Annotated in this window: 46 protein-coding genes and 1 riboswitch; of the genes, 24 read left to right on the plus strand and 22 right to left on the minus strand. The window is 73.8% G+C overall.

Going from position 1 to position 54,525, the window contains the following annotated elements; all coding sequences use genetic code 11:
• Positions 1-436 precede the first annotated feature (436 nt).
• The gene (locus IR158_RS15225; RefSeq protein WP_291814271.1) at positions 437-1,660 is read right to left on the minus strand and encodes a hypothetical protein; all 1,224 of its coding nucleotides are present in this window, start codon (positions 1,658-1,660) and stop codon (positions 437-439) included.
• Positions 1,661-1,822: 162 nt separating this feature from the next.
• Here IR158_RS15225 and IR158_RS15230 point away from each other — a divergent pair, with 162 nt between their 5' ends.
• On the plus strand, positions 1,823-2,305 hold the full coding sequence (locus IR158_RS15230; RefSeq protein ID WP_291814273.1) for an Lrp/AsnC family transcriptional regulator: 483 nt from the start codon (positions 1,823-1,825) through the stop codon (positions 2,303-2,305).
• Between the two features lie 12 nt (positions 2,306-2,317).
• Here the strand turns inward: IR158_RS15230 and IR158_RS15235 are convergent, their stop codons facing one another.
• The 4 genes from IR158_RS15235 to IR158_RS15250 form a co-directional block, all read right to left on the minus strand.
• Positions 2,318-3,250 (minus strand): universal stress protein, encoded by a 933-nt coding sequence (locus IR158_RS15235; protein WP_291814275.1) that lies wholly within the window; start codon positions 3,248-3,250, stop codon positions 2,318-2,320.
• A 172-nt stretch (positions 3,251-3,422) separates the two neighbouring features.
• On the minus strand, positions 3,423-3,971 hold the full coding sequence (locus IR158_RS15240) for an HNH endonuclease (RefSeq protein WP_291814277.1): 549 nt from the start codon (positions 3,969-3,971) through the stop codon (positions 3,423-3,425).
• A gap of 264 nt (positions 3,972-4,235) precedes the next feature.
• A complete protein-coding gene (locus tag IR158_RS15245; protein ID WP_291814279.1) occupies positions 4,236-5,012 on the minus strand; it encodes a C40 family peptidase in 777 nt (258 codons plus the stop codon).
• A 3-nt stretch (positions 5,013-5,015) separates the two neighbouring features.
• Positions 5,016-5,243, minus strand: a riboswitch (cyclic di-AMP (ydaO/yuaA leader).
• Between the two features lie 225 nt (positions 5,244-5,468).
• Positions 5,469-6,158, minus strand: a complete 690-nt coding sequence (locus tag IR158_RS15250) for a metal-dependent transcriptional regulator (RefSeq protein ID WP_291814280.1) — start codon at positions 6,156-6,158, stop codon at positions 5,469-5,471.
• A 127-nt stretch (positions 6,159-6,285) separates the two neighbouring features.
• Between IR158_RS15250 and serC the strand changes: the two genes are divergently transcribed.
• Positions 6,286-7,428 carry a phosphoserine transaminase gene (serC, locus tag IR158_RS15255; protein WP_291814282.1) on the plus strand — a complete coding sequence of 381 codons (1,143 nt, stop codon included), beginning with the start codon at positions 6,286-6,288 and terminating at the stop codon, positions 7,426-7,428.
• An 89-nt stretch (positions 7,429-7,517) separates the two neighbouring features.
• Here the strand turns inward: serC and IR158_RS15260 are convergent, their stop codons facing one another.
• The 4 genes from IR158_RS15260 to IR158_RS15275 form a co-directional block, all read right to left on the minus strand.
• Positions 7,518-8,219: an LPXTG cell wall anchor domain-containing protein gene (locus tag IR158_RS15260; protein ID WP_291814283.1), complete on the minus strand. Its 702-nt coding sequence runs from the start codon at positions 8,217-8,219 to the stop codon at positions 7,518-7,520.
• Between the two features lie 121 nt (positions 8,220-8,340).
• Positions 8,341-10,149 carry a DUF4012 domain-containing protein gene (locus IR158_RS15265; RefSeq protein ID WP_291814285.1) on the minus strand — a complete coding sequence of 603 codons (1,809 nt, stop codon included), beginning with the start codon at positions 10,147-10,149 and terminating at the stop codon, positions 8,341-8,343.
• 113 nt (positions 10,150-10,262) lie between these two features.
• Positions 10,263-11,645 (minus strand): MFS transporter, encoded by a 1,383-nt coding sequence (locus IR158_RS15270; RefSeq protein WP_291814286.1) that lies wholly within the window; start codon positions 11,643-11,645, stop codon positions 10,263-10,265.
• Positions 11,642-12,112, minus strand: a complete 471-nt coding sequence (locus IR158_RS15275) for a MarR family transcriptional regulator (protein ID WP_291814288.1) — start codon at positions 12,110-12,112, stop codon at positions 11,642-11,644. Before IR158_RS15275 ends, IR158_RS15270 begins: the two co-directional genes overlap by 4 nt.
• 131 nt (positions 12,113-12,243) lie before the next feature.
• Here IR158_RS15275 and IR158_RS15280 point away from each other — a divergent pair, with 131 nt between their 5' ends.
• Entirely contained in the window at positions 12,244-13,542 is a 1,299-nt protein-coding gene (locus IR158_RS15280; RefSeq protein WP_291814290.1) for an EAL domain-containing protein, read from the plus strand.
• A gap of 40 nt (positions 13,543-13,582) precedes the next feature.
• Here the strand turns inward: IR158_RS15280 and IR158_RS15285 are convergent, their stop codons facing one another.
• Positions 13,583-14,908: a UDP-glucose/GDP-mannose dehydrogenase family protein gene (locus tag IR158_RS15285; RefSeq protein WP_291814292.1), complete on the minus strand. Its 1,326-nt coding sequence runs from the start codon at positions 14,906-14,908 to the stop codon at positions 13,583-13,585.
• Between the two features lie 101 nt (positions 14,909-15,009).
• Here IR158_RS15285 and IR158_RS15290 point away from each other — a divergent pair, with 101 nt between their 5' ends.
• On the plus strand, positions 15,010-15,492 hold the full coding sequence (locus IR158_RS15290; protein ID WP_291814293.1) for a VanZ family protein: 483 nt from the start codon (positions 15,010-15,012) through the stop codon (positions 15,490-15,492).
• Here IR158_RS15290 and IR158_RS15295 read toward each other — a convergent pair.
• Positions 15,419-16,903, minus strand: coding sequence for an NCS2 family permease (locus IR158_RS15295; RefSeq protein WP_291814295.1), 1,485 nt, complete (start codon positions 16,901-16,903; stop codon positions 15,419-15,421). The genes IR158_RS15290 and IR158_RS15295 overlap by 74 nt on opposite strands.
• A 121-nt stretch (positions 16,904-17,024) precedes the next feature.
• Positions 17,025-17,504: a CAP domain-containing protein gene (locus IR158_RS15300; protein ID WP_291814297.1), complete on the minus strand. Its 480-nt coding sequence runs from the start codon at positions 17,502-17,504 to the stop codon at positions 17,025-17,027.
• A 142-nt stretch (positions 17,505-17,646) separates the two neighbouring features.
• Between IR158_RS15300 and IR158_RS15305 the strand changes: the two genes are divergently transcribed.
• The 7 genes from IR158_RS15305 to IR158_RS15335 all read left to right on the plus strand — a co-directional run bounded on the left by IR158_RS15305 (position 17,647) and on the right by IR158_RS15335 (position 27,071).
• On the plus strand, positions 17,647-19,206 hold the full coding sequence (locus tag IR158_RS15305; protein WP_291814299.1) for a polysaccharide biosynthesis tyrosine autokinase: 1,560 nt from the start codon (positions 17,647-17,649) through the stop codon (positions 19,204-19,206).
• Between the two features lie 113 nt (positions 19,207-19,319).
• Positions 19,320-21,098, plus strand: coding sequence for a nucleoside-diphosphate sugar epimerase/dehydratase (locus tag IR158_RS15310; RefSeq protein ID WP_291814301.1), 1,779 nt, complete (start codon positions 19,320-19,322; stop codon positions 21,096-21,098).
• On the plus strand, positions 21,098-22,237 hold the full coding sequence (locus tag IR158_RS15315) for an aminotransferase class I/II-fold pyridoxal phosphate-dependent enzyme (protein WP_366928451.1): 1,140 nt from the start codon (positions 21,098-21,100) through the stop codon (positions 22,235-22,237). The genes IR158_RS15310 and IR158_RS15315 overlap by 1 nt, the downstream gene beginning before the upstream one ends.
• Positions 22,234-23,352, plus strand: coding sequence for a GNAT family N-acetyltransferase (locus tag IR158_RS15320; RefSeq protein ID WP_291814303.1), 1,119 nt, complete (start codon positions 22,234-22,236; stop codon positions 23,350-23,352). The genes IR158_RS15315 and IR158_RS15320 overlap by 4 nt, the downstream gene beginning before the upstream one ends.
• Positions 23,349-24,407, plus strand: a complete 1,059-nt coding sequence (locus tag IR158_RS15325) for an ATP-grasp domain-containing protein (RefSeq protein ID WP_291814304.1) — start codon at positions 23,349-23,351, stop codon at positions 24,405-24,407. Before IR158_RS15320 ends, IR158_RS15325 begins: the two co-directional genes overlap by 4 nt.
• Positions 24,408-24,567: 160 nt before the next feature.
• Positions 24,568-25,815: a polysaccharide biosynthesis C-terminal domain-containing protein gene (locus IR158_RS15330; RefSeq protein WP_291814306.1), complete on the plus strand. Its 1,248-nt coding sequence runs from the start codon at positions 24,568-24,570 to the stop codon at positions 25,813-25,815.
• Complete coding sequence (locus IR158_RS15335) at positions 25,812-27,071, plus strand: glycosyltransferase family 4 protein (RefSeq protein ID WP_291814308.1); 1,260 nt, start codon at positions 25,812-25,814, stop codon at positions 27,069-27,071. The genes IR158_RS15330 and IR158_RS15335 overlap by 4 nt, the downstream gene beginning before the upstream one ends.
• Positions 27,072-27,202: 131 nt before the next feature.
• On the opposite strand, the gene IR158_RS15340 is transcribed toward IR158_RS15335, so the two are convergent.
• The 3 genes from IR158_RS15340 to IR158_RS15350 form a co-directional block, all read right to left on the minus strand.
• Positions 27,203-28,471, minus strand: a complete 1,269-nt coding sequence (locus IR158_RS15340) for an O-antigen ligase (protein ID WP_291814310.1) — start codon at positions 28,469-28,471, stop codon at positions 27,203-27,205.
• Between the two features lie 295 nt (positions 28,472-28,766).
• Positions 28,767-29,291 carry a peptidase gene (locus tag IR158_RS15345; protein ID WP_291814311.1) on the minus strand — a complete coding sequence of 175 codons (525 nt, stop codon included), beginning with the start codon at positions 29,289-29,291 and terminating at the stop codon, positions 28,767-28,769.
• A gap of 79 nt (positions 29,292-29,370) precedes the next feature.
• Positions 29,371-31,122 carry a DUF4012 domain-containing protein gene (locus tag IR158_RS15350; RefSeq protein WP_291814313.1) on the minus strand — a complete coding sequence of 584 codons (1,752 nt, stop codon included), beginning with the start codon at positions 31,120-31,122 and terminating at the stop codon, positions 29,371-29,373.
• A gap of 467 nt (positions 31,123-31,589) precedes the next feature.
• On the opposite strand from IR158_RS15350, the gene IR158_RS15355 reads away from it, so the two are divergent.
• Together IR158_RS15355 and IR158_RS15360 are read left to right on the plus strand one after the other, a co-directional pair.
• A complete protein-coding gene (locus IR158_RS15355) occupies positions 31,590-32,159 on the plus strand; it encodes a low molecular weight phosphatase family protein (protein WP_291814314.1) in 570 nt (189 codons plus the stop codon).
• A gap of 24 nt (positions 32,160-32,183) precedes the next feature.
• Positions 32,184-32,474 (plus strand): DUF2530 domain-containing protein, encoded by a 291-nt coding sequence (locus IR158_RS15360; RefSeq protein WP_291814316.1) that lies wholly within the window; start codon positions 32,184-32,186, stop codon positions 32,472-32,474.
• A 6-nt stretch (positions 32,475-32,480) separates the two neighbouring features.
• Here the strand turns inward: IR158_RS15360 and IR158_RS15365 are convergent, their stop codons facing one another.
• Genes IR158_RS15365 through IR158_RS15380 form a run of 4 tightly spaced genes read right to left on the minus strand, consistent with a single transcriptional unit; the run spans position 32,481 to position 37,697 of the window.
• Positions 32,481-33,263, minus strand: a complete 783-nt coding sequence (locus IR158_RS15365) for a CAP domain-containing protein (protein ID WP_291814318.1) — start codon at positions 33,261-33,263, stop codon at positions 32,481-32,483.
• Positions 33,264-33,319: 56 nt separating this feature from the next.
• Entirely contained in the window at positions 33,320-36,361 is a 3,042-nt protein-coding gene (locus IR158_RS15370) for an ATP-binding protein (protein ID WP_291814320.1), read from the minus strand.
• Complete coding sequence (locus IR158_RS15375; protein ID WP_291814321.1) at positions 36,358-37,311, minus strand: DUF3027 domain-containing protein; 954 nt, start codon at positions 37,309-37,311, stop codon at positions 36,358-36,360. The genes IR158_RS15370 and IR158_RS15375 overlap by 4 nt, the downstream gene beginning before the upstream one ends.
• 2 nt (positions 37,312-37,313) lie before the next feature.
• The gene (locus tag IR158_RS15380) at positions 37,314-37,697 is read right to left on the minus strand and encodes a cold-shock protein (protein WP_291814323.1); all 384 of its coding nucleotides are present in this window, start codon (positions 37,695-37,697) and stop codon (positions 37,314-37,316) included.
• Positions 37,698-37,875: 178 nt separating this feature from the next.
• Between IR158_RS15380 and IR158_RS15385 the strand changes: the two genes are divergently transcribed.
• Positions 37,876-38,214, plus strand: a complete 339-nt coding sequence (locus tag IR158_RS15385; protein WP_291814325.1) for a TraR/DksA C4-type zinc finger protein — start codon at positions 37,876-37,878, stop codon at positions 38,212-38,214.
• A 25-nt stretch (positions 38,215-38,239) separates the two neighbouring features.
• On the opposite strand, the gene IR158_RS15390 is transcribed toward IR158_RS15385, so the two are convergent.
• Positions 38,240-39,496 (minus strand): M20 family metallopeptidase, encoded by a 1,257-nt coding sequence (locus tag IR158_RS15390; RefSeq protein ID WP_291814327.1) that lies wholly within the window; start codon positions 39,494-39,496, stop codon positions 38,240-38,242.
• Positions 39,497-39,627: 131 nt separating this feature from the next.
• Here IR158_RS15390 and IR158_RS15395 point away from each other — a divergent pair, with 131 nt between their 5' ends.
• The 7 genes from IR158_RS15395 (at position 39,628) to IR158_RS15425 (ending at position 49,765) form a co-directional block, all read left to right on the plus strand.
• The gene (locus IR158_RS15395) at positions 39,628-40,545 is read left to right on the plus strand and encodes a hypothetical protein (protein ID WP_291814328.1); all 918 of its coding nucleotides are present in this window, start codon (positions 39,628-39,630) and stop codon (positions 40,543-40,545) included.
• A gap of 85 nt (positions 40,546-40,630) precedes the next feature.
• Entirely contained in the window at positions 40,631-43,045 is a 2,415-nt protein-coding gene (locus IR158_RS15400; protein WP_291814329.1) for a helicase-associated domain-containing protein, read from the plus strand.
• A 73-nt stretch (positions 43,046-43,118) separates the two neighbouring features.
• Entirely contained in the window at positions 43,119-44,765 is a 1,647-nt protein-coding gene (locus tag IR158_RS15405; RefSeq protein ID WP_291814331.1) for a DNA repair helicase XPB, read from the plus strand.
• Between the two features lie 263 nt (positions 44,766-45,028).
• On the plus strand, positions 45,029-46,069 hold the full coding sequence (locus IR158_RS15410; RefSeq protein WP_291814333.1) for a GNAT family N-acetyltransferase: 1,041 nt from the start codon (positions 45,029-45,031) through the stop codon (positions 46,067-46,069).
• 102 nt (positions 46,070-46,171) lie between these two features.
• On the plus strand, positions 46,172-46,732 hold the full coding sequence (locus IR158_RS15415; protein WP_291814335.1) for a DinB family protein: 561 nt from the start codon (positions 46,172-46,174) through the stop codon (positions 46,730-46,732).
• Positions 46,733-46,823: 91 nt separating this feature from the next.
• The gene (locus tag IR158_RS15420) at positions 46,824-48,896 is read left to right on the plus strand and encodes a TPM domain-containing protein (RefSeq protein WP_291814336.1); all 2,073 of its coding nucleotides are present in this window, start codon (positions 46,824-46,826) and stop codon (positions 48,894-48,896) included.
• Positions 48,897-48,985: 89 nt separating this feature from the next.
• Complete coding sequence (locus IR158_RS15425) at positions 48,986-49,765, plus strand: PspA/IM30 family protein (protein WP_291814337.1); 780 nt, start codon at positions 48,986-48,988, stop codon at positions 49,763-49,765.
• Between the two features lie 88 nt (positions 49,766-49,853).
• Here the strand turns inward: IR158_RS15425 and IR158_RS15430 are convergent, their stop codons facing one another.
• On the minus strand, positions 49,854-50,633 hold the full coding sequence (locus IR158_RS15430; RefSeq protein ID WP_291814338.1) for a type 1 glutamine amidotransferase: 780 nt from the start codon (positions 50,631-50,633) through the stop codon (positions 49,854-49,856).
• A gap of 194 nt (positions 50,634-50,827) precedes the next feature.
• On the opposite strand from IR158_RS15430, the gene IR158_RS15435 reads away from it, so the two are divergent.
• From IR158_RS15435 to IR158_RS15445, 3 genes are read left to right on the plus strand one after another with little or no spacing between them, the layout of a single operon-like run.
• The gene (locus IR158_RS15435; protein ID WP_291814340.1) at positions 50,828-51,556 is read left to right on the plus strand and encodes a response regulator transcription factor; all 729 of its coding nucleotides are present in this window, start codon (positions 50,828-50,830) and stop codon (positions 51,554-51,556) included.
• Entirely contained in the window at positions 51,553-53,103 is a 1,551-nt protein-coding gene (locus tag IR158_RS15440; protein WP_291814341.1) for a HAMP domain-containing sensor histidine kinase, read from the plus strand. The genes IR158_RS15435 and IR158_RS15440 overlap by 4 nt, the downstream gene beginning before the upstream one ends.
• A gap of 9 nt (positions 53,104-53,112) precedes the next feature.
• A complete protein-coding gene (locus IR158_RS15445; RefSeq protein ID WP_291814342.1) occupies positions 53,113-53,901 on the plus strand; it encodes a hypothetical protein in 789 nt (262 codons plus the stop codon).
• Positions 53,902-54,008: 107 nt separating this feature from the next.
• Here the strand turns inward: IR158_RS15445 and IR158_RS15450 are convergent, their stop codons facing one another.
• Complete coding sequence (locus tag IR158_RS15450) at positions 54,009-54,299, minus strand: WXG100 family type VII secretion target (RefSeq protein ID WP_291814343.1); 291 nt, start codon at positions 54,297-54,299, stop codon at positions 54,009-54,011.
• Positions 54,300-54,525 lie beyond the last annotated feature (226 nt).

Below are 54,525 nucleotides of genomic sequence, written 5' to 3' on the forward strand. Positions count from 1 at the left end.
CACGGGCGCGAGAGTGCAATCCAGTCACCACCTCCGCACGCGAGAATGCAATCCAGTCACTTCCCCACCCTTCACGGGCGCGAGAGTGCAATCCAGTCACCACCGCACGACTGGATTGCACTCTCACCCCCACCTGGGGGGCAGGCGACTGGATTGCACTCTCACCCTCGGGGTGGAAGGTGACTGGATTGCACTCTCACCCTCGGGGTGGAAGGTGACTGGATTGCACTCTCACCCTCACCTCGGGGGTGGGAAGGTGACTCGATTGCACTCTCACCCCAACTGGGGGCAGGCGACCGGATCGCACTCTCACCCCCACCTCGGGGCAGGCGACTGGATTGCACTCTCACCCCCACCTGGGGGGCAGTCGACTGGATTGCACTCTCACCCCACCTGGGGGGAGGTGACTGGATTGCACTCTCACCCCACCTGGGGGTCATCCGAAGGTGATGGAGGTGTAGAGCCAGCCGTCGTAGGAGACGGCGCCGATGTAGGCCGTCGAGTAGCCGCCCAGCATCTGCTGGTTGTGACCGCTCGAGGCGGCATACGCCGCGATCATGCGCGTCGCGTTGCCGGGGCTCACGCGCCCGACGATCTCCGGGCGCGCCTTGGGTGAACCGGCGCGTGTCCCCGAGTGCCAGATGCTGTTCGACGCAGCCATCTGCATCGCGTGCTCGACCCGCGCTCCGGAGCGCACGATCGACAGACCGCCCAGCCCGTTGGCGGCGCGGTGGGCGTTGAGGGCCGCACCGACGTCACCGGACGAGGCCTCGGAGCCTGCCGCGGGAAGTCCGGCAGCGGCCGGTGCCCCGGCAGCGGGTGCGCCTGCCGACCCCCCGGTGCTCGTGCCGGCCCGGGTGCCGGAGCCCGCGCTCGTCGCACGGCGGGTGGTGCTGCTCTTGGACGACCCGCGCGCCGCGTCGCGGGCTGCTGCCGCCTGCGCGGCGGCCTGAGCAGCAGCGGCTTCGGCCGCGATGCGCGCGTCCTCGGCTGCCTGCCACGCCGCCTGCGCGTCCGCGACGGCCTTCTCGGGGCCGGCGAGGGCGGCGTTCGACGTCCGCAGCGACGTCAAGGAGACGGCAGGCGCATCGAGCGCGCGGGCCGCACCGTCGATTGCGGCCTGCAGCGCCCCCCGCGGGCCGTCCCCGGCCTGCGCCGACCCCGCGAGGGTCGCCGAGGCGCGCTCCACGGCGGCGCGGCCGGTGGTGCTCGCGTCGGTGCGCAGCGCGGTGACGACCGCGGTCCCGGCGACGAGACCGTCGACGCGACCGGCCGCCAGCTCGGGCGCCAGAGCCAGGTAGGCGCCGTCGACGCGGGCCTGCGCTGCGCGGCGTGCCTCGGCACGCTCGCCGCGCTCCTGCTGGACTGCCCACACGCCACCGGAGGTGATGAGCACGGCGGCCGCGGTGAGCAGCGCCACGACCTGCCGCGCGCGAGGGCGCTCCGTCGCGGGTGCGAGCACCACGCGGGCGGGTACGACGGGCACGGGTGCCGACACGAGGTGCCCTGCCTGCGTCGGGATGAGCGGCTTCACGGGCTGTGCCGCCGGTGGTGGCGAGCCCGCTGCGGGCGCCGCCCCGGCGGCAGGTGGTGCGCTGGTGGCTGCCCCGCTGGTCCGGTCGCCCGGCCGGCGCGCGCCGGTGTCCTGCCGTCCGCTCATCGGGTCCCCCCTGGGTGGTCGCCTCTTGCGACCTCATCGGCACTTGCAGCGTCCGACCTGAGCATGCGCGCCGCAATTGGGGGCACATATGGTCACTTGTCTTGCACATTGGTGCAGTTCCGGCGGACGGTACGGACCGGAGGTTCCGCCACGATGGGACACGTGGACCCCGACCAGCTCGACGCCATCGACCAGGCGATCCTGCGGGCCCTGGCCCGGGACGCCCGCACCACCTTCGCGAGGATCGGCTCGGAGGTCTCGTTGTCGGCGCCGGCCGTCAAACGGCGCGTCGACCGGCTGCGCGGGCGCGGCGTCATCCGCGGGTTCACCGTGCGCCTGGACCCCGCGGCGCTCGGCTGGCACACCGAGGCGTTCGTCGAGATCTTCTGCCAGGGCTCAACGAGCCCGGCGACCATGCGCACCGCTGTCGAGCGCTACGCCGAGGTCGTGTCGGCGAGCACCGTGACGGGCGACGTCGACCTGGTCGTCCAGGTGAGAGCCCGCGACATGCGCCACCTCGAGGAGGTCGTCGAGCGGCTCGCGGCCGAGCCGTTCGTGGCGCGCACCCGCTCGACCGTCGTCCTGTCGGCACTCGTGCGGCGCCCCGACGCGCTCCCCGTCACGGACGCGCCCGGACCGCCCTGAACGGGTGCGTCGTCAGCCCTCCGCCACGTCCTCGCAGCGCGTCGTCACGACCATCACGGGGCAGCGCGCGTGGTGCAGCACGGCCTGGCTCGTCGACCCGAGCAGCAGACCGGCGAAGCCGCCGCGCCCCCGTGACCCGACGACGACGAGGTCCGTGGCCGCGGAGAACTCCGTCAGCAGCTCGGCGCCCGTGCCGTCGAGCACCCGGCGCCGCACCTCCGTCCCCGGGTGGTCGGCGAGCGCGCGGTCGACGACGACGTCGAGCCCCTCGGCCATGTCCTTGAGGACCTGCTCGTAGTCGATCGCGGACGGCAGCCACGCGAGCGCCCCGGTCATCGAGGCGATCGGCACACCCGTCACGGCGAACAGCTCCGCGTCCCACGCCTGCGCCTCCCGGATCGCGGCGCGCAGCGCTCGCTCCGCGGGCGGCGACCCGTCGACGCCGACGACGATGCGGCGGACCGGCCGGACCTGCGGCGCCTCGCCGTCGCGCAGCGGCTCGCCGTCGGCACCCCGCAGCGGCACGACGACCGTCGGGCACCAGCCGTGCGCAGGGAGCGCCGACGAGACCGTCCCCAGCAGCCTGTCCGCGAACCCGCCGCGCCCCCGGGTCCCCACGACGGCGAGCTCGACGCTCCGCGACTCCTCCACGAGCACACCCGCTGCGTCGCCCGTGACGACCCGCCCGTGCACCGGCACCCCGGGGTCGCGCAGGTGGGCGAGCGCCTCGTCGAGCACCGCCTGGGCACCGCTGCGGATGGTCTCGTCGTCGAGCGCGGCATAGCCTCCGTCGAGGGACGCCGCCGTGAAGGACGGCAGCGAGTACGCCACGACCAGCCGCAGCCCCAGGCCGCGCCTGCGGGCCTCCGCGACCGCCCAGTCCAGGGCGTGCAGACCGGCGATCGACCCGTCGACCCCCACGAGGATCTCGTGCTCCCGCGTCATGTCGCCCTCCGTGTCGCGTCCGGCGCCACGTCGCGCCGGCCCGGTGTCCGGTTCCCGGCCATCGTGGCACAGCGCGACGCGTCGGCGGCGCAGGACCCGCGACGTGGTCGCCGCAGGACCGGCCCGCGGACACCCCGGGGCGCCGACCGAGGTGCGCGGGTCGAGGCGCGGGTCAGGCGACGAGGTACGGCGACCACGCCGGCTCGGCGCGGCCGGCCGCGCCACCCACGGTGACGGACCATCGGGGCGCCCGCGGCCGGAAGGGGAGCTCCCACCCCAGCTCGTGCAACGTGCGGTCGGCCTTGCGGTGGTTGCACCGCACGCAGGCGGCGACGACGTTGGTCCACTCGTGCCGTCCGCCGCGCGAGCGCGGCTGCACGTGGTCGACCGTGTCCGCGCCGCCTCCGCAGTACGCGCACCGGTGGTCGTCGCGCTGCAGCACCGTGCGTCGCGTCGGCGGCACGGGCCGGCGGTGCGGGACGTGCACGTACCGCGTGAGCACCAGCACGACCGGCAGGGGCATCTGCAGGTGCGCGGAGTGCAGCACACGACCGTCGGACTCCACGACGTTCGCCTTGCCGCTCATCACGAGCATGACCGCCCGGTGCAGCGTGACGATGCACAGCGGGTCACCGGTGGCGTTGAGCAGCAGCGCGCGGGACGGCACCGGGGCGCGCTCGACGTCGTGGTGGGTGGCCTGCTCGGCGGCGGTCGTCAGCACGGTGCACTCCTGACCTCGGGGGTCGGACCGGCTGGCTGCCGGTCCGCGAACGAGAAGGAACAGCGTGGATGCGGGACCAGGGTACGCGCACGCCCTTTGTCCGCCGAGGCGGGCGCCGAGACCGGTCCGGCACATGGTCCACAAGCGTGACGGAGGCGCGACCGCCGCGCCGAGCGGCGGGTGCCCGTGAAGGTGACGAGGCCCGTAGAGACGACGAGGCCCCGACGACGTGGACGTCGTCGGGGCCTCGCGGCACGGGTCGTGTCAGCCGATCCGGATGAAGGTCGGGTTGCTCTGCCAGATGGCCCGGAACTGGACCGTCTTGCCCGGGCGGGGTGCGTCGATCATCTGGTTGCCACCGGCGTAGATGCCGACGTGGCCAGGGCTCCAGATGAGGTCACCGGGCTGCGCGTCGGCGCGGGAGACGACCGTGCCGGCGTTGCGCTGCGCGGACGACGTGCGCGGCAGCGTGATGCCGAGCTGCGCGTAGACGTACGACGTGAAGCCGGAGCAGTCCATGCCCTCGGGGCTGGCGCCGCCGGAGACGTACGGGACGCCCACGTAGCGGGCCGCGACCTCGAGGACCGCGTTGCCGGCGACCGACTGCGGGACCGGGTTGCTCGTGGTCGCTGCCGCGGCGGTCGCGGCCGTCGCGGCACGCTCGGCCGTACGGGACGCGGCACGCGTGGTGCGCACGGGCGGCGGCGGCGGTGCGGGCTTCTCAGCCGTGATCACCGGCGCGTCGACGGTGAACGCGGCCTCGGCCGGGGACGCCACGACGGGTGAGGTGTTGAGGACGGCGCGAGCGGAGGCCGTCAGGGCGGACGTGTCGACGGCGGCGAGCGCTGGGGCGCTGTCACGGTCGGCCGCGTAGGACGGGACGGCGATCATCGAGACCATCAGCCCGGACGAGGCGGCCACGACAGCGGAGCGTCGACCGACGGTACCCATCTGCTCGGAGGCGGCGTTCGCAAGCTCGGTCAGCGGCGTCGAAGGACGTCGCGCGGCGCGGTGGCGCGCCCGGTTGGTGCTTTCGGACAACGAGTTGCCTCTCCTGTCGCCTACGAGGTGAGCTGTCGGGTTCGGGTGGGAGAACACCCGGCCGGTCATCCGTCACGACCTGCCGCACACCTGCGTGCACCGCTGTCGCGCCGTCGTCCCGGCTTCACCCCAAGGGCACCGAGGTTCCGATGCCCACAATGTGGTTCCCCCGCCCCTGCCGGCGAGTCGTACGGACCTGCGAGCGGCGGCAGGGTTCGGCGTTCCGCTCGAGGGCTTCCTGGAGGAGGGTTCCGAGAAGCAGGTCGAACGTACATGACGCCCTCGTGGATTGTCACGCTCCGGTCACGAAGATCTCGGACTTGTCATGGACGATCGTCCGACACGCCGGGCGACACGCCGACGGAACGCCGACCGAAGACGCACAGGCCGTTGCACGTCCGGGCGAAACGGACTCACCCGCGCCACGGCGGGGCTCACGCGGCACCAGGAGGCGGATCAGGCCCCGACGAAGACGTGCCGGGCGACGTCGGTCGGCAGGTCCAGGACCGTGCTCGCACCCTCGACGCCGACCGTGACGACGCCCGCGGACCGCTCGACCGTCACCCGCGCACCCGGCGTCACACCCGCGTCCGCGAGCCGCGTGAGCAGCTCGACGTCGACCTGCAGCGGTTCTGCGATGCGCGCGATCACGGCCGTGCCGTCGGCTGCCGCGCCGGGCGCGGTGAGCGGCACGACACCGTCGAGGAAGCGCACGGGCGTGCGCTCCTCGCCGATCTCGTCCAGGCCGGGGATCGGGTTGCCGTACGGGTCGAAGTGCGGGTGGTCGAGGAGCGAGGCCAGGCGCTTCTCGACGCGCTCGCTCATGACGTGCTCCCAGCGGCACGCCTCCTCGTGGACGTGCGGCCAGTCGAGGCCGATGACGTCCGTGAGGAGGCGCTCGGCGAGGCGGTGCTTGCGCATCACGCGCACGGCCTTCGCCTGCCCGTCACCCGTCAGCTCGAGGTGACGGTCGCCCGTGACCACGACCAGACCGTCCCGCTCCATGCGGGCGACCGTCTGGGAGACGGTCGGGCCGGAGTGCCCGAGGCGCTCGGCGATGCGCGCACGCAGGGGGGTGATGCCTTCCTCGGTGAGCTCGTAGATCGTCTTGAGATACATCTCGGTCGTGTCGATCAGGTCGCTCACCGCTCGGCCTCCCACGTCGCGTCGAACGGCCGGGGACACCCGCGCCGCATGCTGCGGCCCAGGGTAGTCGGCCCTACGCGGGCGGACGGGACCGCCGCCGCGCTGGCCGCGTCGATATCCTCGGTTCGTGCCCGACGCCGACGCCATCGCCCGCCTGACGATCCCTGCCGACCTGCTCCCGCGTGACGGGCGCTTCGGGTCCGGCCCGTCCAAGGTGCGCGCCGCGCAGCTCGACGCCCTGACCGCCGTGGGGCGCACGCTCCTGGGCACGTCCCACCGGCAGGCGCCCGTCCGTGCCCTCGTCGGACGCGTCAAGGCGGGCCTGGCCGCCCTGTTCGACGCACCCGACGGGTACGAGGTCGTCCTGGGCAACGGCGGGTCGACGCTCTTCTGGGACGTCGCGACGCTGTGCCTGGTGCAGGACCGCGCGGCGCACGCACGGTTCGGGGAGTTCGGGGCGAAGTTCGCCGCGGCGACGACGCGGGCGCCGTTCCTCGCGGTCCCCGAGGTCACGACGGCGCCGCCCGGGCAGGTGGCCGTGCCGCCGCCGACGGACGGGGTCGACGTGTACGCGTGGCCGCACAACGAGACGTCGACGGGCGTGATCGCCCCGGTCCGCCGGGTCCCGGGCTCGCGCGAGGCGGGCGCTCTCGTGCTCGTGGACGGCACGTCGGCCGCCGGCGGGACGACCGTCGACGTCGGCGAGACGGACGTCTACTACTTCGCCCCGCAGAAGTCGTTCGCGTCCGACGGCGGGCTGTGGCTCGCGCTGACGTCGCCGGCGGCCGTCGAGCGGGCGGCACGCATCGAGGGTGCGGGCCGGTGGGTGCCGGAGTCGCTGTCGTTCACGGCCGCCGTGACGAACTCGCGCGCCGACCAGACGCTCAACACCCCGGCGCTGGCCACGCTGGTGCTGCTGGCCGAGCAGCTCGACTGGATCCTCGAGCAGGGCGGGCTCGCGTGGGCGGCCCAGCGCACCGCCACGTCGTCGGGGCACCTGTACTCGTGGGCGGAGAGCCGGGACTGGGCCACGCCGTTCGTCGCGGACCCCGCGCTGCGCTCCCCCGTGGTCGGCACCATCGACCTCGCCCCGGAGATCGACGCACCCACGGTCACCGCGGTGCTGCGGCGTCACGGCGTCGTGGACATCGAGCCGTACCGCAAGCTGGGCCGCAACCAGGTCCGCGTCGGGATGTACCCGGCGGTCGACCCGGACGACGTGGTCGCGCTGACGGCGTGCATCGACCACGTCGTGCAGCGCCTCGGCTGAGCCGCTGCGCGCGACGCCCGCAGGGCCCGGCACCGCGAGGTGCCGGGCCCTGTGCGCGTCAGACCCGGGTCGGACCGCGTCGGACGACGTCAGGCGCGACGGCGCCGCGCGGCGAGCACCCCACCGACGCCGGCGAGGACGAGCCCGCTCGCGATGAGTGCGAGGGGTCCGGCGGTCGATCCCGTCGCCGAGAGCACCTCGGCCCGTTCGGCGGCCGGCGCGGCCGCGGCGGCGGGGGCGTCGGGGCCGGCCACCAGGACGTCGGACCGCTCGGGCCCGGTGAGGCACACGGGGCTCGACGGCGGGTACGCGACGACGGCCGACGCGCTGGGGTTCACCTCGAAGGTCACCTCGACGGACGGGCGCACCCAGTCGAACTCGTCGCCCTCGACCCAGGTCCCGCCCTCGAGGCGCCAGCCGGGCCAGTCGGCACCCTTGCCGTCGGCACCGACGACGGCGCCGGGCCACAGCACGGTCCCCGACAGCGGCTGGTCGGCGTACACGACGTCGTCGCCGCCGGGGTTGACGAACGCGATGGTGACGCTGGTCCGGTCGGTGCCCACCGGCGTGACGGCGTACCGCAGCTTCGGCACGTCGTTGTCGCAGACAGGTGTCAGGATGGTGACGTCGACCTCGCAGGGCAGCTCGGCCCCGTAGTCGTCGACGCCCCGCGTGCAGCCGTCCGCAGGCGGGGGCACCGGCTGCTGGGTCGCTGCGGTCGCGGCCGGGCCGAGGCCCGTGGCCGCCAGGACGAGGCCTGCGACGGCGCAGACCCTGATGAACGCGCGCATGCTGGCTCCCACGTGGAATCGGACATTTCGTGCTTCATCCTCTCCCCAGGGGCGCGCGTAATCTATCGCCATTCGGGTGAACCGGACAGATCGGACACTTTTCACCCGACCGTGCGTGCCCTCACTCGCAGCGGTAGGACACGGCTCCCGGCGACGTCAGCGTGGGTGTGGTCCACAGCTGGGCAGCACCGTCCTGCAGCGGCACGGTGACCACGAGGTCCTGCGTCTGGCCGGGGGTCAGCCGGGACGCGACCTCCTGCACCGTGCGTCCTGCGACCGTGGTGACCCTTCCGGTGGCCGGCGCGCCGTCGCGCGTGACGACCAGCGGCGCGCCGTCCCGGGCGGACCACACCGAGACGTTGGTGAGCAGCGTGCCGAGCGCCACCTCGGGTCCCGGCGTGCCCGCGACGTACGGGCCCCACGTCTCGACGCCGTCGGGCGGGCGGAAGTCCAGGTGCAGCACGACGTCGACGGTCGGCGAGGGCCCGGTGCACCGCGCGTCACGGAACGTGACGTCCGTCGAGAGGTAGGCCCCGAGCTTGCCCTGGGTGGCGTCCGCGAGGAACACCCCGGCCTGGTCGGCGAACAGCTCCGAGGACGTGAAGGCGCCGCCCCCGACGGTCGCGGCGAGGCGCTCCTGCTCGTCGGGGTGCGCGGACCAGACCCGCACCCGCCTCTCGTCGACCGCACGGCGGCTGGCGAGCAGCAGGGCCTGCGAGTCCCCCGTCCCGGCTCCGACGGACGCGACGAGGCTGGCCGCGACCGCGCCGAAGTAGTCGTCGGCCGCAGCGGGGTCCGGGTGGCGCACGTAGGAGTCGCGCAGCAGCGCGTCGACCAGGCCGTCCGCGTCGAGCGTGCCGCCGTCCGGGTCGGCCACGGATCCGGTGGCGGCGACGAGCCCGGCCACCGCCACGGGATCGGTCGCGACGACGCCGTCGACCGTCCCCCCGACGGAGTGCGCCCACCGCGCCGCGACCAGCTCCGCCGCACGGGGGAAGTCGGGCGTGAGCACCGCGTTCTGGATCCACCTGCCCAGGCGGGGGCCCCAGGTGTCGAGCTCCTCGGACGTCAGCGGCGCGACGGCGGCGGGCAGGCCGGGCAGGTCCCGGGTGGAGCGGCTGTCCACGAGTGAGACCGCGCCGTCGTCGACCCGCACGGCGACGACCGTGCCGACGATCCCGCCCGGAGGGCGCAGCTCGGCCGTGTTGAGCGCGAGCACGAGGTAGGTGCGCGGCCCGTCACCGCCCAGCATGCCCGGCAGGATGCCGGCCACGCTGCCGGCCGGCCCGAGACCGGCGTCGATGCGCGCGAGGGCGTCCTGCACCTGCCGCACCGGGTCGGCGAGCGGCTCCACGAGCGCGTCGGGGTCGAGCGCCGCGACGTCGGCGTGGGCGTCGGCCGCGGTGCCGGCGGCGGTCTCGACGCGGGCGGCGACCTCGCGCAGGGCCGCGACGTCGAACCGGCCGTCGGGCAGGCGCAGGCCACCGCCCGCGAGCGCGCGCAGGTCGGTGGCGGCGGGGAGCGAGTCGGCGACGACCGCGTCGAGCGACGTCGAGACGACGCGGACGGCCTCGAGCTGGTCACCCGCCCACGGGAGCCCCTCGGCGGCACGCCACACGGGGTCGGACGACGCGGCGGCAGCCCGCTGCGTGGACTCCCGCAGCGCGTCGAGGTCGTCGGTGACCGCGTCGACGGACGCCGCGTCGAGCTCGACGTCACCCAGCCACGCGCGCGCGTCCTGCAGCGCGGACGCCGCCTGCCAGGCACGCAGGGCGACCCACCCGACGGCGAGCAGCACCAGGACGACCAGGAGCACGAGCGTCCAGGCCAGCGCGCGCCGACGGCGCGGCCCGACCGGAGTCGGCTCGGCCCGCCGCGCGACCGCCAGCGCCGCACCGTCGTGCTCGGCCGGAGCCCCCGTCGTGTCCACGAGCCGATCGTGGCACATCGGACCTTTCGGACATCGCCTCCCGGGTGCCGTTTCACCCGTGAGTCCGCCCGCTCGGCCCAGCGCCGACGCAGTCGGGCCGGGCCGGGCGCCGATCAGGCGGCGTGCTGCGCGTCCGCGGCGTCCTGCGCGCGCACCCGCGCGGGCGCGTCCTGCGCGCGCCGCTCCCCTGCAGCGGTGGGCACCTCCTGGGCATCCCCGCTCGGCACCGGGGCGCGGTCCGCGAGGCGGACGACCTCGATGTGCGGGCGCGACGTCACGTGGTAGCGGACCCGCACGTCCCAGTGGTTGCGGGCCCACCAGGCGGCACCAACCGAGACGAGCAGCGCGGAGATCGAGCCGACGCCGATCGACCAGCGGGCGCCGAACGTCTCACCGATCCACCCGACGATGGGCGAGCCGACGGGCGTGGCCCCGAGGAAGACGATCATGTAGAGGGACATCACCCGCCCGCGCATCTTCGGGTCGGTGGACATCTGGATGCTCGTGTTGGCGGCCGTCATCATCGTGAGCGACGCGAAGCCGACGGGGATGCACGCGACGGCGAACGACACGTAGGTGGGCATGAGCGCCATGACGCCCGTCGTGATCCCGAACGCGAACGCGGACCCGATGACGAGCCGCACGCGGGGCCGCTCGCGGCGGGCCGCGAGCAGCGCGCCGGTCAGCGAGCCGATCGCCAGGACCGAGCCGAGGATGCCGTACTCCTGCGCACCGCGCCCGAACTCGGTGCGCGCCATGAGGGCGCTGGTGAGCTGGAAGTTGAGGCCGAACGTCGACACCACCCCGACGACGACCATGATGACGATGATGTCGGAGCGGTTGCGCACGTAGGCGATGCCCTCGCGGATCTGCCCCTTGGCCCGCGACGCGTGCGGCATCGGGTACAGCTCGCTGCGGCGCATGAGGACGAGCGAGATGATGGTCGCGGCGAACGTCACGGCGTTGATGACGAACACCCAGCCGCTGCCGACGGCGGCGATGAGCAGGCCCGCGAGACCAGGGCCCACGAGGCGCGCGGCGTTGAACGACGCGCTGTTCAGGCCCACGGCGTTGGACAGCCGGCCGGCGGGGACGAGCTCGGCGACGAACGTCTGACGGACGGGCCCGTCGATCGCGGTGACGACGCCGAGCATCCCGGCGAAGGCGTAGACCTGCCACAGCTGGGCGTTCCCCGACAGCACGAGCAGACCCAGGGCGGCCGCGAGGACGCCCTGCCCCACCTGCGTGGCGATGAGCAGCTTGCGCCGGTCGAAGCGGTCGGCCAGGAGCCCGGCCCACGCGGAGAGGAAGAGCGTGGGCGCGAACTGCAGGGCCGTGGTGATGCCGACGGCGATGCCGGACTCGTCGGTCAGCTCGGTCAGGACCAGCCAGTCCTGCGCGACGCGCTGCATCCACGTGCCGACGTTCGCGACGAGCGCGCCGGCGAACCACAGCCGGTAGTTGCGGAAGGAGAGGGAGGAGAAGGTGGCACTCACGACGCGGTGATCCTCCGGAGGATCTCGGCGGCCTGGGTGAGCACGGCGCGGTCCTCGGTGTCGAGACCCGCGAGACGTGCGGAGAGCCAGGCATCCCGGCGGCGGCGGGTCTCGGCGACCTCGGCCTCACCCTCGGCGGTGAGGCTGACGACGACCTGACGCCCGTCGGTGGGGTGCTCGTCCTTGCGGACGAGGCCACGGTCGGCGAGGCACCCGACCGTGCGGGTCATGGCGGGAGCGGCGATGCGCTCGTGCTCGGCGAGCCGCCCCGGGCTCGTCGGCCCTTCGCGCAGCAGGATGGCCAGGACGTTGAACTGGGGGTCCGAGAGCCCGGCCTCCCCGCGCTCGGCCTTGAGACGGCGGGTGGCCCGGCTCAGGGTCACCCGCAGGTCGGCAGCGAGGGCCAGGTCCGTGCCCGCCGACGCGGTGGCGGGTTCGGGTGGAGGGTTCGGGGAGACGGTCGACACGGGTACTTACCCTACATCATTACTGCGAGTCAGGACCCGTGATCCTTACCGGTGGTCACCATCTCACCCGTCGAACGACTTGCGCGCCCGTCGCGTCGTGCGCCAAGGTCGAGGCCCCGGGGGGAGGCTCGATGCAAGGATCGAACTGGGGCGTCTCGAACGACGCGCTCGTGGCCGAGGGCCTGATGGCCTCGACCACCGACCCCGTGACGAACCGTGCCACGGCCGTCTCCCTGCACGCCGAGTGCCCGCGCATGCGCGCCGAGGACGCCGTGCTCACGGTCGTCACGCTCGCGTACGACACGGCGACCACGAACGCGCTGCCCGGTCGCGCACGCGGGCTCGACGTCGCCGAGCGCGTCCTGTGCCGCGACCTGGAGCACTGGGCCGGGCAGAGCGGCACCGCGGTCGCGATCGGCGAGGCGGCGGTGGCCTACCTCGCCCTGGGGACACCCGAGGAGGCGCAGCAGCTCCGCAGCCGCCTGCCCGAGCTGACCACCCGCGTGTCCCGGGACGCCGGCGCCGTGCCGCGCATGTCCGCCGCGCAGGGACCCTCGCGCGAGTCGTCCGACGTGGTGGCCCGTGCCCTCGAGCGGCTGGTCCTCCCCCGCGGGGTGGTGCCCGACCAGGACCAGTGGGCCGCCGGGGCCGCGCGCACCCGCCCGCTGTGGGACGCGACGACCGGCCGACGGTTCGGCACGCAGGTGCGCCTGCAGGCCGCGCGCGTCGGCGCTGCCGCGGCGGACCGCGCGGAGGGCCTGCTGGCCCTCACGCGGTCACCGCGGTCGGTCGACGCCGCCGCCGCTGCGCACCAGGCCATGCCGCAGGTCGTCGCGGCGCAGACCGGCGACGAGCCCGTCATGTGGGACGTCTCCGCCGTGCTGTCGGGCACCGGGCCGGCACGTGCCACGCTCACGCAGGCGCTCACCGACCTGTGCCCTCCGGGGGTGTGGGTCGGGGTGTCCGCGTGGCTCGCCGTCCTCGACGAGGTGCAGCAGGCGCTGCGCACGCTGCGCGCCCGTGGTCACCGCATCGTGCTCACCCGCTACGGGTCGGGACGCGAGCCGCTCGCCGCGTTCGACGAGCTGCCGCTGGACGCGATCCTGCTCGACACGCACCTCGAGACCGGCGCGCGCACGACCTCCGAGGACAGCGCGGTGCTCCTGGCGATCTTCGAGCACGCCGCCCGCAACGGCGTGACCGTGCTCTCCACGTCCCACGGCGCCGTCGACCTGTACCGCCGTCCGGCACCCGTGCTGCGTCCGCGGACCGAGGACCCGGGTGACCAGATCCTCGAACGGGCACGCTTCGTGGGCCTGACGCTGCGGCAGACCGCGATCCTGGTGAACGCGAGCAAGGGCCAGGGGCCCATGGCCCCGCGCTGGGACCGGTACGACGTCGCGACGCACTGGGCCCGCGCGCGGGCGTGACGGCCCGACCGGTCGGCGACGACCGGACGGCGGACGGGCCTCAGGGCCGGCCGAGCGCCCGGTAGGTCCAGCCGGCGGCGCGCCACACCTTCGGGTCCAGCACGTTGCGGCCGTCGACGATGGCGCGGTGGGCCACGACCTCGCCCAGGTCCTCCGGGACCATGTCGCGGTACTCGTCCCACTCCGTGGCGAGCACGACGACGTCGGCGTCCTGCGCCGCCTCGAGCGCCGTGGCCGCGTACTTGAGGTCCGGCCACTTGGCGCGCGCGTTCTCGACCGCCTGCGGGTCGGTCACCGTCACGTGGGCACCCTGGAGCTGCATCTGCGCCGCCACGGACAGCGCCGGGGAGTCGCGGATGTCGTCGCTGTTCGGCTTGAACGCCGCGCCGAGGACGGCGACGCGCTTGCCGACGATGGACCCGGCGCTGACCTCGCGCGCGAGGTCGACCATGCGGACGCGGCGGCGCATGTTGATCGCGTCGACCTCCCGCAGGAACGACAGCGCCTGGTCGACGCCCAGCTCGCCCGCGCGGGCCATGAAGGCGCGGATGTCCTTCGGCAGGCAGCCGCCGCCGAAGCCGAGGCCGGCGTTGAGGAAGCGGCGACCGATGCGCGCGTCGTAGCCGATCGCGTCGGCGAGGCTCGTGACGTCCGCGCCCGTGGCCTCGCACAGCTCGGCCATCGCGTTGATGAACGAGATCTTGGTCGCGAGGAACGAGTTGGCGGCGACCTTGACGAGCTGGGAGGTGGCGTAGTCGGTGACGACGAGCGGCGTGCCCTCGGACAGCGGCGCCGCGTAGACCTCGTCGAGCAGGGCCCGTGCGGCGTCGCCCTCGGGCGTCGGCACGCCCTCGTCGTCCGTCGGCAGGCCGTAGACGAGGCGGTCCGGGTGCAGCGTGTCCTGGACGGCGAAGCCCTCGCGCAGGAACTCCGGGTTCCACACGAGCGACGCACCCGATCCGGCGAGGCGTGCGGCGAGGTCCTCGGCGGTGCCGACCGGCACGGTCGACTTGCCCGCGACCACGTCGCCCGGTGCGAGGTGGGGGCGCAGCGCCTCGAACGCCGACTCGACGTACGACAGGTCGGCACGGAACTCGCCGTGCTTCTGCGGGGTGCCCACGCACAGGAAGTGCACGGTGGCGCCGGCGGCGGCGGCCATGTCGGTGCTGAACGTCAGCCGCCCGGTGCGGCCGACCTCCGCGAGCAGCTCGGGCAGGCCGGGCTCGTAGAACGGTGCCGTCCCCGCGGCGAGGCGGGCGACCTTGCCCGGGTCGACGTCGATGCCGACGACGTCGTGGCCCAGGGACGCCATGCTTGCCGCATGCACCGCGCCGAGGTACCCACAACCGATGACCGAGATGCGCACGTGCTCTCCCCGCTTCAAGGACGATGTCCGGGCAGCGTACCGGGGCGCAGAGGGCGGATCGGGTGAGCGTGGTCACAGGGCGAGCACGGACGCGCTTGCGGGTGGCCTTCGTCGCGTACCTCGCGGTCGTCGCGGTGATCACGATGCGCCCTGCGCCGCCGGACGACGAGACGCTCGGGCTGGCGCGCAGGTTCGTCGACTGGCTCGCCGCGGCAGGGCTGCCGGTGACGCTCCCGGGCATGGAGGCGGTCGCGAACGTCGTGATGTTCGTGCCGTTCGGGGTGCTCGTCGGGCTGCTGCTGCGCCGGCCCTGGTGGGTCGTCGTGCTGCTCGGGGCGGGCACGTCGGCGCTGATCGAGACGGTGCAGCGGTGGCTGCCGACGCGTTACCCCACGCTGCAGGACGTCGTGATGAACACGCTGGGTGCGGCGGTCGGGGTGCTGGGGCTGCTGCTGGTGTCACGACGGGCCGGGACCGGCGTGCGGTCCCGGCCCGTCGGTGGTGCAGGTGTCAGACGCCGAGCAGGTCGCGGATCGGTCCGAGCGCGAAGTACACGACGAACGCGAGCGCGGCCACCCACATGAGCGGGTGGATCGCACGCACCTTGCCGAGCGCGAGCTTCACGACGACGAACGCGATGAAGCCCGCGCCGATGCCGACGCTGATCGAGTACGTGAACGGCATGAGCGCGAGCGTGAGGAACGCGGGGATCGCGATCTCGGGCGACTTCCAGTCGAGGTCGGCGACCTGGGTGACCATGAGGAACCCGACGACGACGAGCACGGGCGCGGCCGCCTCGGACGGGACCATCGCCACCAGGGGCGACAGGAACGTCGCGAGCAGGAACGCGACACCGGTGACGACGGACGCGAGGCCCGTGCGGGCGCCGTCCGCGACACCGGACGTGGACTCCACGTACGCGGTGTTGGACGACACCGAGCCCATGCCACCGGCGACCGCACCGAGCGAGTCGACGACGAGGATCTGCTGGCTGCGGGGCGGGTTGCCCTCCTCGTCCAGGAGCTTGGCCTCCTGGCCGACGGCGACCATCGTGCCCATGGTGTCGAAGAAGTCGGCGAGCAGGATCGAGAACACCAGGACCACGACGGCGAGGACGCCGATCTTGCCGACGGCACCCAGCAGCGAGAACTGACCGATGAGCGACAGGTCCGGCAGCTGCACCAGGGAGTCCGGGAGCGCCGGGACGTTCTGGTGCCAGCCGCCGGGGTTCTCCTCGCCCGCGCCGCCGATCTTCGCGACGGCCTCGACGATCAGCGCCAGCACGGTGGTGCCGATCACCGCGATCAGCAGACCGCCACGGACCTTGCGGACCATGAGGACGATCGCGGCGATGAGCCCGAGGACGAAGACGGCGACGGGCCAGCCGGCGAGCGACCCGCCGGAGCCGAGCTCCAGGGGCGTGCCCTGGCCCTGCCGGACGAACCCGGCGTTGACGAAGCCGATGAGCGCGATGAACAGGCCGATGCCGACACCGATCGCGATCTTCAGCTCCCGCGGGACCGCGCGGAACACCGCGCCACGGAAGCCGGTCAGCACCAGGACGAGGATGACCAGACCCTCGAGCACCACGATGCCCATCGCGTCGGCCCACGTCATGCCCGGCAGCTGCGCGACCGTGTAGGCGACGACCGCGTTGAGGCCCAGGCCCGCGGCCAGCGCCATCGGGAAGTTGGCGACGACGCCCATGAGGATCGACAGGACGCCCGCCACCAGGGCGGTCGCCGCCGCGATCATCGGCAGGTTCTGCGCGTCGCCACCGCCGAGGAACTGACCCGTGCTGTCCGGGATGGTGCCGAGGATCAGCGGGTTGAGCACGATGATGTAGCTCATCGTGAAGAAGGTGACGAGGCCACCGCGGACCTCGGCGCCGATGGTGGAGCCACGCTCCGTGATCTTGAAGAACCGGTCGACGGCGCTGCGGGGGGCCGCGGGTGCGTCGTCGCGCGTCTCCTGGGGGGGAGGAGTTGTCGACATGGCGGAAGTGTCTCAGAGCCGACGACCGTCGGTGACCGTTCCCGCGGGGCCCGTGACCGGGACGTGACGCACGTTACTGCGCACGGCCTACGCGCGGCACCGGATCGTGCGCCACGCACGGTCACGGGCCGAGGAACACCTGCGAGCACAGCAGCGCGGGGCCGTCCGGGACGCAGGCGACTCCGACGTGCCGCAGGTCGGGGTCGAGCAGGTTGTCGCGGTGCCCCGGGGACGCGAGCCATGCCTCGACCACGTCCGCGGGCGGAGCGCTCGCGCGGCTGAGGTTCTCGGCCGTCCGGGGCGCGTCGCAGCCCTGGATGACGTCGTCCAGCGGGGCGTGCGTGAGCTCGGCGACGCCGACCAGGTCCGCCGCGCGCCGCTCGGCCGCCTGCGCCGCGCACGCGGAGACCTCGAGCGCCGGCAGCCCGTCGGCGACGCGGGTGGCGTTGGTGTCCTCGACGAGGGCGGCGGCGTAGAGGTCCGGCTCGAGCGCGACCGACGACGCGGTCCCGCTCGTCGGTAGCCCGGCCGGGTCCGGCGAGGGTGGCGTGCTGCACGCGGGCACGGCCGCCAGCACGACGGCGACGACGAGGGCGCGCACGACCGGAAACGTTGCGCAGGGGCGACATCCGGTCCTGATCACCGCAAGATGGTCGCAGACCGGCGTCAGGGCACGTGCGTGAGACCATGCACGGGCAATTGCGCACATCTGGTCGATCTGCGACCCGGGGGGGTACAGAGCCGTGGAGTTCCAGGACTACCTGTCCATCGTCCGCAAACGGTGGCTGTCGATCGTGCTGATCGCGACCCTCGTCGTCGCGGGCGCGGTGGCCGCGACCCTGGCGGCGACGCCGATGTACCAGGCGCACGCCCAGGTGTACGTGTCGGTCCGCAGCTCCGGGACGACGTCCGACCTCCTGCAGGGCAGCAACTTCACGCAGCGGCAGGTCAGCTCGTACGCCGAGCTGGCGACGACGCCACGTGTGCTCGTGCCCGTCATCGAGCACCTGGACCTGCCGACGACGCCCGACGCCCTCGCGAGCTCGATCTCCGCGTCGTCGCCGGTGGACAGCTCGCTGATCAACATCCGCGTGACGAGCCCAGACCCGCGGACCGCGAGCGACGTGGCGAACTCCGCGGCCGAGAGCCTGTCGAGCGAGGTCGCCGACCTCGAGCGGCCCGAGGGCGGCGTCTCCCCCGTGCAGATCAGCACGGTGCGGGTGGCGTCGCCACCGGAGTCGCCGTCGTCGCCGAACCTCCCCCGCAACCTGGCCCTCGGCGTCGTCGTCGGCCTCGCGCTGGGACTCGGCGTCGCGGTCCTGCGCGAGCTGCTGGACACGCGCGTGCGCACCGAGGCCGACGTGCACGACGTGACCGACACGTCCGTCATCGCGACCGTCCCCCTCGACGACACCGCCGCGGTGCACCCGCTGATCCTGCAGTCGAGCCCGCACAGCCACCGCGCGGAGTCGCTGCGCCGGCTGCGGACCAACCTGCAGTTCCTGGACGTCTCCGGCGGACCGCAGATGTTCGTCGTGACGTCGGCCCTGCCGGGCGAGGGCAAGTCCACCACCACGATCAACCTCGCGATCGCGCTGGCCGACGCCGGCTCGCGCGTCGCCCTCGTGGACGCGGACCTGCGACGACCGTCCGTCGGCAGGTACATGGGCATCGAGGGCGCCGCCGGCCTGACGACTGTGCTCATCGGCCGCGCCGCCCTCGACGAGGTCATCCAGCCGTGGGGCAACGGCAGGCTGCACGTGCTGCCGTCGGGGCAGGTGCCGCCGAACCCCAGCGAGCTGCTGGGCTCACGCGCCATGGGCGAGCTGCTCACGCAGCTGGCCGACAAGTACGACGTCGTGCTCATCGACACGCCCCCGCTGCTGCCCGTGACGGACGCCGCGATCTTGGCGCGCCTGACGAGCGGCGCACTCCTGGTGGCCGGCGCCGACAAGCTGCACCGCCACCAGCTGCAGGAGTCGATCGGCGCGCTGGACGCGGTGGGCGCGCGCATCCTCGGCATCGTGCTCAACCGGCTCGAGCGCAGGAGCGGCGACACGTACGCCTATTACGACTACGCCCCGGAGACGACCGGGAGAACAAACACGGAAGAATCGGGACACACATCGGTCCCGACGACCACGGGACGAATCCCTGCGGCGCACGCGCGCCCGGGGCAGAAGCGTCCCGTCCGCCGGTCCAGCCGGCCGCCGGTGACAAATGTGGTCAATACGCTCGATGACACCATCACCAGCAGCAACTCCACGACCGCATCGCACTGGCCTGGAGGTCCGCGTGCCTGACGCCGCCAAATCGGTGGTTTCGGTTTTACCGGGCGATGCCCTAGGGTAAAACCAAGCATGCAGAACACGGGGGGCGTGGCATGGTATACAAGTCTGCTCGGCGACGGTACGAGATGAATCGGTGGTCATGGGCGACCATTGACGGGGCGGTGTGGTTCACCGCCATCTACCTTGCGACGTGGCTGAGATTCGACTTCACCATCGACGAGTTCGCCGGTCGTGCTGCAGTCTTCGCGGGGGCCGCCGTGGTGCTGCACCTGGTCGTCGGCGCCGCGATCGGTCCGTACGCCGTGGGCCACGTGCGCGGCTCCTTCGAGGAGTCCGTCGACATCGCACGCACGGTCGTGTCGGTGACCGTGGTGCTGCTCGTCTGGTCCCTGGTGACCGACCCGATCATGGTGCCGCGCAGCGTGCCCCTGATCGCCGGTGCGCTCGCACTGGCCGCCATGTTCGGCGTGCGGTTCGTCATCCGCAGCCTGCGCACGCGCCGACGCGCGCCGCATCGCGAGCAGCGCCGCGTGATCGTCTTCGGCGCCGGTGACGCGGGGCGTCGCCTGATCCGCCAGATGACCGAGGACCGGCGAAGCGGGTTCTTCCCCGTGGCGCTGCTCGACGACGACCGCCTCAAGCGCCGACTGCCGGTCGAGGGCGTGCGGGTGCGCGGCGACCGGACCCTGATCGCGTCGGTGGCACGCGAGACGGGCGCCACCGCACTCGTCATCGCGATCCCCCGGGCGGACGGCGCCCTCATCCGGGAGCTGTCGGAGCTGGCCGCGGAGGTGGACCTCGACGTGCTGACGCTGCCGCCGCTGTCGGACATCATCGACGGCCACGTCAGCACGAAGGACCTGCGCGACCTCGACCTGCACGACCTGCTGGGGCGGCGCGCCATCAGCATGGACACCACGGCGATCGCCGAGCAGATCTCCGGCCGCAACGTGCTGGTCACGGGCGCCGGCGGGTCGATCGGGTCGGAGCTGTGCCGCCAGATCGCGCGGTTCGGCCCCGGCAAGCTGTACCTGCTGGACCGGGACGAGTCCGCGCTGCAGGAGACCCAGGTCAGCCTGACAGGTCAAGGGCTGCTCGACGGCGACGAGGTGCTCCTCGCGGACATCCGTGACGCCGACGCCCTGCGCGACGCCTTCGCCGGAGCCCAGCCGGACATCGTGTTCCACGCCGCCGCACTCAAGCACCTGCCGCTGCTGGAGTCGTTCCCGCTCGAGGCGTGGAAGAGCAACGTGGTGGGCACGCTCAACGTGCTCGAGGCCGCGGCGCACGCCGGGGTGCAGACGTTCGTCAACATCTCGACCGACAAGGCGGCCGCGCCGACGTCCGTGCTCGGCTACAGCAAGCGCGTCACCGAACGCCTCACGGCCCACTTCGCGTCCACGGAGCCCGGGCGCTACGTCTCGGTGCGCTTCGGCAACGTCCTCGGCTCGCGCGGGTCGGTGCTGCACGTCTTCCGCTCGCAGATCGCCGCAGGCGGCCCGATCACCGTGACGCACCCGGACGTCGAGCGGTACTTCATGCTCATCCCCGAGGCGTGCCAGCTGGTGCTGGAGGCGGCCAGCATCGGCACCGACGGTGAGGTGATGGTGCTGGACATGGGCGAGCAGATCCGGATCGCCGACGTCGCGCGCACGCTCATCCGCATGTCGGGCCGCCGGGACATCGGCATCGAGTTCAGCGGCCTGCGGCCCGGCGAGAAGCTCGGCGAGGAGCTGTTCTCCCCGCACGAGCAGCGCCGTCCGACGCGCAACCCGCTCGTCAGCTCCGTCGACGTGCCGAGCCTGCCGCCCACGAAGGTCCGGTCCCAGCGCCACCCGGACGCCCTGTCGGCACGCAGCTGGATGCACGACCGGGCGCAGGTGCCGCTGCGGGTGACAGCCTGATGGCGCGCATCCACCTCTCGAAGGCCGACGTGACGGAGCTCGAGGAGAAGTACGTCCTCGAGGCCCTGCGCTCGGGCTGGGTCGCTCCCCTGGGCCCCGAGGTCGACGCGTTCGAGCGGGAGGTCGCCGAGCGCGTCGGTGTCGGCCACGCCCTGGCGCTGGCGTCCGGCACGGCGGCGCTCCACCTGGCGCTGCTCGAGCTGGGTGCGGGCCCCGGCACGGCTGTCGTCCTGCCCACCATGACGTTCGTCGCGTCGGCCAACGCGGTCGCCTACACCGGGGCCGAGCCGGTGTTCGTGGACGCAGGACCCGACGGCAACGTGGACCCGGCCCTGCTGCTCGACGCGGTGGACACCCTGCGCCGCGAGGGCACGACGGTCGCCGCCGCAATGACCGTCGACCTGTTCGGCCGCTGCGCGGAGTACGACGAGCTCGTCGACGCCGTGGCCGAGCGCGGCGTCCCGCTCGTCGAGGACGCCGCCGAGGCGCTGGGTGCGACCTACCGCGGCCGCGCCGCCGGGTCGTTCGGCAAGGCGGCCGCGCTGTCCTTCAACGGCAACAAGATCATGACGACGTCCGGCGGGGGCATGCTGCTCAGCGACGACGAGGACCTGATCGGGCGCGCGCGCTACCTGTCGACGCAGGCACGGCAGCCGGTGGCGTACTACGAGCACACCGAGATCGGCTACAACTACCGGCTCTCCAACATCCTGGCGGCGCTGGGGCGCGCCCAGCTCAGCCGGCTGGACGAGATGATCGAGCGGCGGCGGGCGATCCGGGAGACCTACGCGCAAGCCGTCAGGGACATCGACGACGTGCATGTCCTCGCGGCCGACGAGCGCCGTGGGGACGACGGGGACAACTGCTGGTTGACGTGCGTGACGCTCGACCACACGACCGGCACCGACGTCGCGGCCGTGCTGGCGCGGCTCGACGCCGCCGAGATCGAGGCACGTCACCTCTGGAAGCCGATGCACCTGCAGCCCGTGTTCGCCGACCGCCGCAGCTGGCTCACCGGCGTGTCCGAACGGCTCTTCCTGACGGGCATCACCCTGCCCAGCGGATCCGCCCTCCGCGACGACGAGGTGTCGCGCGTCGTCGAGACGCTGCAGGACGCTCTCCGTGCGGGTGCCCGTTGACGACACCCCCACGTCCGCCGGAGGCCTACGACCAGGTCAAGCGCGCGCTCGACGTCGTCACGGCGGGCGCACTGCTGATCACCACGTCGCCCATCCAAGCCGTCGTCGCCCTGACCGTACGGCGCCGTCTGGGGACGCCTGTGCTGTTCAGGCAGGAGCGGCCCGGGCTCCACGGGAAGCCGTTCACCCTCATCAAGATGCGGACGATGCTCGACGTAGACCCGGCCAAGGGTCTCGTGACGAACGAGCAGCGGATGACCGGCTTCGGCCAGCGGCTGCGCGCCACCAGCCTCGACGAGCTGCCCACCTTGTGGAACGTGCTCCGTGGCGACATGAGCATCGTCGGACCGCGTCCTCTGCGCATGACCTACCTGGAGCGCTACACCGCCCACCAGGCGCGACGGCACGAGGTGCGTCCGGGCGTGACCGGGCTCGCCCAGGTGTCGGGCCGGAACGCCATCGGCTGGGACGAGCGCCTTGATCTGGACGTCGAGTACGTCGACCGCCGGTCTCTGCGGCTCGATCTGTCGATCCTGCTCAGGACGATCGGAGCAGTGCTGCGTCGCGACGGGATCGCGCACGACGGTCACGCCACGATGGGCGCCTTCTACGGGCCGACGAACCGCCACGGCGTCGTGGAGCGGCGCCTGGAGCGCTCCGACCTCGAGACGCGGGTGGCCTGGCTCAACGACCCGACCGTGCGCGCGGGTGTCTCGATCACCTTCGACGCGAACCTCCCCGACACGGTCGCCTGGTTCGACAGGGTCCAGGACGACCCGTGCAGGTACGACTGGGTGCACCACGACCGTGCCGGGCTCGCTGTCGCGATGTGCGGGATGACCATGGACGGCAGCGGTCGGGCCTTCTACTACCTCTACGTCAACCCCGCGGCGCACGGGCGCGGGCACGGCCGTCGGAGTCTTGCGACGAGCGTCGACCGCGCTGAGCAGCTGGGGCTGGAGGCGCTGGACCTCGAGGTCAAGACGGACAACGCGCGCGCCATCCGCCTCTACCGGTCGCTCGGGTTCGTCGAGCGGGACGACGTCGACGCGCCAGCGGGAAAGCTCGCGATGACGCGGCCCTTGAGCCGCAGGGAAGGACGTGTCGCCCGATGACCGCTCGACGCCACCTACGGGTCGTCATCTGCTCCGGGGGGCGGCGGGTCTACATCGTCCGCTGGTTCCGTGAGGCGTTCGCCAAGCTGGACGTCACCGGCGAGGTAGTCGTGCTCGACGCCGACGCGGCCGCGCCGGCTGGTCAGGCGGCAGACGTCTTCCGCCAGGTGCCGCGTGTGACGGACCCGCTGTACCGAGCGGCGATCTGCGAGATCGTCACCGAGCTGCAGCCCGACCTCTTCCTGTCATTGCACGACTACGAGCTCGAGGTGCTGTCCGACGGTCTCGCCGCAGACCTGCGCAGCGACAGGACCGCGGTACTGTCGCTGACCAACGACGCCCAGCTCGTCGCCGGTGACAAGTGGCTGCTGGCCTCACGGCTCGATCCCGCCTACAGCACGCCCACACTGCGAGCGTCCGACCATGCAGCCGTCGCGGCGCTCGTCGCAGCGAACGACAGGGTTGTCGTCAAGCACCGTTACGGCAGCGCCTCGTCCGGGCTGTCGATCGTGTCCGGCGACGACGTCCATGCGGCGGTCGCACGTGCCACGGTGGACGCACCTCGGCCGATGTCCGCGTCGTCGACCGATACGCCCGAGGACTGGGTCGTCGTGCAGCCGTGCGTCCGCGGGACGGAGTACGGCATGGACGCCGTCTTCAGCGTCCACGGGTCGCACGGCGGAGTCCCGAGGGGCGTGTCTGCTCGTAGAAAGCTGCGCATGCGGGCCGGCGAGACCGATCAGGCCGTGACGGTCGATCCCGCGCCCTTCCAGGGCGTAGCCGGGGCGATCGGGGCTCTCCTCGAGCCGCGCGGTCTCGTCGACGTCGACGTGATCGTGGACGACGCAGGGCGGTCGCACGTCATCGACATCAACCCCCGCTTCGGCGGTGGGTACCCTTTCACGCACCTGTCGGGGGTGGATGTCCCGGCGTTCTACCTCGCAGAGGTCCTCGGCTTCCCCGAACCGGAGAAGCACCTTGCCGGCCTGCCTGGCGTCATGAGTGCGAAGTACGAGGAGATCACCGCAGTGCTCACGACGGACGGCCGACCGTGACATCAGACCGCCGGCCATCTGAGGGCAGCACGGCTGCCAGGCGAGCCAGCAGCCGACGTCCAGTGCCCAGTGCGCAAGACCGCACGGCGCTGCCGCACTTCGTGAGCGCCGTGAGGTGACGGACCACCCGCCGAAGGCGTCCGCGGGTCCCCAGCCCGCAGTGTCGACCCGGCTCCGCCACGCGGCAGCCAGCCGGACGAGTGTCCTGCTGCTCGGCCAGGTCGTCGCCGCGGGAGCTGCATTCGGCATCAACATCCTGGCTGCCAAGGTCATGGCCCCGGCGGACAGAGGCGTGCTCGCGCTTGCACTCCAGCTCTCGTACATGGCCACGACGGCGGCACTGCTGGGTGTCGAGTCGCCGTACGTGGCGCGACGCTCGGGCAGTTTCCCCCAGGTTGCGCGCGAACTCGTTTCCCTGATGCGCCTCAGCGTGCTGCTCCCGGCGGCGGGCCTCGTGACGGGAATGGCCCTCTACCTCACCGGGCACATCGAGGTCGCGGTGATCCTCGTTCTCGGATCACTGTATGCCTATGGCAACACGTACGTCAGGGCAGTGCGTGCCGCCTACATCGCGAGCAACGCAGCCAAGCCATTTCTGGTGACGGCCGTCGTGTCACAGATCGTGCTTCTCGCGCTCGCTGCCCTGCTCGTCCTGCTCGACATCGGTGATCCGAGCTTCTGGGTCGGGGCGTACATCATCGTCTCCCTGCCGGCCGTTGCCATCCTCCTCGCGCAGGCTCGCGGCGCCAGACCGATCGACCAGGACGCTCGGGCCGAGCTCGCGGTGGTCCGGCGGCAGGGGTTGCGCCTGCTCCCGGCCTCGTTCGGCAACACGGCGATGCTGCGGTCGGACCGCCTGCTGCTCCCTGCCCTCGCCTCGGTGTCGGAACTCGGGCTCTACATCGTGGTCGCGACCGCGATGGAGATCGCGGGCTGGCCCGTCAAGCAGTGGGTGGACTCGTCCCTGCGCCGCTGGCGGGAGCAAGGACGCGCACTCCGCGCCGGCCTGCTGGTCGCGAGAGCCACAGTCCTGGCGCTCGCCCTCTCTCTCGTGGGCGGAGGTGTCACGTACGTGGCCGTCGTCGTCTTCCTCCCCGAGCCGTACCGCGCATCGACGATGCTGATCCCGGTCCTGGGGTGCGCCACGACCATCTACGCCGCCACGCGCGTCCAGCAGGGTCTGCTCGTCGCGCGCGGACAGTCGACGCAGGTCTCGATCGTCGAGATCTCGGGCATGCTGGCAGCCGTCGCGATGTACGTGGCCCTGATCCCCACCTGGGGCGCGATGGGTGCCGCCATGGGATCGGTCATCGGGTATGCCGTGTGTCTGGCCGCGGGCGCCTGGGCGCTACATCGATCCCCTTCTGCGATGGACCGGAGCACCCATTCCGGAGAGGCGACGCTGTGAAGATCATCTACGTTCAGCAGTACTTCAACACGCCGGACATGGTCGGCGGGAACCGACCCTACGAGATGGCGACCCGGTTTACCGAGGCGGGCCACGACGTCCATGTCGTGACGACCCGTCGCGACCCGGACCCGGGTGATCGCACGGTCGAGGTGCGCCGGGTCAACGGCTTCACGGTTCACCTCATCCCCGCTGCGTACCGGCAGACCATGCCCAGTTGGCAGCGAATCAGAGCGTTCCTCACGTACGCGATGCGGGCGAGCGTGCTCGCTCGCCGACTGCGCGGCGACGTCGTGTTCGCCTCGAGCACTCCACTGACCACTGCGATCCCCGGTATGTACGCGACCGCGTTCCGGCGCTCGCCCCTCGTGTTCGAGGTGCGCGACCTGTGGCCCGCGATCCCGATCGCGCTGGGGTACCTCCACAATCCCCTCCTGCGTTCCGCCGCAGTTCTTCTCGAACGGCTCGCGTACCGTCGTGCCAAGACGATCGTCGCCCTCTCGCCCGACATGGCCTCGGAGATCATCGCCCAAGGCGTGCCACCTGAGAAGCTCGTAGTCGCGCCCAACGCAGCGGACGTCGGCCGTTTTGACGTCCCCGCCGAGGCAGGGCTCCGCTTCCGCGAGGAGCGCGACTGGCTCGCGGACCGACCCCTCCTCGTCTATTGCGGCACGCTGGGGAAGGTCAACGGACTGACCTACCTCGTCGAAATCGCATCGGAGCTCAGGGAACTTGGGTCCGACGCCGTCGTCGCTATCTACGGACAGGGTTCAGAACGTCCGGCGACCGAGGCACTCGCGGAGACGCTCGGCGTGCACGGCACGAGCGTACGATTCTTTGACCCGGTACCGAAGCAGGATCTTCCCGCCATCCTGAGCGCTGCCACTCTGTGCACCTCGTTCTGGATTCCGATCCCGGTCCTGGCCAGCAACAGCGCCAACAAGCTCTTCGACTCGATGGCAGCCGGCAGGCCGATCGCCATCAACCACGGCGGCTGGCAGGCGGAGATCATCGCCCGAGCTCGTACCGGCCTCGTTCTTCCTGAATCTGACGCCCCGGCAGCGGCTCGCGAAATTCACGCGTGGCTCTCGCTACCCGTTGCCGAGCGTCAGCAGTATGGCGAGCGCGCGAAGCGCATCGGAGTCGAGGAGTACAGCCGTGACATCTCAGCAGCTCGTGTTCTCGACACGCTCGAGGCCGCGGTCGGCCCGACGTTCACTCGACCCGAGATCGATGTAGCAGGTCGAGACACGTAGATCGGCACCGCCGGCCGACCGCCGCCAGTTAGTCGTTCTGCCGCACGCTGGCGACAGGCGCGAGCGTCTCTTGCCGGTGGTCAACTGACTCGTCGGATGCCGACAGATGACCGTGCCCAGCACGCGACTCCTCAGCCGCTGCCGCCGGATGGAGACGGGTGAGGCGACCTGACACAACAGCGAGCCGTGACGGCTGCCATCCCTAGCAGGAACCAAAGAAACCGGGTGTCGTAGTAGTCACCTGAGAACAGGCTGGCGATCAAGATCGCACAGGCGCCGGCAACGGCGAAGGCGACATCGCGGGAGACAGCTCGCGCGCGCCACGCAATCGTCAACGGGACAGCCAGTGCCACCACGAGAGCAAGCAGCCCGACGAGTCCGCCCTCGGCCCCCACTGCGAGCACGAGGTTGTGAGGGTAGACCAGCTGCGTCGCCGACGTGAATCCACCGATCCCCGTTCCGACGAGTTGATTCTGCTCAAAGAGATCAAAAGCCTTCTCATAGTAGACGGACCGGCCCGAGTCATAGCCTTGCTGAAGGGTCTGGACGAAGATCCGATGATATATCCCATCCACCAGATCGGAAGGCGCGAGACGATATGCCGCAACGCCCGCCGCCGCAAGTACGGCCGCTGCGGCGATCAACTTCCGCGCTCCAAGCCGACGCGCGAGCGGGATGGCACCGACGGCCAGCACCGCAGAGATGGCCACCATGCCACCGCGCGACCCTGACAGGACCACTCCGGTGAACATTCCAGGAAGAACCAGCAGTGGCCATCGCCTGTTCTTGAGACTGCTGATCGCCAAGCAGGCGATCGCACCAAGGAGCATGACTCGGACAAACACGTTGGGGCCGCCACCAAATGCCGAGTACCTACCCTGGTCGCCGGGGCCGCCCGCAAGGGCGGCGCCAAGATATATGACAGCCGTCAGAAGGAGCCACGTCCACACGCGCCTCAGCGCTCCGATCGTCATGCGGCTCATGACGAATACGCTCATGGAAATCATTACCGCCATCACCACGACGTCGAGGAGTGGCTGTGCCCAGCTATCACCTGGCGGGGACCACGTCGCGGACACCGCCAAGTACAGGAAGAAGCCGTTGAAGGCCAGTCCGACAGCAGACACACCGACCCCGCGAGACACGCCCGTAGCAGGGAGGAACATCACGAATAGAAACGTGGCGAGCGCGAGCCCAAGGAAACGCAGCTCAACGTCCGGCCCGCCTAGACGAATGAGGGAGAAATCCCCCGCAAGGAGTGCGATGTAGAGGACAAGAAGGACAGCAAGTCGTTGCTTGTCGAGGAGAGACAGCTTGTCTGTCGCCAGCGACGGTTCCGCCGTCTCACCATGGGCGCAAGCCACATCCCCCGTCGGCGCCAGTGCCGGTGAAGCGCTCACCTACGACCTCCGAGCTCTTGTGCCGTGGTCCCGTACCCGATTCCACGTTCGAGGATCCGCCGGCCGCCATCACGTGCGTCATCTTGTCCAGACGCGGCACGGGGAGTCCTTCACATCGGGGGATCGCGAAGACGGGCACCCCAGCACAGATCGCGGGCGGACGCCCGCTGTGCAGCATCCCCGAGCCGGCCTTCCCGAGCGAGGCCGCGACATCACGACCGGGCCTCGTGCCGCGGCCTGATGCACGAGAAGCCGAGGGCGCACGCGCCCCCAGCTTCTCGTGGTAGCGATCAGATCAGGGCTGTGCGTGCCGCTTGCGTCGAACCATCACCACAGTGCCCGCGCCCAGCGCGAGCAGCGCTGCAGCCCCGAGCCCGAGCACCAGCGGCTCCGAACCCGTGGTCGCGAGCGCCCCACCACCGGTCGACCCGGACGCGGACCCGCCGGGCGCGCCGACGACGACGGTCGAGTCGGCGACCAGCGCACCTGTCGAGTCGGTGATGGCGACCCGGTAGCTCGCGGCCGACCGCAGCGTCACCGTGAAGGCGACGGAGTCGCTCGTGGCGGTCTTGGTCGCCGAGGCGGTGCCGGCGATCTCGATGTCGCCGCTCGGCACCGATGCCGGGCTCGACGTGATGGTGAGGGTGTAGGCCTCACCTGTCGTGGCACCCTCGAACACGACCTGGAAGGACTCGCCGACTGCGGGCGTCGAGTCGCTCACCTCGAGGTCGACGCCGGGTGCGACGTACGCCTGGGCCGCAGCGGCGGGCATGACGATCATCGCCGCAGCGGCGGCGAAAGCAAGAAGACGACGGTTCACCAGGGACCCCCCCTTGGGCTTCGCGGCAGCGCCGTCCCACCCTAGAAAATACGATCAACCGACAGCATACGCAGGATCCTCAACAAAGCCACCCACCTTCCACATTCACCCGGTGGTCGACCAGCGGGGTCATGGAGATCTCCGGTGTCCCGCTTTGACCAGGTCCGGTACGGAATTCGTAGGTGACGACGACCGACTCGCCGGGGTCGAGCTCGATGGTTCTCGCGATGACGAAGAAGTCGTCGTGGAGGTGCGACGCACCGCCCTGCCGGCCGTCACTCGTCACGACCTTCTCGACGACGCCGTCGCGGGGCGCGTAGGCCAGGACGTTGAAGCGCATCCGACCGGGGTCCAGCACCCGCCCGCCGCTGATGTACGGGGGCATGTCGACGACCTCGGGCGGTGCGGTCGACGTGAAGGTCACCGCCGCGTCGACCAGCCGCGTGCCGTCCGCGGCGCACGCACCAGGGCTCACCTGCACGTCGGCCTGCAGGTAGTACCCGATCTTCGAGCCGGTGCCGTCGTTGACGTAGAGACCGAGGACGGGGGCCCCGTCGCGCACGCCCCGCAGCTCGCCGCTGAGCACCGTCCCGGCGAGGCGAGCCTGCTCCTGAGGGTGCGAGGACCACAGGTGCAGCTGGTCCTGGCTCGCGGCCCCTGCTAGCGCACTCACCGTCTGCGCGGGGTCGCCGACCCCCTGGAGCGCAGCGTCGAAGATCGCAGCGCCCACCGTGGCGTAGAAGGCGTCCTGCTCGGTCGAGTCCTCGACCAGGCGGTAGACGGTGTTGTTGAGGACCTCCACGGCGTTGTCGACCGTCAGGCTCCCGCCCGTCGCGTCCGCCACGGGCCCCGGCGGCATCGCCACCGGACCGGTCGCACCGAGCATCGCGGCCAGGCCGGCCGTGTCGATCGAGACGACGCTGTCGATGTCACCGCCGACCTGCTGCTCCCAGATCGCCTCCGCCATTGCCGCAGCCCGCGGGAAGTCCGGCGTGAACGTCACGTCCGCCATGTAGATGCCGAGCTGCTCACCGAACAATGACCGTTCGACGTCCGTCAGCGGCAGCGCCGGCTCCGGCAGGCCGGACAGGTCGCCGGACGCATTGCGCAGCTCGACGAGCTCGACCGCACCCGCGTCGGCGCGCAGCAGGATCACCGCTCCAGGAATACCGCCCAGTGCTCGCGGCTCGGCATTGTTCTGGACCAGCAGAAGGTGCTGCCGCGGCCCGTCGGCCCCGAGCATCGCGGGAATCAGGTCGGCAGCGCGCGCCGCCGTGGCGGTGTCCGCGCCGACGTCGGCGAGCTGGCCTCGCAGCAGCTCCACCGGCTCGGCGACCTGCGGGAGCAGGCGCCCGGTGTCGACGTCCGCGAGCCGTCCGAGGGACGACTGCACCGCGTCGTCCGCCACGGCGAGCCGGGGCGCCACCGCCACCAGCGGCTCGAGGTCGATCCGGCCGTCGACGGGCGCGAGCCTGGAGGGGTCCACCACCTCGAGGGCGTCGACGAGCGACGGCAGCGCGTCCTGCGCGAGCTCGTCGACGGCACCTGCGACGGCCTGCACGGCGCGCACGTCGGGGCCGACGCCCGGGAGGGCGGCGGTCACGGCCCACACGGGGCCGGACGTGCGCGAGCGTGCCGTGGCGGCGTGGTCCTGGACGGCGACGAGGGTGGCGCGCGCCGCGTCGACGTCCCCGGCGCGCGCCTGCTCCTGCAGCAGCCCCACCTCGGTCCTGGCGGCCAGCAGCGCGTCCCGCGCGTCCAGCGCCGACCACGCGAGCCACGCCACGGACGCGCCGAGCACGAACGACACCGCGAGCAGCCCGAGCCACACCCCACGTCGGCGGGGATGGGCGCCGCGCATCATGTCGGCGGTCGACAGCCCGCGCCCCGTCCCGCGTCGTCGCGGGTGCCGAGCGGGTCCACGCGACGAGCGACCGGGCCGCCTGGGCAGTCGCGGACCGCGGCGCCCCGGACCGCGACGTCCCGCGGACGCCTCGGGAACGACCGGGATCGCCTGCGTCGTCCACTCCGGGCCCCAACCGGGATGAGCCACGCGCCGCCTCCGCCCCCCACACCTCGGTACTCGGGGCACCCCCCTGGTGCGTCCGTGGGCGATCGTAGCCGCCGCGCACCACGACACCGGGGCCGGGGCGACGCACTCCACCCTACGAGCCGGACGCCCGCCGCACCTCGTACCCGGACGTATGCGGACGGACGGGACGACGCGACGCGTCGTGCCGGCAGATCGCCCGCTGCGGTGGCCCGGCCGACGTCCCACGTCAGGCATCATCGGACGCCATGACGTCCACCGAGCCCCCGGCCCGCGTCCTCGCGGTCTGTACGGGCAACATCTGCCGGTCCCCCGTCGTCGAGCGCGTGCTCGCGGCCCGGCTCGCGGGCACGGACGTGCAGGTCACGTCGGCCGGGACGCGCGCCGTGGTGGGGCACGCGGTCTCCGCTCCCATGGTCCCGCTGATCACCGCCGCAGGCGCCGAGGCTGCCGGGTTCGCCGCGCGACAGCTCACGGCCGACATGATCCGCGAGTCCGACCTCGTGATCACCCTGACGCGCGCGCACCGCTCGCAGGTCGTCGAGCTGGTCCCGAGCGCGGTGCGCCGCACCTTCACGCTGCTCGAGATCGCCCGGCTCGTCGCGCACGTCGACCCGCAGGCCCTGCACGGCGCGGGGCCGACGCCCGGCGCCCGGGTGCGTGCGCTGCCCGGCCTGGCCGCCGCGGTGCGGCACGTCGCCGGCTCCGGCACGGACGACGTCGCGGACCCGATCGGCGGCACCGAGGCCGTCTACCGGGCGTCGTACGACGCGATGGCGCCCGCACTCAGCACCCTGACGAGGGCGCTACGGGACTGAGGCGGCGCGGACTACCATCACCACGTGCCCTCCGTCCTGTCCACCCTGATGCACCCCCAGCGCACCCCGCCCCCGCCGATCGACGTCGACCTCGCGAAGGTCATGGGCGCCGGCACCGCGGTCTGGGGAGTCGCACTGCTGGTCACGGGCGTGCTGTGGCTGGTCGGCACGGTCCCCGGCACGTGGCCGTGCATGTGCGCGGCCGGCGTGGTGCTCGGGCTCGTCGGCGTGCTGTGGGCTCGCAAGAACGGGCGCCTGGCGGCGGACGGCTCGGGTGCGATGGTCCGCCCGGGCGACCAGGACCTGAAGGCCTGACGCGGCTCAGCCCAGGAACACCTGGACGCACAGCCACCCGCGAGCGCCCTGCGTGCACGCCACGCCGATCTGCGAGAACGACGCGCGCAGGATGTTCTCGCGGTGCCCCTGCGACCTCATCCACCCCGTGACGGCCGCCTGCGCGGAGGCGTAGCCGAGCGACAGGTTCTCCCCCACCGTCCCCGACGCGCACGCCTCGAGGATCGGCCCCAGCGGGTCGTGCTCGAAGCGCCCCTCGGCCACCAGGAGCGCCGACCGGTCCGCCGCCTGCTGCGTGGCGCACGACGACACCCCGAGGGCCGGCAACCCCGCAGCGGCACGCTCCGCGCTGGTCAGCGCGACGATCTCGGCGGACATCGCCCCGCCCTGGTCCGACGCGACCGTCGTACCCGACGCGTCGGCAGCGGCTCCCCCGGCGGTCGGGCGGGCGGCGTCGCGCGGCTCGGGTGCCGGCACGGCGGGGGCAGGGGGCTCGTCGGCCGGGGGTGGCTCCGGGTCGGCGGTCGGCGGGACGGCCGAGCTCGTCGCCGGCAGCGGTTCGGTCGGCTCGGGGGCGCCGCTGCGCTCGCCGCTGCGGGAGACCGGGTCCTGCAGGCGCCCGACCAGGTCCCCGGACGTCAGGGAGAGCGCGACGTGCTCCGTCGGTGCGTGCGCGCCGGGTGCGGCGACCAGGATCAGCGCCAGCGCGACGACGAGGATCCCCGCTGACCCGACCATCCGCACCCGGCGACGTCGATGACCCCGACGCTCGCGCCAGCGTCGGATCTCGCGGCGTTGAGCGACGGGCACGAGGGGACGTTACCCGACCGTGACCTATATCGGTAGTTCCTATGCTTCTGGGCGGTTCATCCCAGCACGAGCGACAGCGCCGCGTCACCGTCGTCCGGGTCCGCGAGCAGAGCCTCGACCTCCCCGCGCGCGCCCCACCGACCGGTCGCCCACGCCAGGCCCGAGGCCAGACCCGCGACGTGCACGGCGTGCACCTGTGCCTGCACTCCCGCGCCGACGACCCACCAGCCGACGGGCGCACCGCCCACCCGGAGCTCGTCGTGCCGCCACCACACCGGCGGGACGTCGGGCAGCAGCACGAGGAGCGCCTCGGGCACGTCCTCCGGCTCACCGTCGCCCGCGACGTCCCCGTCACCCTGCGACGACGCGAGCGGGAGGTCCAGCAGGTCCGCGACCCGAGCCGCGGCGTCGTCGTCCGCGCCCGGCACCGGGACGGGCACGACCGGCACGTCGTGCGCACCCGCGCGCTGCCACCACCGCGGGTCGTCCGCCACCACGGCGTCCTGGACGACGTGCGCGACACCCGGCGCCGTCAGCGCCACCACCACAGCGGGCGCCTCGTCAGGCCCGGCCCCCGCCGCCCACGCCCGCCACACGTGCCCCGCCACGTCGAGCGGCACGGACGCGCCGACCGGGCCCAGCCGCTCCAGCACCGCCGGCCACCGCGCCGCCGGGACCTCCGCGAGCGACCCGACCCCGCCGAGCGCGCGCAGCACGTCCGCGTCCAGGGCCGCGAGCACGTCGGGCACCGGAGGCACCAGCGCCGCAGGCAGCCCCGACGCGCCCGGCAGCGCGAACACCTCCGGCAGCGGCAGGTCGGCGCGCTCGCGCAACCACCACGCCGTGTACGACGGTCCCGTGGCCGTCGCGCCCTCGCCGCGCACGGGCGTCACGAGCGCCGCGCGCAGCGCCGGCGTGCCGGCCAGGTGCGCCAGCAGCTCCGGCCAGCGCTCGTCGTCCACGGCGTCCAGGTCCGCGACCGCGGGCACGTCACCGCAGTACGCCCCGACGTCCAGCACCTCGGCGAGGTCGTCGACGTACTCGGCCCAGCCGTCGAGCGAGGCGGCCGCCAGGGAGGCTCCGTCGTCACCCTCGTCGTCGGGGACCACCCCCGCGACGACGTCCGGCACGGTCGTCACCACCAGGTCGTCCCGCACGCCGACGGCGGCCAGCACCTCGCGACCCCAGCGTTCGACCGCGTCGGCCGCCACCGGCGCCAGGACCCGGTCGTCGAGCAGCCGCGCCGCCGGCCCGCCCGGCAGCACCAACCCGTGCGCCGGCGCCGGCTCCCCGTCGGCCGCGTCGAGCGTCAGCAGGCCCAGCCACCCGACCGCGGCCGCGGGCACGGTCCCCGCGGCGCGGACGACGTCCAGCACGGCGGCCGTCACCTCGTCCGCGTGCTCCAGGTCGTCGTCGTCCGCCTGCCCCAGCACGGCTGCCCGCAGTGCCGGGTGGGCCAGCAGCGCCGCGGCGTCCACGCGCTGCGCCCCCAGTCGTGCCAGCAACGGAGCGGCCGCCGCCGGGTCCACGACACGCAGGCCCCACTCGCGCAACGCCGCCAGCGTGGCCGGCGCCAGGCCTGTCACGTCGTCGTCCAGCAGCACCACGCCCCGCGGTCCGCGGACCACGCGGCCGTCGACCAGCGGCACGGGAAGGGCGGCCAGACCCTCGCGCGCCGTCGTGTCCTGCGCCGCACCGTCCAGCGCGTCGTACAGCGCCGGCCAGTCGACGTCCCCGCCCGTCGGCAGCTCGTCCACGACCTCCGCGAGCGTGCGCTCCTCGACGCCCAGCACCCGCACCGCCGCCGCACCCGACGCCGGGACGCGCACCAGACCGCCCACCACCGTGCCGAGCGCCGCGACCGCCGCGGGGTCCGTCAGGTCGCGCACCGTGGTCGCACGCAGGGGCGCGACCAGGCCGTCCTGCGGGGACGCGGGCACGAGCAGCGGCGTGCGGACCAGCGCCTCGAGCGCCCGCTCCCGCAGCACGGCGTCGACCGCACCGGCCGCCAGACCCGTCGGGACCAGCGCCGTCGCGTCCTGCCCGTCCGCTGCCACCCGGCCCACGAGCTCCGCGTACGCCTGTCCCGCACGGGCCAGCACCTCGTCCGTCAGCGGGCCCGGTGCCACGTGCCGGCGCGACGGGTCCAGCGGCAGCGTCGCCACGAGCAGCGCGGGCAGGGAGCAGGGCTCGTCCGTGGGCGTCGGCGCGTGCACCACGTGCGGCAGCTGCCCCGCGTCCCCCCGCGGCAGCGCCCACGTCACGCGCCAGGACCGCGCGCCACGCTGCTCCACCGGACGGTCCGCGACCAGCGCCAGCGGCACCTCGCCCTCCGCCGTCAGGACGTCCCAGCGGTCGTGGACGTCCGCCAGGCGGCGCGGCGGGTCACCCTCGACGTCGACGAGCACCTCGACGAGCCCCGGCAGCGCCAGCAGCAGCACGTCGTCGACGGCCTCGAGCAGCGAACGGACCTCGTCCCGGACCACCGCGTCACGCAGCTCCAGGACGACGGCCGTGTCGTACCCCGACGGCGGCCGGGCCTCCGCCTGCCACGGCAGCCGCAGCACCGGCAGGGAGCCGTCGCGGCGGCGCACCTCGTCCGCGAGGGTCGGACGTCCCTGCGCCGCCTCCTGGGCGGCGGTGTCCTCCAGGGCCTGGAGGGTGTCCGCCAGGGAGAACCGCACCGCGCCCGTCGTCGAGGCGACCGTGATCTCGTCGGACACCGCCCGCACCGCCGCGAACCCGACGCCGAACCGCCCGACCGTGCCGGTGCCGGCGTCCCGCTTGGACGACGCGCGCAGCGACGCGAGCGACGCGACGCCCGCCGCGTCCAGGGGTGCGCCCGTGTTCGCGGCGACGAGCACCGCGGTGCCCTCGTCCGTCGTCGCCAGGCGCAGGAGCAGGCGACCGCCGACGCCCGCGCGCGTCGCGGCGTCCGCGGCGTTCTGCGCGAGCTCGACCAGCACGCGGTCGCGGTAGTACCCGCGGGCGTGGTCCTCCTCGGTGTTCGCGTCCTCCCGCAACCGCGCCGGCGACGCCCGCCACGCCTCCAGCACCGCCCCGCGCAGCGCGGCCGTGCCGAAGACGTCCGTGGTCACGCCTCGTCGGCGGGACGCTCGTCGGCGTCCGTCTCCGTGGCCTCGGTGTCCGTCGGGTCGGTGTCGGTGGGTTCGGCGTTCTCGGTGTCCGCGACCTCGGTATCCGCGGCCTCGGTGTCCGCGACCTCGGTGTCCGCGGCCTCGGTGACGTCGACGACGGGCTCGGACCCGGCCGGGGAGGTGGCTCCGGACTTCGCGCCGTCCGTGCGCTCGACGACGTCGATCGCCAGCTCGTCGAAGAGCGGGTCGGGCGCCGGCCACTCGCTGGCGGCAGGCTCGGCGTCCGTCTCCGAGTGGGCGCCGCAACCGTGGTCGAGGCTGACGACCTTGCCGTCGTCGGGCGACCACTCGTTGGCGCACACGGCGAACAGCTGCCCGAGCGACCCCTGCAGCGGCACCATGAACCCGCACGACCAGCACGCGCCAGCGGACGCGACCGCGCCGGGCGTCGCGGGCCCGCGGGACCCGCGGTACCAGCGCTGCGCAGCCTCCGCGCGACCCTGCGGCGACAGCACCCGGACCCGCGCGAGCGCGAGCTCGTCGATCGCCACCTCGTCGATCTCGGGGTCGCCCGTCGGGGTGAAGCCGGGCTCGAGGCGCGGGTCGTCGGGACGGAACGGCAGGACGTCGCCGGGGCCGATGTCGCCGGGGCGCAGACGCTCCGACCACGGCACCCACGGCCGCGCGAGGACCGCGTCCTCGCCCGGCAGCAGCTCCGCCTCGCAGACGGTGGCGGTCCGCCCGCGCGGCACGCGCGCCACGGTGACGGTCCACGCCCAGCCGCGGTACCCGCGGGCGGTGCACGCGAACCGGTGGGACACGAGCCGCTCGGCCTCGCGCACGGCACCGAGGTACTCCCCGACGTACTCGGGCTCCTCGGCGATCTCGAGCGCGACCTCACGCGCGAGGTCGACGGCACGCTCCAGGACGGCGTCCTTGACGGCAGCCACGATCAGGCCTCGAGCTTGTCGGCGACGCCGCGCAGCAACGACGCGTACTGGGCGGAGCGCTGGCCCTCGGGGTAGCGACCGCGGCGCAGGTCGTTGCCGATCTTGTCGAGCACCTTGATGAGGTCCTCCACCACGACGGCCATCTCGTCCGCCGGGGGACGGCGGGCCTTCACGACCGAGGGCACGGGGTCCAGCACGGTGACGGACAGGGCCTGCGGTCCACGCCGACCGTCCGCGACGCCGAACTCGACCTTCGTGCCGGGCTTGGGGTCGCTGACCCCCACGGGCAGTGCCGAGGCGTGCAGGAACACCTCACCGCCGTCGTCGCTCGCGATGAAGCCGAATCCACGCTCGGTGTCGAACCACTTGACCTTGCCGGTGGGCACTCCTGCTCCTTCAGCGCCGGACACGTCCGCGAGCACTCCCGCAGATCGTCACCAGGCTACCGGGCCGCGCACGTCGATTCCCTACTCCCGCGCGCGAACCCCTCCCGCGGCCCGGTCCCGGCACCCGCCCACGCGCCCGTCACCGCCGACCGGCCCACCCCGGTGGTAGACCAGGACGGTGGACGACCAGCGCGCACGTGAGCTGCTCCTGGCGCTGCGGGCCGACACCCTGGGACGGCTGACCGGCCTCGGTGACGCGCGCCAGGAGGTCGTCGACGCCGCGCGGGACGCCAACGTCGACGACGAGCACGACCCGGAGGGCGCGACCATCGCGTTCGAGCGCGCCCAGCTGCAGGCGCTCGGGGCGGCCGCCGGCCGGCGCCTCGCCGAGGTGGACGCGGCGCTCGCGCGCGTGGACGCCGGGACCTACGGCAGGTGCGTCGTGGGCGGCGAGGCGATCGACGACGCTCGGTTGGAGGCCCGGCCGACGGCGACCACCTGCGTCGCGCACTCCTGACCGGCGCGCGCCCGGACGTCCGGGCTCAGGCGCCCTGCGCGAGCCGGTCCAGCGCGAGCGCGGCGAGCACCGCGGCGCTGGGCGCGAGCGCCGCGTCGGCGAAGCGAGCACGCGGCGAGTGGTTGTACGGCGCGTCCGCCGGGTCGTCACCCGCGGGCGTCGCCCCGACGAACACGAACGCGCCGGGCACCTGCTGCAGGACGTACGAGAAGTCCTCGGCGCCCGGCACGGGGACGTCCGCGTCGAACCACCCGGCCTCGCCGTAGAGGGTCTGCGTCACGCGACGGGCGCGCGCGACCTCGGTGGCGTCGTTCACGGTCACCGGGTAGCCGCGGGTGTACTCGACGGTCGCGGTCAGCCCGTGCGCCGCCGCGACGTGCTCGGCCAGCCGTGTGATCCGCTCGGGCACCGCCGCGTGCGTCGCCGGGCTGAACGTGCGGATCGTCGCCTCGAGGTGAGCCGTGTCGGGGATGATGTTGTCCTTGGTCCCCGCCTCGACGAGCCCCACCGTGACCACCACCGGGTCGAACACGTCGAACTGCCGCGTCACCATCGCCTGCAGCGCGAGCACCATCTCGGCGGCCACCGGCACGGGGTCCGCCGCGAGGTACGGCTTGGACCCGTGCCCGCCGCGCCCCTCGACCGTGACGCGCACCGTGTCCGAGGCGGCCATGAGCGTGCCGGGCCGCGACGCGACCACGCCCTGCGGCAGCGTCGAGGACATGACGTGCGCGCCGTACGCGGCGACGACGCGCGTGCCCGCGGCGTCCAGCACGCCCTCCTCGATCATGAGGCGGGCACCGTGGTAGCCCTCCTCGCCGGGCTGGAACATCAGGACGACGGACCCGGCGATCTCCTCGCGCCGCGCCGCGAGGAGCCGCGCCGCGCCGACCAGGCCCGCGACGTGCAGGTCGTGCCCGCAGGCGTGCATGACGCCCTCGTGCTCCGACGTGAAGGGCTCACCCGTCTGCTCGGTGACCGGCAGCGCGTCCATGTCACCGCGCAGCAGCACCGCCGGGCCGGGACGCGCGCCCCGCAGCACCGCCGTGACGGACGACAGCGCACGTCCGGTCGACACCTCGAGGTCGAGGTCCGCGAGCGCCTCCAGCACGAGACGCTGCGTGCGCGGCAGGTCCAACCCGCGCTCGGGGACCCGGTGCAGCGCGTGGCGCAGCGCCGCCGTGCGCGGCAGGTCCGCTGCGGCGTCCTCGCGCAGGGACGTCAGCGTGGCGTCGTCGAGCGTGCTCGTCGGGTCCTGCGTCATGCCCTCGTGGTGCCCCATGGCGCCACCCTGCCACAGCGCGGCGACGGGCCACCGCGTGCGCCGGCCGGGGGACGCCGCGGCCGGGATTTCCCCCGTCCGCCGACGACGACGTCCCACGTCACGGCCGGTGGCGTCCCTAGCCTGGGCCGGTGAGCCCGAGCCGCGACGCCGACGGCCGGCGCGTCCCGCCCGGCCCGCCACCGGACCGTGCGCGCGTCCCGGCGTGGGCCCCCGTCCGCGTCGACCGGCCCGCCGCGCCGACGTCCGCCGCCCCTGCCGGCACCCCGGCGCACCGCCAGGACGACGGCCCCACCGGCCGGGCGTGGTCCCGTCGCCTCCGGGTGCCGCGCGTGCGTCTGCGGGTGTCGCGCGTGACCGTCGCAGCAGCCGGCGCGGCACTCGTCGTCAGCGCCGCGGTGGCCACCGCGTCCCTCGCGGGCGACGGCCGGGCCGGCGGCACGCCGGGTGCCACGCCGACCCCCGGGCCCACGACGTCCGCGCCCGCCACCGGATCGCTCGAGCGCGAGGTCGGTCGCCTGCAGGTCGACCTCGCGGTCGCGCGCGCGACCCTCGTCGGTGCGCAGGAGGAGGACGCGGCCGTACGCCGGGACCTCGAGCGTGCCGTCATCGCCGCGCAGGCGTGGCTCGACGCGCAGGTGGCACCGACCACCGCCGCGGACGTGAGCCGGATGCTGCGTGAGGTCAGCGGCCACCGCGACGCCGTCGCGACACTGGTCGGCCGGATGGCGAGTGGCCGGGCCGCACCCACGGCCGCGCCGACCGTCGCCCCGTCGACCGCCGCCGCGTCGCCCCGGACCGCACCGCCGCGGGCCCCGGCGCGCGCCCCGGCGTCCTCGCCGCGCCGGACCGCCGCACCGGCGCCCACCCCGGTCCCGACGAGCGAGCCCACCGCGGCACCGTCGTCGGCCCCCGCGACTCCGGCGCCCACGGCCTCCCCCGCTCCGGCGCCGACCGCACCCGGGCCGACCACGGGCCCCACCACGGCACCGGAGCCGACCACCTCACCGGACGGCGGCGAGCCGGCGGCGGAGCCCGCGGCCCCCTGACGGCCCGCCTGCTCGGGGCGGCGGCGGGGTGCCGGCCGCGCCGCACGGGCGCACGCGGTGCCGACGCGCACGTATCGTGGTGCGGATGGCCACGTTCACCGGGTACCTGCGCGCACGCAGCGACGACGAGCTCGTCGCGCTGCTCGTGCGCCGGCCCGACCTGGCCACGCCGCACCCCGCGACGCTCGCGTCCCTCGCGGCCCGGGCCACCAGCCGGTCCAGCCTCGACCGGGCGCTGACCTGGGTCGACGCGCTCGTGCTGCAGGTCCTCGAGGCGGTCACGGTGCTCGCGTCGACCACGGGAGCACCCCGGCCCGAGGACATCCGGGCGGCCGTCGGGGCGGGACCCGACGACGCGCCCGCCCTCACACGTGCGATCGGGGATGCCGTCGCGCTCGCGCTGCTGTGGCCCGACGAGCACGGTGCCCTGCACCCCGCGCCAGGGCTGGTCGACGCGCTGGGACCGTCGGTCGCGGGTCTGGCCCCCGGCCCCGACGACGCGGGCGACGAGACCCCCGGCCCGGGGTCCGGCGGTGCGGCCACCGACCCGGCCGCGCCCGCCGGCGGCTCACCGTCGCCCGTGCTCGCCGACGCACCGCCGGGTGCGGGCCCGGTGCTCGACGCGCTCACGTGGGGGCCGCCCGTCGGGGTCATGCCACCGCCCGGGAGCACGGCGGCGGACGCCGTCGCGTGGCTGCTCGAGCACGGGCTCCTGGTCCGCGGCGACGGCCGTCACGTGCTGCTGCCCCGGTCCGTCGCGCTCGCGCTGCGCGGCGGCCGGACCCACCGCGCCCCCGCGCTCGCGCCCACGGCCGCCGATGCCCCCGTGCGCGACACGCAGGTCGTCGCCGCGGAGTCGGCACGCGCGGCCGAGCACACCGTGCGCCTGGTGCGTCAGCTGCTGACGCGCTGGGAGCAGTCGCCGCCGGCGGTGCTGCGGGCCGGCGGCCTGGGCGCGCGCGACCTGCGTCGCACCGCGCAGGGCCTCGACGTGGACGACGCGCACGCCGCGTGGCTCGTCGAGACCGCCGCGTCCGCGGGCCTGCTCGCCGACGACGGCGAGGAGAGCCCTGCCTTCGTCCCGACGCTCGAGGCCGACGTGTGGTCCGCGCAGGACGTGCCCCCGCGCTGGGCAGAGCTGGCGCGCGCGTGGCTCGGGTCGACCCGCACGCCCTGGCTCGTCGGCGGGCGGGACGAGCGCGGGGCGCTGCGCGCGGCGCTGGACCCCGAGCTCACGCGGCCGTGGGTGCCGCGGCTGCGGCGCGCCGTCCTCGACGTGCTGGCGTCCGCGCCCGTCGGCGCCGCCCTGCCCGCCGAGGACGTCCACGCGGCACTGCAGTGGCGCACGCCCCGCTCGGCTCCGCCGATGTCCGCGGTCGAGGCGGTGCTCACCGACGCGACGCGCCTGGGCGTGCTCGGCGCGGGCGCGCTGTCCAGCGCCGGACGCGCGCTGCTCGCCGGCGGGGACGCCGTCGCGGCGCTCACCGCGGACCTGCCCGCGCCCGTCGAGGAGATCCTGCTGCAGGGGGACCTCACGGGCGTCGTGCCCGGGCGACCGGGTGCGGATCTCGAGGACCTGCTCGACCTGGCCGCGGTCGTCGAGTCACGCGGCGGCGCGGTGACCGTCCGGTTCACCGCCGAGTCCGTGCTGCGCGCGCTGGACGCGGGCACGACCGCGGACGACCTGCTCGCGCGGCTGGGTGCCGCCGCCCGCGGCCGGGTCCCCCAGCCCCTGGAGTACCTGGTGCGCGACGTCGCGCGCCGGCACGGTCGGCTGCGGGCCGGTGCCGCGTCGTCGTACGTCCGCTCCGACGACCCCGCGCTGCTCGCCGGGCTGGCCGACGACCCGCGTCTGGCGTCCCTGGGCGTACGGCTGCTCGCGCCGACGGTGCTCGTCGCCGACGCGTCCCCCAGCGAGATGCTCGCCGTGCTGCGCGCCCGCGGGCTGGCCCCGGTCGCCGAGGACGCCCGCGGCTCCGTCGTGCACGCGGTCGCGCCCGAGCGCCGGGTCCGTGCCCGCAGCCGGCGCACCGCACCGGTGCACGAGCGTCCGCAGCCGGACCGCGCCGCGGCCGTCGTGCGGTCGTTGCGGCGCGGCACCCCCGCGGACGACCTCGTGACGCCGCGTCCCCCGACCGGCGCGACGGCCACGCCCTCACCGGCCACGGCCTCCTCGGGCACGGGCCGCGGACCCCGTCGCCCCGACGCTGCCGAGGGTCCGCGGGCCGCCGGGACGCCCGGCCGCGGCCCGACGCGCGCGCCCGGTGGAACATCCGAGCCCGGGGACCTGTTGGTGCTCCTGCGGGAAGCGGCGCAGGCGCGGGCGTCCGTGTGGGTCGAGATGGTCGGGCCCGACGGCCGGTCCCAGCGTCGGCTCGTGCGGCCGCTGAAGGTCGAAGGCGGCCGGCTGCGCGCGCTGGACCCCCAGCGTGAGGCCGAGCTCACCGTCGCCGTCCACCGCATCGCGGGCGTCGAACCCGCCACCACACCTGGCTCATGAGACCGAGAGAACTGGGGCTTCACGGCCCCGCATCCTCGGTCTCGCGAGACCGACGCAATGAGGGAGAGTGCGAGTGCCCGACGGCCCGCTGATCGTCCAGTCCGACAAGACCCTCCTCCTGGAGGTCGACCACGACCAGGCCGACGCGTGCCGCCGCGCCATCGCCCCGTTCGCCGAGCTCGAGCGCGCGCCCGAGCACGTCCACACCTACCGGCTGACGCCGCTGGGCCTGTGGAACGCGCGGGCCGCCGGGCACGACGCCGAGCAGGTCGTCGACACGCTGCTCGAGTTCAGCCGCTACCCGGTGCCGCACGCGCTGCTGGTCGACGTCGCGGAGACGATGTCCCGCTACGGGCGCCTGCAGCTGGTGCAGGACCCCGTGCACGGGCTGGTGCTGCACGCGCTGGACGCGGCGGTGCTCGCCGAGGTCATGAAGTCGCGACGCACCGCGGGCCTGCTCGGCGAGCGCCTCGACGCGACGGACGTCGTCGTGCACCCCTCCGAGCGTGGCCACCTCAAGCAGGTCCTCGTCAAGCTCGGGTGGCCGGCGGAGGACCTCGCCGGGTACGTGGACGGTGAGGCCCACCAGATCGACCTGCGGGAGGACGGCTGGGCGCTGCGGCCCTACCAGCAGCAGGCCGTCGACGGCTTCTTCCACGGCGGGTCCGGCGTCGTCGTGCTCCCCTGCGGGGCCGGCAAGACGCTCGTCGGCGCCGGGGCGATGGCACGGTCGTCGACGACGACGCTGATCCTGGTGACCAACACCGTCTCGGCGCGGCAGTGGCGCGACGAGCTGGTGAAGCGGACGTCGCTCACCGAGGACGAGATCGGTGAGTACTCCGGCACGCGCAAGGAGGTCCGGCCCGTCACGATCGCGACCTACCAGGTGCTGACGACCAAGCGGAAGGGCGTCTACACGCACCTCGAGCTGCTGGACGCGCGCGACTGGGGCCTGATCGTCTACGACGAGGTCCACCTGCTGCCCGCGCCGATCTTCCGCATGACGGCGGACCTGCAGGCACGTCGGCGCCTCGGGCTGACGGCGACGCTCGTGCGGGAGGACGGCCGCGAGGACGAGGTGTTCTCCCTCATCGGGCCCAAGCGGTTCGACGCGCCGTGGAAGGACATCGAGTCGCAGGGGTACATCGCGCCCGCCGAGTGCGTCGAGGTGCGGCTCACCCTGCCGGACCACGAGCGCATGACGTACGCGACCGCCGAGCCGGAGGACAGGTACCGGCTCGCCGCCACGGCCGTCGGCAAGAACCGCGTCGTCGACTCGCTGGTCGCCAAGCACGCCGGTGAGCAGACGCTCGTCATCGGCCAGTACCTCGACCAGCTGCACGACCTGGCGGAGCACCTGGGCGCGGACCTCATCACGGGCGAGACGACCGTCCGCGAGCGCCAACGGCTGTTCGAGGCGTTCCGCACGGGCGAGATCACGACCCTCGTGGTGTCGAAGGTCGCGAACTTCTCGATCGACCTGCCCGAGGCGTCCGTCGCGATCCAGGTGTCGGGCTCGTTCGGGTCGCGTCAGGAGGAGGCGCAGCGCCTCGGCCGGATCATGCGCCCGAAGGCCGACGGCAAGACCGCCCACTTCTACACGGTCGTCGCGCGCGACACCGTCGACCAGGACTTCGCCGCCCACCGGCAGAGGTTCCTGGCGGAGCAGGGGTACGCCTACACCATCGTCGACGCGGAGGACCTGGGCGTAGCCCGGTGACCGGTGGGGGCGCGCGCAGCCGCACCCGCCGGGCACCGGGCGCAGCCCTGGTCCGACCACGGGACGAGTGGACCTGGGCGTAGCCCGGTGACCGGTGGGGGGCGCGCGCAGCCGCACCCGCCCGACGACGCCGTGGAGTGGTCACACCTGTGACCACTCCACGTTCCGACCGACGCAGATGTGACCACTCGCACGCCCCGGACGCCACCTGGCACCCGCACGGGGGTCGCACCTGCCGTCGCATCTGCGGAAACTAGGGACCGATGACTTCTCTGCTGCTGAACCCTGACCTGATCTCGACCGCTCTGCCTGCCGGGTGGCACGCCGCCGTCCCCGGACCTGATGACGTGGCGGACCTGCACGCGTTGCGCGCCCGGCACGAGGTCGCCGCGCGAGGTGCGGAGTCGGCCGGTCTCGATGCGACCCGCGCGGAGCTGACGGGGAACGCCGCCGAGACCCGCGTGCACGTGATGGTGCGGGACGCCGCCGGCGCCGCCCGCGGGTGGGCGACGGCGCACGACCGCGCGGCGGGACGCGTGCTCGTGGCCGTCGTCGTCGACCCCGCGCTGGACGACGGGACGGGCGACGACGTCGCGGCCGTGCTGTTCGCGTGGGCGGAGGGTGCCGGGGTGGCGCACGCGCGTGCCCGGGAGCTGTCCCGCACGCAGCTCGACAGCGGCGCGTTCGAGCCCGACACCCGCCAGCAGCGTCGCCTCGCCGCCGCGGGGTACGAGCACGTGCGGACGTGGTGGCAGATGCGACGCCCGGTCGTCGACGAGGACCACGGCCTGGGCCCCACCGGGCCGGGAGTCGTGATCCGGCGGCTGGAACGCGAGGAGGGCGGGATGCCGGGGGCGCGCGACCTGGTCGCGGCGCACGACATCCTCGAGCAGGCGTTCACCGACCACTTCAACCACCACGAGGAGACGTTCGAGGAGTTCCTCGCGCGGCTGCGGTCCGACCCGGGTCACCGGTGGGACCACTGGTGGCTCGCCGAGCTCGTCGACGGTGACGAGCCGCAGGCGGTCGGGGTGCTCATCGCGAGCGCGTCGACCGACGCCGACGGCCACGCCGTGGGCAGCTACGTCGAGTACCTCGGGGTGCGGCAGGTGGCCCGCGGGCGGGGCGTGGCGCGCTCGCTCCTCGACGCGGTCGTCACGGACGCGGCCGAGCGCGGCCGCGGGTACGTCGGCCTCGAGGTCGACGCCGACTCCCCCACCGGCGCGGCCGACCTGTACCTGTCGTCGGGCTTCACGACGTCCTACGTGACGCAGTCCTGGCACCGGTACGCCGACGTCGTGTGACGTCGGCGTCGTGGCTGCTCGACCCGCACGGGCGCACCACGTGCCTGCGCCTGTCGGTGCCCGGTGGTAGACCGGTCACGTCGCCGACGGGAGGGGGCCACCGTGCGCTGGGGCACGCTGCTGGCCGACCAGCTCGACTTCTACTGGGCCGCGAGCCTGTGGCCACGGCTCGCGGGTCTGACGGACGACGAGTACCTCTGGGAGCCCGTCGCGGGGTGCTGGTCGGTCCGCCCGCGCGCGGACGGCACCTGGCAGGCGGACGGGCTGGGCGTCCCGGAGCCGGACCCGCCGCCCGTCACCACGATCGCCTGGCGCCTGGCGCACATCGCCGTCGACATCCTCGGGACCCGCGCGCGGGCGTTCTTCGGCGACGACGTCCCGGCCGACGCGGACATGTTCGACCCGCGCCTGCGTCCGGCGTCCCTGCCCGCCACCGCGGACGACGCGCTCGAGGTGCTCGACGCGGCGTACCGCACGTGGCGCGACGGGCTCGCCGCCCTCGACGACGAGGCGCTGGCCCGCCCGCTGGGCCCGCGCGGCGCCGGGTACGCGGACCAGCCGCTGGCGGCCCTCGCGCTGCACCTGCACCGCGAGGTCATGCACCACGGCGGGGAGGTCGGCGTGCTCCGCGACCTGTACCGGGCGGGATGCCGGGCCGGCTGACCCCCGACGGGACCACCGCCGCGGCCGTGCCCGCGCCCCTCCCGCCTCCCGTCCCGTTGCCGCGTGTCACACCCTGGGAAAGGATCGACACGTGCCCCTGGCCCGTCGCGCCCTCCGCCCGCTCTGCGCCCTCGCTGCCGGCGCGGTCCTCGTCGCCGCCGGTGCCACCGGCGCGGCAGCCGAGGCGCCGTTCGACCTCGACGGCCGGACGGTCGTCGACCGCGCGGGGGTGCTGCAGGACCCGTCGGCGGTGCAGGCCGCCGTCGACCGCGTGGGGCAGGACACGCCGTACCGGTTGACCGTCGTGTACGTCGACTCGTTCGACGGGCTGGGCGCCGAGACGTGGGTGGAGCGCACCGCCGACGCATCAGGGCTGGGGCAGTCCGACGCCGTGCTGGCCGTCGCCGTCGACGACGAGCAGTACACGCTGGCGCCGACGTCGCTCGGGACGATCACGCCCGCGCAGCTCGACCGGGTCGCCGCCGACGTGCAGGCGGAGCTGTCGGACGCCGACTGGGACGGCGCAGCGGTCGCCGCGGCGGACGGGATCATCGCGGCGGCGAACGGTCGCACGACCGGGGGGACGTCGTCCGGCGGCGGGTTCGCCGCCGTGCTCCTCATCGGCCTGGCCGTGATCGCCGCGGTGCTGCTGGTCGCGTTCCTGCGGCGCCGTCGGACGCCCCAGCCAGCGGGCGTCCTGCGCGACACCGCGGGCGCGACGCGCCTGGCGGGGGCCGCCGACGAGTTCGCGTCCCTGCCGACCGCCGAGCTGGACCGCCGCTCGGCGTCCGCGCTGGTCGCGCTCGACGACGCCCTGCGCTCCTCGGAGGAGGAGCTGGGCTTCGCGCAGGCGCAGTTCGGCGCCGAGCCCACGCGCGAGTTCGAGACGGTGCTGACGCAGGGCAAGCAGACGCTCACCGAGGCGTTCCGGCTGCGGCAGGCCCTCGACGACGACGTCCCGGACACCGAGGAGCAGGTGCGCGCCACGTCGGCGCAGATCCTGCGGCTGTGCGGCCAGGTCGAGGGGGCCCTCGACCAGCAGAAGGCCGCGTTCGACCGGCTGCGCGCGATCGAGGCGCGCGTCGACGACGCGATCGAGGCGCACCAGCGCGAGGCGCAGCGGCTACGGGCCCGTGTCGAGCCCGCACGGGCCGCCGTCTCCGCGCTCGCGGCGCGGTACTCCCCCGACACGCTCGGCTCGGTCGCCGGCAACCCCGACCAGGCCGCCCGGCTGCTCGAGGACGTCGACTCCGCGCTGGCACAGGGCCGGGACCGCTCCGCCGCCGGCGACAAGGGCGGCGCCGTCGGCTTCGCGCGCGCCGCGGAGGAGGCGCTCGCACAGGCGACGACCATGCTCGACGCGGTGGACTCGGCGGACAGCGAGCTGGCAGCCGCGGGCGCACGGCTCGAGGCCGGGATCGCGTCGATCACCTCGGACCTCGCCGACGCCGCCCGGCTCGCGCCCGGCGACCCCCAGGTGGCGCCCCATGCCCAGGAGGCGCGCGCCGCCGTCGAGGCCGCCACGGCCGCCCGCAACGGCACGGGCGACCCGCTCGCGGCGCTGCGCCGGCTCACGGCCGCCGAGGCCGCCATCGACGCGGCGCTCGCCCCGCGCCGGGACGCCGAGGAGCGCGGTCGACGCGCCCTGTCGCTGCTCGACGACACGCTCGGGCGGCTCGCGTCGGCGGTGCGGGCGACCACCGACTACGTCAGCACCCGGCGGGGTGCCGTCGGACCCGAGGCCCGGACCCGGTTGGCCGAGGCGGACCGGCTGCGGCTGCGCGCCCTCGACCAGCGCGCGACCGACCCCGAGGCTGCGCTCGCCACGGCGCAGCGCGGCGAGCAGCTCGTCGCCGAGGCGCAGCGGCTCGCGCAGCTCGACGTGGCGAACGCCCAGCGGTACGACGACGACCGCCGCGGCGGGCAGGGCGGCGGCACGAACCTGGGCGGCATGGTCCTGGGCGGCATCCTCATCGACTCGATCCTGCGCGGCGGCGGACGCGGCGGCGGCGGGTGGGGCGGTGGCGGAGGCAGCTGGGGTGGCGGCGGCTTCGGTGGCGGCGGGTTCGGCGGCGGCGGACGCGGTGGCGGCTTCGGGGGTGGGTTCGGCGGCGGCGGACGCGGTGGCGGCTTCGGCGGCGGCGGACGCGGCGGCGGGTTCTGACGACCTCACGTGCGCGCCGACGACGACGCGCACGGCACGTGACACCGGGCGGACGGTCCGGGTCGGCACCACAGGGAGGGCACGACACGATGACCGAGAAGCAGTCGATCTTCGGACGGATCGCGCAGCTGACGCGCGCGAACATCAACGCGCTCATCGACCAGGCCGAGGACCCGCAGAAGATGCTCGACCAGCTCGTACGGGACTTCACGAGCTCCATCGCCGACGCCGAGAAGGCCATCGCGCAGTCCATCGGCAACCTGCGCCTCGCCGAGCAGGACTACAACGAGGACGTCGCGGCGGCGAGCGACTGGGGTCAGAAGGCCAGCGCGGCGTCGGCGCGCGCCGACCAGTTCCGCACCGCCGGTGACACCGCGAACGCCGACAAGTTCGACAACCTCGCCAAGATCGCCATCGGCAAGCAGCTGGCCGCCGAGCAGGAGGTCCGCGACGCGGAGCCCGTCATCGCGTCGCAGCGCGAGACCGTCGAGAGGCTCAAGTCCGGCCTGGCGCAGATGAAGGACAAGCTGAGCCAGCTCAAGTCCCGTCGGGACACGCTCGTCGCCCGGCAGAAGTCCGCGCAGGCCCAGCGTCAGGTGCAGGAGGCCATCGGCTCGATCAACGTGCTCGACCCGACGAGCGAGATCGCGCGCTTCGAGGAGAAGGTGCGCCGCGAGGAGGCGTACGCCATGGGCCAGGCCGAGCTGGCCGCGTCGTCGCTCGACTCGCAGTTCGCCGAGCTGGAGTCGGCGGGTGCAGAGATCGAGATCGAGGCCCGCCTCGCCGCCCTCAAGCAGGGCGCCACCCCGCGCCAGGTCGAGGCGACCACGGTGACGCCGCAGATCGGCACCGGCACGTCGGACGCCTGACGCGCCAGGGACGGCCCCGGTCCCGAGCATGCCGGGACCGGGGCCGTCGACCGTGGCGGGCCGTCGCCGACCGCCGCCAGGGTCGTCGTCAGACGCTCACGCGGCGAGCGGCAGCGCGGTCGCGGACCAGGCTCGCAAAGCCGTCGGCGAGGGCGCGCCCGCAGGTCTCGACGGCCTCGGCGCGCGTCGTCATCTGCGCGACGACGGCCTCGGTGTCGACGTCCTCGTGCCCGTCCGCCCAGGCGCGCATGGTCTCGAGTCCGGCCTCGGGGTGGAACTGCAGACCCCAGGCGCTCCCGACGCGGAACGCCTGGAACGGGTACGTCGCGGACGCCGCGAGCCACACCGCACCCCGCGGGAGGTCCACCACGGCGTCGCCGTGCATGCTCGGCTGCGGGCTCGTGCGCGCGGCGGCGGCCATCTCCACGAGGGGGCCGACGAGCGCGTCGGACGCTGCCTCGGGACGCCACCGCACGTCGATGACCCCGGCCTCGCGTCCGGGCGGGGCGGCGAGCTCGACGCGTCCACCGCGTGCGACCGCGAGCAGCTGGGCGCCCAGGCAGATGCCGAGGGCGGGCACGTCGGTCGCGCTGACGACGGCCAGCAGGTCCCGCAGGGGGCGGAGCCACGGCGTGGTCGCGTCGTCGTAGGCGGACATCTGCCCGCCCAGGACGACGAGCCCGTCGCCGACCTCGGCCGGCCCAGGGAGTGCCTCTCCGAGGTCGGCGCGCACGAGGCGCACGTCGAGCCCGGTCAGCCACTCGGCGAAGCGGTCGAGGCCGACGTCGGGTGAGCTCTGGACGACGGTCACGCGGGGCATCGCCCCGTCCGTACCGTCGACGTCGTGGTCGCTGAGGGAAACGGTCACGAATCCACGGTAGCGGGGCTGCGGCGGCTCTCCGAATGTCCAGGTCACATGTCCACAACGATCCGGGTTCCGCCTACTTCGGCGTCAATATGGCGATCTGGGGAGCCGTCACTCCCAGGAGACTCCCAGGAAACGGTCGTGCTCCCCCACCTGCCGTCCAGGCAGTTCCCAGCATCCGGCGCGAGACTGGGAGCATGACCAGCACGCCCAGCGCCCCCGAGGCCCGCCTGCTCGTCGTGGACGACGAGCCGAACATCCGCGAGCTGCTCGCCACCTCGCTGCGCTTCGCCGGCTTCGAGGTGCACGCCGCCGCCGACGGGGTCTCCGCGCTACGGCTCGCTCGTGACGTCGAGCCGGACCTCGTCGTGCTCGACGTCATGCTCCCCGACATGGACGGCTTCACCGTGACGCGGCGGCTGCGCGAGAAGGGGCAGCACGTGCCGGTGCTCTTCCTCACCGCGCGCGACGACACGGCCGACAAGGTCCAGGGCCTGACCGTCGGCGGCGACGACTACGTGACCAAGCCGTTCAGCCTGGAGGAGGTCGTCGCGCGGATCCGGGCGATCCTGCGGCGCACGACCCCGGACGACGGCGTCAGCTCGTCCGTGCTGCGGTACGCGGACCTCGAGCTCGACGACGACACGTACGAGGTGCGGCGCGCCGGGCAGCCGATCGAGCTGTCGCCCACCGAGTTCAAGCTGCTGCGGTACCTCATGCTCAACCCGCAGCGCGTGCTGTCCAAGTCGCAGATCCTCGACCACGTCTGGCAGTACGACTGGGGCGGCGACGCCAACATCGTGGAGTCGTACATCTCCTACCTGCGTCGCAAGATCGACCAGCTCACCGACGCCGACGGCAACCGGCTGCCGCCGCTGATCCACACCCGACGCGGTGTGGGCTACCTGCTGCGCGAGTCGGCGTGAACGAACCGGGGGACGACACCCGGACCGCACGGCCCGTCGCGGTGGCGCGGTCCGTCTGGCGCGGCATGTCGCTGCAGCGGCGGCTGGTCACGATCACGGCGGTCCTGCTCAGCACGGGCCTCGTCGTCGCCGGCGTCACTGCCACGACGCTGCTCGAGCGCAACCTGCTGGCCCCGGTCGACGCGAAGCTCGCGAACGAGGCGGAGGTCGTCGCGGGCGACGCGCTGCGGTTCCTCACCAACCAGGCCGGGCACATCGGGCCCACGGACTACTACGTGCGCGTGCAGGCCGGGGACGAGGACGCCTCGGTCGTGAGCCCTGCCGCGGAGCAGGCCTACGGCAAGCCGCGCGTGGCCGACCTGACGGTCCTGGACGCCTCGAAGATCAGCGGCGAGCCGTTCACCGTGCCGTCGTCGCACGTCGGCTCACCGTGGCGCGTGGTCGCCTACCCGTTCCAGAGCGACGGGATCGTGGGCTCGGTCGTGGTCGGACTGCCGCTCATGGACATCCACGGGGCCGTCGTCAGCATGTCCTGGAGCCTGGTGACCGCGGGTCTGCTCATCGTCGCTGCGGGCGTGCTCGTGGGTGGCTGGGCGGTGCGCCGGTCGTTGCGCCCCCTCGGCGAGATCGAGCGGACAGCCGCGAAGATCGCCGCCGGCGACCTGTCCCAGCGCGTGCCCGTCGCGCCTGACGGCACCGAGGTCGGCCGGCTCGGAGCCGCGCTGAACGGGATGCTCGCCCAGATCGAGGAGGCGTTCCGCGCGCGCACCGTGTCGGAGGCGCGCATGCGCAGGTTCGTCGCCGACGCGTCGCACGAGCTGCGGACGCCCCTGGCCGCGATCCGTGGCTACGCCGAGCTGTACCGGATGGGCGCGACGACGACGCAGGAGCAGATCGCCGACACGATGCGGCGCATCGAGGACTCCGCGGCCCGCATGGGCTCGCTCGTCGAGGACCTGCTCGCGCTCGCCCGTCTCGACGAGGGACGGCGGGGGAACGTCGGCCCGGTCGACCTGACCGTGCTGGCCGCGGACGCGGTCAGCGACCTGCGGGCGCTGGACCCGCAGCGGCCGGTGCGGCTCGAGTCGCTGGACGGGACGACCGCCCCACGGGTCGTGGTCGGCGACGAGGCGCGGCTGCGCCAGGTGCTCGCCAACCTCGTCGGCAACACCGCCCGCCACACGCCGCCCGCGACGCCCGTCGAGATCGCCGTGGGGGCGGGCGACGACGGCCGGACCGTGGTCCTCGAGGTCCGTGACCACGGGCCGGGCATCCCACCGGAGCACGCCGAACGCGTCTTCGAGCGCTTCTACCGGATCGACGAGTCGCGTACGCGCGACTCCGGGGGCTCGGGGCTCGGCATGGCGATCGTGGCCGCGATCGTCGCCTCCCACGACGGGAGCGTGGCGGTGCACCCGACGCCCGGCGGGGGCACCACCGTGCGCGTCGAGCTGCCCGTGTCCGGCCCCACATCCGATCCCCGACCCGTCGACGCGCCACCCGCGCCGGACGTGGCTACGATGACGGGTCCGTCGTCACCGTCGTGAGGCTGATCCATGGGCGTCCATGACGCACCCGCCTGGCTCGTCCCGGCTTTCACCCGCAACGTCCTCGAGGCCGGGGGCACCGCACCCCCCGAGGACGTCCGGCGCACCGCCGAGGACCTCCTGGAGCGGTGGACCCGTCCGGAGCGGCACTTCCACAACCTCCGGCACCTCGTCGACGTGCTCGCGCGCGTCGACGAGCTGGACGAGGAGGCCCACCACCCCGAGCTCGTCCGCCTCGCCGCCTGGTACCACGGCGCGGTGTTCGACTCCGCCGAGCGCAAGGCGTACGCGAACCAGGGCGGTGAGGACGAGGCCGCCAGCGCCGTCCTCGCCCGCGAGCAGCTGATGGCGCTGGGTGTCCCGGAGAAGCAGGCGCAGCGTGTCGCCGCGCTCGTCTCGGCCCTCGTGCGCCACGCGCCGGACCCCACCGACAGCGACTGCGCGGTCCTGTGCGACGCGGACCTCGCGATGCTCGCGACCGAGCCGCAGCGCTACAAGTCCTACCTCCACGACGTGCGCGCCGAGTACGCGCACCTCCCCGTGGAGGACTACGTGCGGGCGCGCCTGCGCATCCTGCACAAGCTGCTCGCACGCCCGTCGCTGTTCGTGAGCCCGCTCGCGCAGCCCTGGGAGGAACCAGCGCGGCAGAACGTGTCAGCCGAGCTGCAGCGACTCGAGAAGGAGATCGCCCGGCTCGAGGCCGCCGCGGCGGAGCGCGCCGCCACGGAGGGCGCCGACGCCACGCAGGTCACGGAGGCCACGGGCGGGACGACGACCGGGAGCACCTCGGCGTCCTGAGCCCCGGCGCCGGGCCGACCGCCGTCCGCCTGCGCCGGCCGTCAGCCTGCGCCAGCCGTCAGCCGTCAGCCGTCAGCCCGGGCCAGCCTTCAGTAGGCGAACAGCCCTCAGTGGGCGAACAGCCGCGAGGCGTGCGCCTCCGCCTCGGCGTACGTCCGTGCCGCCGCCTGCATCGCCGCCGCGATCTGGGCGAGGGACTGCTCGACGCGCGCCTGGGTCACGTTCCACTCGGCGACGACCGACCCGAACGCCCCGGCGGCACCGCCGCGCCACGTCGCCTGCAGCTCGAGGAGCTGCCGCTGCATCGCGGCGACCTCCGCCTGGATGCTCGCGGAGCGTGCCAGCACCGCCGCCGCGGACCCGTCGAGCTGTGCGCTGTCGACCTCGTACCTGCTCATGGACGTCCTCCTGCTGCCGTGGTGCCGCCGTGCGCCGCACCGACCACGGCGACGCTACGGACCACGGGCGCACCGATCGGCGGGTGCCCGGGGATCGGTGGACGGGCCCGCACCTCGCGGGACCTGGGGTCGGGTCACCGGACCGCGACGCCCCGTCCCGCACGGGACGTCAGCGACGCGGACCCGTCCCGCCGGGGACGCGGACCGCGAGCGGACCCCGTCCCGC

Source organism: Cellulomonas sp. (assembly GCF_015234515.1).
Classification (GTDB): Bacteria; Actinomycetota; Actinomycetes; order Actinomycetales; family Cellulomonadaceae; genus Cellulomonas.

Bases quoted from the DNA above. Each gene is read 5' to 3' on its own strand.
- IR158_RS15295 (WP_291814295.1), bottom strand. From the start codon at position 16,903: ATGTCGACAACTCCTCCCCCCCAGGAGACGCGCGACGACGCACCCGCG.
- IR158_RS15325 (WP_291814304.1), top strand. From the start codon at position 23,349: ATGACCGCTCGACGCCACCTACGGGTCGTCATCTGCTCCGGGGGGCGG.
- IR158_RS15315 (WP_366928451.1), top strand. From the start codon at position 21,098: ATGGCGCGCATCCACCTCTCGAAGGCCGACGTGACGGAGCTCGAGGAG.
- IR158_RS15280 (WP_291814290.1), top strand. From the start codon at position 12,244: ATGCAAGGATCGAACTGGGGCGTCTCGAACGACGCGCTCGTGGCCGAG.
- IR158_RS15310 (WP_291814301.1), top strand. From the start codon at position 19,320: ATGAATCGGTGGTCATGGGCGACCATTGACGGGGCGGTGTGGTTCACC.
- IR158_RS15445 (WP_291814342.1), top strand. From the start codon at position 53,113: ATGGGCGTCCATGACGCACCCGCCTGGCTCGTCCCGGCTTTCACCCGC.
- IR158_RS15435 (WP_291814340.1), top strand. From the start codon at position 50,828: ATGACCAGCACGCCCAGCGCCCCCGAGGCCCGCCTGCTCGTCGTGGAC.
- IR158_RS15425 (WP_291814337.1), top strand. From the start codon at position 48,986: ATGACCGAGAAGCAGTCGATCTTCGGACGGATCGCGCAGCTGACGCGC.
- IR158_RS15450 (WP_291814343.1), bottom strand. From the start codon at position 54,299: ATGAGCAGGTACGAGGTCGACAGCGCACAGCTCGACGGGTCCGCGGCG.
- IR158_RS15235 (WP_291814275.1), bottom strand. From the start codon at position 3,250: ATGACGCGGGAGCACGAGATCCTCGTGGGGGTCGACGGGTCGATCGCC.
- IR158_RS15410 (WP_291814333.1), top strand. From the start codon at position 45,029: ATGACTTCTCTGCTGCTGAACCCTGACCTGATCTCGACCGCTCTGCCT.
- IR158_RS15260 (WP_291814283.1), bottom strand. From the start codon at position 8,219: ATGCGCGCGTTCATCAGGGTCTGCGCCGTCGCAGGCCTCGTCCTGGCG.
- IR158_RS15225 (WP_291814271.1), bottom strand. From the start codon at position 1,660: ATGAGCGGACGGCAGGACACCGGCGCGCGCCGGCCGGGCGACCGGACC.
- IR158_RS15355 (WP_291814314.1), top strand. From the start codon at position 31,590: ATGACGTCCACCGAGCCCCCGGCCCGCGTCCTCGCGGTCTGTACGGGC.
- IR158_RS15400 (WP_291814329.1), top strand. From the start codon at position 40,631: ATGGCCACGTTCACCGGGTACCTGCGCGCACGCAGCGACGACGAGCTC.
- IR158_RS15390 (WP_291814327.1), bottom strand. From the start codon at position 39,496: ATGGGGCACCACGAGGGCATGACGCAGGACCCGACGAGCACGCTCGAC.